Here is a 57,671-nt window from a genome sequence, read left to right as displayed (position 1 = left end):
CAAAGCGGTTAAATAGCTTTGCACTTTTTCAAAATATGTACGGGAATACTCATTTAAATAATCTAGAATAGATGGGGCTGACTTCATTAATTCATGATCCCGGTCTTTTTTACAATCAAGGATACGCATTGGGTTTTTTTCTAAGCGGCTTTGACAATCCTCACAAAACTCTCCAATCCGCGGTTGGAAATGTTGGATAAGCGCTTCTCTATGAGATACTCGACTCTCTTTATCGCCAAGGGAGTTGAGGACAAGTTCAATGTCCTTTAATCCTGCTGATTGATAAATGTCCATAACAAGCGCCATTACTTCCGCATCAATCGCCGGATCTTCACTGCCAATCGCTTCCACACCAAACTGAACAAACTGACGATATCGTCCTGACTGCGGACGCTCATAGCGAAACATTGGTCCGTTATAATATAATTTAACCGGTTGGTTCGGGTCACCGAACATTTTATTTTCCACAAACGAACGAACAACAGCGGCTGTTCCTTCCGGGCGAAGAGTCAAGCTGCGGTCGCCACGATCAGTAAATGTATACATTTCTTTTTGCACGATGTCTGTTGTATCACCGACACTTCGTTGAAACAATTCTGTGTGTTCAAAAATCGGCGTCCGAATTTCTTTATATTGATAATTACGGCAAATATCTGTAGCAATCTTCTCAAGCTGCTGCCATTTCTCTACCGTTCCTGGCAAAATGTCCTGTGTGCCGCGCGGAATATTTACACTCATTTCCTTTTCCTCCTTCAATCAATTTTCAGGTGTTTTTTTCCAAATAAAAAAACTCTTCATCCCTCCAAATAAGGGACGAGAGTTTCATTCCCGTGGTACCACCCTAGTTAAAGCGAACTTGTCGCTTTCACTTTTCCGATAACGCTTGGTCGCGTTTTCCCTTACTAAAAAACTTTTCTTTCAAGGAAAAACCTCCGGAGTGTTCCTTCATTATGGTGCTGGCGGGAACAGCTTACAGCCATGGCTATTCCTCTCTGGACGTGCGATCCGTAATTACTTTTCTCCCTCATTGGTTTGATCATTCAATTGTCAGTAACAGCCAAACAGGTACTAACGCGTATGATAAGGCCCGGGAGACTTCTCTAGACAGTCTCCAACCGTACTACACGTACACCTTCCGCTTTTCAATATCAATGTTCCTATTATAAAAAACTTTACTGAAGCATTCAAGTTTCTTTTTCACAACTTTCCGCATATAGAAAGCTTTTTGACTGTTTTATCCTGAAAAGACGGACCATTTTCTTAATTTTAGAAAAATCACGGAAAGAAACACCAAATCGTGAAAGAGATGCTAAAATAATACGTGAATTTATTTATCTTTTTTGAAGGCGGTGGATTATGGAAAGAAAGACAGTCAGTTTAATCATGGCATTTGTTTTACTATTGAGCCTTTTGCCTGCAGCCACTACTTTTGCAGAGGAGGCGCAACAGGTAGAAATTGCCGTGAACAAAGCAAATGTTCGCAGTGAGCCGAGTATGTCCGCCAGCCTGGTGGGACAAGCAGAGCGCGGCAAGAAGTACATAGTATTAAAGGAAAAATATGACTGGTATCAAATTCAGCTTGCAAACGGCACAAAAGGCTGGGTTGCTGGCTATATTGTTAAAGGGGCCAGCACTTCGGTCCAAGAAGACAAACAAGGGATTGTAAAAAGTACAACAGCTGAGAGATCGGCGACTGTTCTCGTTGATGATTTAAACGTACGCAACGAGCCTTCGCTATCAGCCGGTGTTCTTGGCAAGCTGCATATCGGCGAGCAAGTACCAGTTGAAAAAGTGACAAATGATTGGGTACATATCCATTACAAGGGACAAAGAGCTTGGGTAAGTCGACAATTTGTCCGCATCTCGAATAAAACGAAACAAACAGCGGACAACAGCGAGGCTCCAGCAGACGGTTTTGCCGTTATTTTATATAATGGGACCAACCTTCGTTCCGATGCCAGCACATCTGCTTCTGTCGTGGCAAGAGGATCACAAGGAGAACGCTATCCTATTCAATCCCGGGTTGGCGATTGGTATAAAATTAGTCTTTCCAGCGGCCAAAAAGCCTATGTGGCGAGCTGGGTGGTGTCAGTCAATGGAAAGGCTGCCGTGGACGAGCCTTCAACCGAGCCAGTTGCTGACCGCACACCTGGGTTAAGAGGGAAAACCATCATTCTCGATCCGGGCCATGGCGGTGTCGATGCCGGGACCACGGGTATGCACGGAACGTTTGAGAAATTCATTACCTTAAAAACAGCGGAACGCTTATACCATAAGCTGCGTCAGGCAGGGGCTAATGTTATTTTAACCCGATCGGATGATCAATACATCTCTCTTCCTTCCCGGGTGGCCACGGCCAGATATCATCGTGCTGATGCGTTCATCAGTCTTCACTATGATAGCACTCACCATAACGGAGCAAACGGCTTTACTACCTATTACTATCACAATGGGCATAAACAGCTTGCAAAAAAGGTAAACCGTAATTTAGAACAGTCTCTTCCTATGAAAAATCGTGGTGTCCGTCACGGTGACTATTACGTTTTACGTGAAAACAGCCAGCCTGCCATTTTACTGGAACTTGGCTATTTAAGCAATCCACGAGAGGCTTCGGCTGTTGTAACAAGCCCTTATCAAGAGTTAATTACCAATGGTGTATATAATGGGTTAAGCTCTTATTTTAATAACTAATATGAAAAACAGACGAATCCAAAATGGATTCGTCTGTTTTTTTATTAGCCCTGTTACGAAGGAGTATGGATTGACGCTCTGGTCGCTTTGTTTTTATGGACGCTATCGCTTGAAGCGCCTGCACCTCTTCATTTCGTAGGAAGACAACCGACCTTCATGTCTTCCTGCTAAGAGAAAAAGCGACTCTCTAAAGAGCCGCTTTAGTTGCTTTCTAATATAAATGTGACCGGTCCGTCATTAATAAGGGACACATCCATCATTGCACCAAATTTCCCCGTTTCAACATGGACACCTTTTTCTCTCAGCATTTCATTGAATCGGTCGTACAATTTCTCAGCTTGCTCTCCTTTAGCGGCGCTCATAAAGTTGGGACGGCGCCCTTTACGGCAATCGCCATACAAGGTGAATTGAGAAACAGATAAAATGGCACCACCTTCATCAAGCAGTGAACGATTCATCTTTCCTTCTTCATCCTCAAAAATTCTTAAGTGGACAATTTTTTCTGCCAAATAAGCCGCTTCTGCTTCCCCGTCTTCATGAGTCACACCAACAAGAAGCACGAGGCCGCTATCAATGCGGCCTACCACTTCTCCTTCTACAGTAACCGATGCTTCTTTACTTCTTTGCAAAACAACTTTCATTGTTAAAACACCCTTAATTTAAAATTCTGTGTACTGAATAAATATCTGGTATTTGCTTAATCCGTTCCACTACTTTATGCAGGTGACTAATGTTGCGAATATAAATGGCCATATCAATCTTTGCCACTTTATTGCGGTCCGATCTCCCCGAAACAGTGGAAATATTCGTTTTCGTTTCGCTGACCGCTTGCAGCACCTCATTCAATAATCCTTGACGATCATACCCTGAAATTTCAATCTCAACCGTGTACTCTTTTTGATCAGCCGCGCCGCCTTCCCATTCTACTTCGATCAGACGGTCTGTCGATTCTTCATCATTGACGTTCGGACAATCAGCTCGGTGCACAGAAACACCGCGTCCTTTCGTAATATAACCAACGATGTCATCTCCAGGAACAGGATTACAACAGCGAGACAAACGGATAAGAAGATTATCAATGCCTTTCACTGTCACTCCGGAATTTTTCTTTGGATGAGACGGGGAGGAAACAGGCTTTAAATCTTTTAACGTTTCTTCAACGATTGCCTCCTGGTCTCTCATTTTCCGCAATTTTTCGGTCAGGCGGTTAACCACTTGCAAAGCGGTGATCCCATTGTATCCAACAGCTGCATACATATCTTCTTCATTGGCAAAATTAAACTTCTCTGCCACACGCTTCACATTGTCAGGAGTGAGGACTTCCTTCACATCGAAATCCATGTTTTTAATTTCTTTCTCAACTTGTTCCCGACCTTTAATTACATTTTCTTCGCGGTTTTGCTTTTTGAAAAATTGTTTAATCTTATTTTTCGCCTGTGAGGTCTGAGCCATTTTCAACCAGTCTTTACTTGGGCCGTATGAATGCTTAGATGTTAAAATCTCGACGATATCTCCTGTTTGAAGCTTATAATCGAGAGTAACCATCTTTCCATTCACTTTTGCACCGATGGTTTTGTTGCCAATTTCGGAATGAATGCGATAAGCAAAATCAAGAGGGACCGAGCCCTTTGGAAGCTCAATGACATCTCCCTTTGGTGTGAAAATAAAGACCATATCGGAAAAGAAGTCAATCTTTAATGATTCCATGAATTCTTCTGCATCCGCAGAATCATTTTGATACTCCATAATTTCCCGGAACCAGGACATCTTTTTGTCGAATGAAGCTTTTTCATCAACCGTCTTGCCTTCTTTATATGCCCAATGAGCAGCTACCCCGTACTCAGCGATATGATGCATATCCTTCGTGCGGATCTGTACTTCAAGCGGGTCTCCTTTTGGGCCGATGACTGTCGTATGAAGAGACTGATACATATTCGTTTTCGGCATAGCAATATAATCTTTAAATCGACCCGGCATTGGCTTCCAGCAAGTATGAATAATTCCTAATACTGCATAGCAGTCTTTAATACTGTCAACAATAACCCGAACAGCTAGCAAATCATAAATTTCATTGAATTGCTTATGTTGAAGCACCATTTTACGATAAATGCTGTAAATATGCTTTGGCCGCCCAGATAGCTCGGCCTTAATCGAAATCTCGTCCAAACGCGTCTTTACATCATTAATCACTTCATCCAAGTATTGCTCACGTTCCGCCCGTTTACGCTTCATTAAATTAACAATTCGATAATATTGCTGCGGATTTAAATAACGTAAAGCAATATCTTCTAATTCCCATTTAATTTTTGATATTCCTAAACGGTGAGCCAGCGGTGCGAAGATTTCAAGTGTTTCATTGGCAATGCGCCGCTGTTTTTCATGAGGCAAGTGCTTTAGTGTCCGCATATTATGCAGACGGTCTGCCAGTTTAATTAAAATAACCCGGATATCCTGCGCCATTGCTACAAACATTTTCCGATGATTTTCCGCCTGCTGCTCTTCTTTAGATTTATATTTAATCTTTCCTAGCTTTGTTACCCCATCTACGAGCATGGCCACTTCTTTGCCGAAGGCTTCTTCCATGTCTGCCAACGTTATGTCTGTATCTTCAACGACATCATGCAAAAAACCGGCTGCTACAGTGGCCGGATCCATTTCTAAATCTGCCAGTATTCCTGCTACCTGAATCGGGTGGATGATGTAAGGCTCCCCTGATTTACGGTACTGGTCCTTATGCGCTTCCTTAGCGTATTGATAAGCTTTTTCTACGAGCTTGACATGTTCTGCGTTTAAATATTCACTCGCCTTCTCAATCACTTCATCGGCAGTCAATACCCGATCTTTTGCCATATGTTTACTCACCTTTGCCATCTATTAAATATTTTTGTTTCTGCTCTAAAAGATACTAATAGTTCTTATTATCGAAAAAAAGTAGGCAGATGTAAAGATATCTTGCTCATTTTCTAAAGAAAATGAAAAAGAATGTCGAAAATATTCACGTTATTTTCAGATTTTTTCTAAAACTGCCCTTCTTTAGCAAAGAAGGTATAAAAAAACAGGCACTGTCATCAGTGCCTGTTTTTCCTTTTATTCATAAGGAATCAATGTCAATACATCATATCCGTCCAATTTACTGCGTCCATTCAAGTAAGAAAGCTCCACTAAGAATGCAATACCTGCCACGATTCCACCCAGCTGTTCCACAAGCTTAATGGTAGCTTCAATTGTACCGCCTGTAGCAAGCAAGTCATCTGTAATTAATACACGCTGGCCCGGCTTCACCGCGTCTTTATGAATGGTCAAAACGTCATCCCCGTATTCCTTTCCATAGGTTACCTTCACTGTTTCACGCGGAAGTTTTCCTTCTTTGCGCACAGGAGCAAAACCGACACCCAGCGCATAAGCGACTGGACAGCCGACAATAAATCCACGGGCTTCAGGACCGACAATTAGATCAATCTCTCTCTCTTTAGCATATTCGACAATTTGATCTGTCGCATAGCGAAAAGCCTCTCCGTTGTCCATTAATGGCGTAATATCTTTAAACTTAATGCCCGGCTTTGGCCAATCCGGTACAATTTTAATATACGGCTTTAAATCCATGATTCAACTTCCTCCTCATTATCAACAGGGGCATTCACATGCTTATCCAGCCAGTCCTTTAATTCCTGGCATGAAGAATAGAGCAGCTGATTCTCCAGTTCAAATTGCATTTTCTTATTTTGATAGGTTCGAGATTCATTCAAATCTCGTTTAGGAGCCTGTTCATTCAAATGAATGACTCCTTCACTTATTGTAACAAAGTCAAGCTCAAAAAACACTTTTGACATAAAGTCAATCGTTTCCCGCGACCACCCGCGATGCTGGGCAAGCTGGTCTCCTTGTTTAGTTAAATCAAAGCTTTTTCTTTTTAATAAAAAAGCGTATAGCCATTTAAAATGTTCCCTCGTCGGCATCGTGCTGAAGAAGTGACTGTCCTTTTGATAGAAGTGAGCATAGATGCGTTCCGGGCAGCCTGTTTGCAGGAGTGCTTCCACTACTTCTCTCGTCGGGGGCAAGTCAACCAGCACAATGTTTTGCTTGTCAATGGACAATTGTAAAGCGGCTTCCTGCCCATTGACATATACAGTTTCTCCAGCAAATTTGCCTAAATTTAATTCGGCTGCTGTTTCCTCTTTAAATGTAACCAACAAGCGGTCATCCGGCACTTGGCTTATCCACCTTTCAAGCTGCCGATGACCTCTGACGTCAAATAATTGCCAATCGTCCACACGAAGATCTTTTAGAAACAATTGCGGCTTTCGAATATTATTCCACTCATTAACTGCTAATTCTCCAATAGCTGATACTTTTGAAAAAGGAGCAATATGATCAGCATATTGGCCCAGGCCAAAACCAATGCTATCCAGCGAACCGGCAGGGTCTTCAAGCTGAAGCTTCAAATGTGTCTTATCGGATCCAATCTTACGAATAGTGGAAAATTCCACTTTCTCGATCAGTACTTGTGGTTTGGGGTTGCCCATTCCATAAGGTGCCAACATATTCAATTCTTCAATTACAGACAAATTCACCTGTGCTAGCGGCACCACTGCATCAAGCTCCGTAACAGGAACCAGGTCTTCGGCAGATAGCTGCTCGCTAGCGAGTGAGCAAAGACGCTCTCTCAGCTCATCAACATCAGACAATTCCAGCGTCATGCCAGCTGCCATTGGGTGCCCACCAAAATGAGGAAGCAATTCCCGGCACTCGGACAAATTCTTGAAGAGATCAAAGCCTGGAATACTTCTTGCTGATCCCTTTGCCTTATTCGTTTCTGGATCAAAACTAAGCACAATAGCCGGCCGGTAGAATGTATCTACTAGTCTCGATGCCACAATGCCGATCACACCAGCATTCCAATTTTCTTTGCCTACAACAATAACAGGATATTTTTCTGGGGGATAGTGGGCCTGTACTGTCTCAATTGCTTCCTTTGCAATCTCTGAAACAATCGTTTGCCGTTCTTTGTTCATGGCGTCAATTTCCTGGGCAAGTTCACTCGCCTCTGCCCGATCTTTTGTGAGCAGTAAATCAACAGCCGGCGCTGCATCAGCGAGACGGCCGGCGGCATTGATGCGAGGAGCAATCATAAAGCCCACTGTTTCCTCATCTACCGCTTCTGGCTTTGTAGATGTTAGCTGTAAAAGCGCTTCAATTCCTGGACGCGAAGCCTGCTGAAGCTTTTTTATTCCCGCTTTGGCGATGGTTCGATTCTCTCCCTTTAAAGGCACAAGATCTGCAATTGTCCCAATAGCAGCCAGGTCCAATAGATGTTCCGGCACATGGCCATACAACGCATGGGCCACCTTAAAGGCTACTCCAACGCCTGCTAAATAAGGAAATGGATAGCTTCCTCCTGGCAGATTCGGATGAATAATAGCCAGCGCCTGCGGAAGCTCTGGTCCCGGCTCGTGGTGATCAGTAATAATTAAATCCATGCTAAGCTCAGCGGCTACAGCTGCTTCATTCACTGCAGCAATACCCGTATCTACAGTAATGATTAGCTGATACCCCTGTTCCTTTGCCAAACGAAAAGCTGACTCATTTGGCCCATATCCTTCGGTAAAGCGATTTGGAATATAGAAATCTACTTTTGCCCCCAAATCCGTTAAAGCCGTCATCATAACAGACGTGCTGCTTACTCCGTCTGCATCATAATCTCCAAATACTAAAATGGGCTCTTCATTTTCAATCGCCCGATAAATTCGCTCAATCGCTGTTCTCATTCCATCGAACAAAAATGGATCGTGAAATTCATGCCCTTTATCGTATAAAAAACTCCGCGCTGCATCTGTCTCAGTTATACCGCGATTGATCAACAAGGAGGCCAACAATGGGCTAATTCCCAATTGTTCCATCAGTTGATCCCTCACTTGTTCATCTGTCTTCTGAACAATCCAGCGGGTTTTTGATTTTAACATACCGTCACCCCTTAGCCCTACTATTATACAAGAGTAAAAATAGGGATTCAATGCAGGTGTTTATTTTCATAAAAAAAAGCGTTCTAGAGCAAATCTTCTAGAACACCTTGTATGGAGAGGATCCCTGCTTATTTTCCATCAGGAGCTATTCGTTTGATTGAATCAGCTTGGCTCTTTTCCCGTCTCTCCAGCTTTAAATCGTGAAGTTCCTGTTTTAGTTTTTCAATTTGATGAATAAGCACATCGTTTTGCCGCCTCAAGCCGATTGTACGAAACAGACTGAACGCTCCTGAAACTACTCCTCCCATTAATACCGAAACTATGATGACAAGGACAAGCGGCCATTCCGACTGTCCAAATACATAATTTACTTCCACCGGATTAACGTTAATGACAGCAAACACTGCAACAACCAAAGCAAAAAGAATCACGAGTAGCAAAGCCGATTGCATCTTCATCTTTATTCCTCCTTTTCAGCTAACTCTCTTCCTTGAAGCGCGATTGGTCGGGGTTTATATGAATGAAAGCGTCCTGAACGTCAGGAAGTGCCAGCAGCTTCTGCTTTACTTGCTTTCCGACACTATGCCCTTCTTCTACGGTCATTAAAGGATCCACGGATATTTTCAAATCTATAATTACATAATGGCCGTGTTCCCGTGCGTAAAGAGAATTAATCTTTCGCACATCAGGAACAGATAAGACGGCCTCTCTAAATGAGCCTGTATTCTCCTCATGAAGAACATGGTCCATTGTGTTGTGTATCGACTCGCTTCCGACCGTCCAAGCAATCTTCAACACAAGCACCGAAACAAGAAGCCCCGCAACTGGATCACCATAAACAAGCCATTCTATTCCGAGCTTCCCACCTAGCATCGCGGCCCCAATACCAATCAGTGCAGCTATAGAAGAGTACACATCCGAACGGTGTTCATATGCGTTCGCAATTAGCGCATTGCTCTTTAACCTTTTTCCCAACCGGTACTTGTATTGAAACATCGCCTCTTTCACAAGAATAGAAAAGAGAACAGCATAAATAGCAATGGCCTTGGGAGGCTCGATGTTGTGAAAAAATGCTTTAACTGACGAAATGCCAATCTCGATTCCGACAAGAACGAGCAGTACAGCAACAACAATAGCTGAAATAGACTCTGCTTTGCCATGCCCATAGGGATGATCTTCATCAGGTGGGCGTTTAGCCGCTCTTAAGCCAACCCATACAGCGAGTGAGCCAGCCACATCGGATGCTGAGTGTGCAGCATCTGCAATCAGCGCCCGGCTGTGGCCGATCACTCCGCATACTCCCTTAAGAACAGCCAAAAAAATATTCCCGACGATTCCAACCACTGCTGCAAATTCTGCTTTTTTAAATCTTTCCTCTTTCTCCATCTAACGGCCTCCTCCATTTCCTCTGCTATTATTATGAACAATCGGCAGAGGATTCATGAAAAGGGACATCCGTCCGATTGATTATCTTACAGAAAAAGCCCTCTGTCATTTACATAAGAGTAGATGACAGAGGGCTTTACACTTCAGGTTAACAGAATAGCGGTAAACGACACTCCCTCTTTCGGAGTCTGAACGGCAACTTCTCGCCGAGCGCTATCGCGCTGATTGAGCACCTTCCGCTTTTCTTTATACTTGTGGTTCGTCGCTCCATTGTTTTTTCTCTTTGTAAGTAATAATAGAGCCTTTTTTCTTGAGTTCCTTCTTCTTCCATATGAGCCACAGCTGGGCGGCGATAAAGAGGGACGAGTACACCCCTGAAATTAGACCAACGAGAAGCGCAATGGAAAAGTTACGGATTGATTCACTTCCAAATAGAAGCAAGGCAACGACAGCAATAACAACCGTCAGGACAGTATTGACTGAACGCGTAAACGTTTGGCGCAAGCTGACATTGACGATGTCTTCAAGCTCCTGCTCTGTTTTGATTTTGCGTCTCTTCGCCATATTCTCACGCATCCGGTCAAAGGTAACAATCGTGTCATTAATGGAATAACCGATGATCGTTAGAACCGCAGCGATAAAGGTAATATCTACTTCAAGGCGTATTAGACTGAAAACAGCTACGATGAAAAAGGCATCGTACAGCAAGGAAATAATCGCTCCGAGCGCCATGTAAATTTCAAAGCGGATCGTCACGTACAAAATAATCCCAACAGAAGCAATAACAAGAGCTTTGACCGCATTTTTCGCAAGCTCTTTTCCAATGATTGGCGAAACTGTACTGATATTTGGCTCACTGCCATACTTTTTAGCGAAGTGTGCTTTTACATCCGCTACTTTATCTTGAGAGAAAGACTCTTTAAAACGGGCAACCCCCACGTTTTTCTTTTCTCCCGAAAGAACGATATCGTCCGTAGAAAGACCAACTTCTTTTAATTCATTTTTCACCACTTCTTCAGTTAATGGCTTGTTTGACATAATTTCCATGCGCGTTCCGCTTGAAAAGTCAATTCCAAGGTTCAAACGGAAGAACGCCAGAACAATGATGCCTGCTACAAGAACGATTGCTGAAAAAGCGAAAAACTTATTATGATGCTTCACAAAATCAAGCTTGTCAAAGCGTGTCGGTAAATCGATCGTATCATAGTTCTCGCTAATGTCTTTAATATCTTTTTTCCTAACACCAAACCAGCCTGGTTTGTCCTTTAGCCAGTTGCTTTGAACAAACAAACTGAGCAGCAAGCGAGACCCCCAAATGGCCGTAATGAAACTCACGAGGATGCTGACAATAAGCGTCGTCGCAAACCCTTTAACCGAGCTTGTCCCGAAGTAAAATAGAACGGCCCCGGCCAAAATAGTCGTTAAGTTTGCATCAAGAATCGTTAGGAAGGAACTTTTATTCCCTTCTTTAAAAGCGGCCCTGATCGAGCGGCCTACTTTAATTTCTTCTCTGATCCGTTCATACGTAATGATGTTGGCATCAACCGCCATCCCAACACCGAGAATTAAAGCGGCAATACCTGGAAGCGTTAAGACAACATTCATCCAGTCAAAAACTAGTAAAATTAAATAGATATAGACTGAAAGAGTAACTGTCGCAATGAATCCCGGCAACCGGTAATAGAAAAGCATAAATAAATAGATAATAGAGATCCCGATAATCCCCGCGAGGATCATTTCATTCAGTGCTTTTTCCCCAAATTGCGCTCCAACGGAAGTGGAATACACTTCATCCAATTTTACTGGCAAGGCACCAGCTTTTAGTAAAGACGCCAGGTTCTGTGCTTCTTCAACTGTAAAATTCCCTTCAATTGTCACTTCATTCGTATCAAATACTTGACTGACATTCGGGGCAGACAAGAACTTAGGGTTTTTCTGCTGAACTTCTTTTCGGAAAGAGTCTTTTCCTTCTTCAAAGTCGAGCCAAATAACAAGCTGATTGTTTGGCGCCATCTTAAGAACGTGCTCTGTCACTTCTTTAAACTTCTTGCTGCTTTTCAATTTTAATGCAACGTTTGGCGCTCCTTGCTGTGTGAACGATTGCTTCGCTCCACCTTCTGCAAGGTCACTCCCGTCCATCATAAGCTTATCGTTGGCATCGCGGAAAGACAGATTTGCTTGCGTAGAAAGCATTTTCCGTGCTTCTGTTTGGTCTTCTACACCCGCGAGCTGAACACGGATACGATTGCCTTCTTCAATCTGAATAATCGGCTCACTTACGCCGAGAGCGTTCACCCGCTTATCCAGGGCATCGGCTGTATTTTTCACGACTTCTTGTGTAATCTTCTGGCCCGGTTTTGCTGGTTCAACCTCATACAGCACTTCAAACCCGCCTTGAAGGTCAAGCCCAAGTTTTATATTGTTGACAATGTCCTTTGTCGTGAGCCCGATTGCACTTGCAAGCAGCAGCACAATAAGAAAAAAGGCCACAATCCGGCTGCGTTTTACCATTGTACAATTTCCTCCTTAATTCAAATCATCTGCAACAAATGAATAAAATGATTTCCAATATGATGAAAAAAATTCTGGTAAAAGGATACCAGAATTCCTTAACAAAACTATTATGAAGTAGAAAATAACTGCTGTCAATTTTACTTAACTTTTTTCGTCCCAAGCAGTTCCCGCAGTTCTTCCCCGTTGACTTCCTCAAACCAATTCGTCGAGCGATAGGCTTCAATGGTCGCATAATTCATATAATCCCCCGGCATCATGGATAGGATATCAGCGACGAGTTCATATACGTGTACATCCTCTTCAGGCTTTCGCCATTTTTTCATCGTTAAATACTTCCACAAAGAAGGAATGTCAATGGTTCCGTAATTCAACAGCCGAAATTCCTCAACCTTGCTTTTTAACGCCGGCAATAAATATTGAAAATACTTGTCATATGGATGTATTTCCCCCATCCTTCTCCTCCCCTTTTGTTTAGAAGAATCAATGAACTTGTCATGCTTGCCCGACTAGATGGCATATATATCATTGTAAAGCAATTCATCTATTTTGAGAAGGCAGGGAGACAGATGTCAAAGTTTTTAAAGGGGACACTCGTTTTAATGGCAGCTATGTTCATTACAAAAATACTCGGCTTTGTCAATCGCATTGTAATCGCCCGTCTGATCGGCGAGGAAGGTGTCGGCTTATACATGATGGTATTCCCATCATTTATTCTTGTAGTCACACTCACACAGATGGGGCTCCCTGTAGCCATCTCCAGAAGTATTGCCGCCGCAGAAGCAAGGGGCGACATAGCAAAAATGAAAAGGATTTTAGCTGTATCGCTATCTATTACGCTGTCACTATCGTTACTTTTTACACCTGCACTTTTGCTGCTCGCTCCTTATTTGTCAGAAGTGTTATTTACCGATCCGCGCACCTACTATCCTTTAATCGCCATTACGCCAGCTATTCCGATTATTGCGGTTTCCTCCGTGCTACGTGGATATTTCCAAGGTAGACAAAATATGAAGCCGGCTGCCTATTCTCAAATATTGGAGCAGATTGTCCGAATTGGTCTGATTGCTTTATTTACAAAGGAAATGCTCCCTTATGGAATGGAATTCGCTGCTGCCGGAGCAATGGCTGCCGCTGCCTGTGGAGAACTTGTTTCATTGCTTTATTTATTACTAATGTTCCGATTTAATAAAAACTTTCTGCTTCGGCGTCGCTTCTTCCGGGCTATTCGCACTGGAAAAGAAACAGTAAAAGAACTATTCGAGGTCGCCATTCCTACAACTGGCAGCCGGATGATCGGTTCTCTCTCGTGGTTTTTTGAACCGATCGTCGTCACTCAAAGTTTAGCTATCGCTGGTGTAACAGCCATCGCGGCTACCAAACAATATGGCGTGTTAACCGGATATGCACTCCCGGTTATGTTCTTGCCATCATTCGTTACCCTAGCCTTGTCCACGTCTCTCGTTCCTGCTGTCAGCGAGGCGTACGCTAAGAAACAACATCAGCTGCTGGAGCACCGCGTCCAGGAAGCCTTGCGCTTTTGCCTTGTGACAGGCGGGCTGTCTGTGCTGCTTTTGTTCTTATATGCTGAACCGCTCATGCAATTTATGTATCATTCATCCAATGGTGCCCGCTTTATTGAGTTAATGGCTCCTTTTTTCTTATTTTATTATTATCAAGGCCCCCTCCAGGCTGTTTTGCAAGCGTTGAACTTGGCCAATGCAGCAATGATTAACAGCCTAATTGGCGCCGCTGTAAAGTTAGCTGTTATCTTTATTTTTGCTTCACAGCCGCAATTTGGCATCTATGGCGCTGCGCTTGGCATGGCTGCAAGCATTTTACTCGTTACTCTGCTGCATTTGGCGACTGTCTTTAAAAAAATTTCTCTTACCGTAAACATTCACCAGTACGTTAAATTTTCTCTCGTTCTGGCTGCTTCTTTCTTTATTAGCCGTTCCTTAAACGATCTATGGTTGGATACGCTTAGTTCTTTCACTTACCTAGCTGCCGGGGCAGCACTAACCATTCTTTGCTACTTTGTTTTTTCCGTTATGCTCGGTCTTGTGACTAAACAAGATTTATCGCGGCTTCCTTTTGTAAAAAAATAAATCGGCTTTTATACTCCCATCTTGTCAATATAAAACGTGCCATCATGGAAGCTACAAAACGAAATGCCTTTAATATCTTTGTAGCCTCTTTTCTTTAATTCACGCATGAGCCATTGCTCTGTTTTGCCAATCATTCGCAAATGTTCATGATGGACTTCGCCATCCAGCACAATCGGCAATGTGAATGAGCCCTCTTTTTTCTTATTCTCTTTCTTGAGAATTGACAGAGTGCCGGATGTTTCCAATATAGCGAATTCGATATCATCAATATGGCGAATATCTTTATCACGCAGTTGAAGAAGTAAATCATCATAATTATAGCGATGTCTTCTCATCGCCTTTTCATCAATCTTTCCGTGTTTAATAACAATCTCTGGTTTGCCGTCGATAAACTCTCTGAACTTTACATTTTTTAAAGAGATATACGCAAGGCTGATTTGAATAATAACGAGAAGAGCGATGGGCACAAGTGTGTGCATTAACGGATCATTCGGCTGCTCAATGGCAATGACAGCCATTTCACCAATCATAATGAATACAACGAGATCCAGGATACTCAGCTCACCAATCTCTCTTCGGCCCATCATCCGGAATACAAATAAAATAACAACATATAGAAATATGACTCGAAAAATGATTGTCCAGTAAACCATGGAACTCTCCTTTATATCTGTTAATGTTACCTCTTAGTGTGAGCCTAAGTGAAAAAAACATGAAATACAAACAATGGAAAGTAAGGAGGACTTTAACGTGAAGCCTTTCAGTTATGGAATTATGTATGGAACGATCGTAATTTTTGTATTTGCTGCGGTGTGTAGCCTTGTCTTTTCTCTTATTTTACGGTTCAGCTCGTTGAATGAATCATCCTTGCATCTCTCGATTACAATCACCTCATTTTTTGTGCTTTTTATCGGGGGATTTATTTCAGGAAAGCTCTCTGGCCAAAAGGGCTGGCTCTCAGGAGGAGCCGCTGGGCTCTTATACAGTTTAGTTATGATTCTTTACCAGTATTTAGGTCATGATTCCGTCTTCGGATGGGAGCAGCTCGTCTATCATCTCTGCTTTATCGTCACAGCAATGATGGGCGGTGTGCTCGGTGTGAATATGTCTTCAAAAAAATAAAAAAAGCAAATCAACCTATTTGGTTGATTTGCTTTTTTATTACATTATTGAGGTGTCACTGCTTTTTCGGACACTTCACGAATGGCAGAACGATCATATGTAAGACGGCTGCCATCCCCGCATTTAATCACGACTGTGCCTTCTTCAATTGCATCGATAAATCCATGCAAACCGCCGATAGTCACCACTCTGTCGCCTTTTTGCAAACTATTTTGCATTTCCGCTACTGATTTTTGACGCTTTTGTTGTGGACGGATAAGCAAAAAGTAAAATAAAACAAACATCAACACGAGCATAATAATTGACTGCATAATTTCACCCCTTTCTGAGAACGATGTTAGAAGTTTTTCGCATCCGGACGGTTAAAACCGTAGGTCTCGAAAAATTCTTCCCTAAAGTCTCCCAGACGGTCTTCTCTAATCGCTTCTCTTACTTGTTCCATTAATTTTATCAGAAAATATAAGTTATGGTAAGTTGTAAGCCTAATTCCAAATGTTTCATTCGCACGTATGAGGTGACGAATGTAAGCGCGCGAGTAATTTCGGCACGTGTAGCAGTCACAGTTTTCATCAAGCGGCCCAAAATCCCGGGCATATTTAGCATTTTTTACAACCAATCTTCCCTCACTCGTCATCAGTGTCCCATTTCTTGCAATTCGCGTTGGCAATACACAATCAAACATGTCTACGCCACGGATCGCCCCGTCAATTAAAGAATCAGGCGAACCAACCCCCATCAAGTAGCGCGGCTTTTGTGCCGGCAAAAGCGGAGTGGTGAATTCAAGCACGCGATTCATCACATCTTTCGGCTCTCCAACAGACAAGCCACCGATCGCATAACCTGGGAAGTCGAGAGAAACTAAGTCATTGGCACTTTGACGGCGGAGCTCTTCATATTCTCCTCCTTGGACGATGCCGAACAGCCCTTGATCTTCCGGACGAGAATGAGCATTCAAACACCTTTCTGCCCAGCGAGAGGTTCTTTCGACTGAGCGTTTCATGTAATCATACTCTGCAGGATAGGGCGGGCACTCATCAAACGCCATCATAATATCAGACCCAAGCGCATTTTGAATCTCCATTGCTTTTTCCGGAGATAAAAACAGCTTGTCCCCATTTAAATGATTACGAAAGTGAACCCCCTCTTCTTCAATTTTACGAAAATCACTTAAAGAAAATACTTGAAAACCGCCTGAATCTGTTAAAATCGACCGGTCCCAATTCATAAATTTATGAAGACCGCCTGCTTCTTTAACAATTTCATGACCAGGGCGCAGCCAAAGGTGGTATGTATTACTCAAAATAATGTTAGCGCCCATTTCTTTTAACTCTTCCGGAGACATCGTCTTAACAGTCGCCAATGTTCCTACCGGCATGAACACAGGCGTCTCAAAACTTCCATGCGGTGTGTGAACACGTCCCAGACGAGCTCCCGTTTGCTTACACGTTTTGATTAATTCATATTTAATTGCTGGCAAATCAATGCCACTCCCTTCTAAATAAAAGCGGAAGGCGCTCGCTCAGCGCGATAGCAGATTGGAGCTTTCGACGTGGAGTCGTTTCTTAGACTCCGACCGAGAGAGCGAAATCAGCGTACGCGCTAGCGCCTGCAGCTGGATAACACAATAAAAGCGGAAGGCGCTCGTCCAGCGGTGACAAGCACAACACGAACCGACTGAAAGGCTGCCCTTGAGCCTTCCAGACGGGTGGGCTTGTGACCTCGAGCCGCTAGCGCCTATAACTAGATAATCATACACTTGCTCGTCTCTGCTCGACAAACGTTCTCTCCAAAAAAGTCAGTCTTTACCTCTTAAAAAAGAGAAAAATCAAGGGGAAGACGCTACAGCGCCATAATCAGAGTACAAAAGTGTTATTCTTACTTAATTAGCATCGCATCGCCAAAGCTGAAGAAGCGATATTTCTCAGCTACTGCTTCCTTGTAAGCATTCATCACATGCTCTTTTCCGGCAAGGGCACTTACCAGCATGATTAATGTAGATTTGGGCAAGTGGAAGTTGGTGATCATGCCGTCAATTGCTTTAAAGTCAAAGCCAGGATAAATAAAAATGTCCGTCCAGCCGCTGGCTGCTTCGATACGTCCGTTATAATCCCGAGCTATTGTTTCCAATGTTCTTGTTGAAGTCGTGCCCACACTGATGATACGGCCTCCCTCTTCTTTCACTTTCTGAATAAGATGAGCCGTTCCTTCCGACAAATGGTAAAACTCAGCATGCATTTCATGTTCCTCGATCGCCTCCACAGACACCGGGCGGAAAGTACCGAGACCGACATGCAACGTTAAAAAAGCGGTATGTACGCCCATGGCTCGGATTTCTTCCAGCAGCTCTTCTGTAAAGTGAAGTCCGGCTGTCGGAGCAGCAGCTGATCCCCGTTCTTTCGCAAAGACCGTCTGGTAACGATCACGCTCCTCCAGCTGTTCTTTAATATAAGGCGGCAGCGGCATTTCTCCAAGCTCATCAAGCACTTCGTAAAAAATTCCTTCATAAGAAAAATCTAAAATTCGGCCACCATGCTCTTTTTCACCTGTACAAACAGCGGAAAGCCGGCCGTCTCCGAATATAATCTGACTGCCCTCTTTAATACGCTTCGCCGGTTTTACAAGTGTTTCCCAACGGTCGCCCTCCTCCTGTTTTAGCAGGAGCACTTCAATTTTCGCACCTGTATCTGTTTTTGTACCGTACAGCCGGGCTGGCATAACTTTTGTGTCGTTCAAGACAAGACAATCACCTGGTTGTAAAAAAGAGGTGATATTTTTGAATACTTCATGCTGAATAGCACCTGTTTCTTTATCAAGCACCATCAACCGGCTCTCCGCCCGCTCGGCAAGCGGCGTCTGTGCAATTAATTCTTCAGGCAGATTAAAGTCAAATTCCTCTACTTTCACTTTCTTCATCCCTATCTTTTTATTTCCATCTTCCGATCACATAAAAAATGAGTGACAGTACAATGCTGGCAATAATAGATGTCATAATCGGAAAATAAAATGTGGTATTTCCTTTTTTGAATAACAGGTCGCCAGGCAGACGCCCTATTTTAACAAACTGCATCACTAGCCCTAACACAAAGATCACTACACCGATTAACATCAGTGTCTTACCGATTCCGCTCATCTGTCGGAACCTCCATATGAAAATGCTGGTACACCAATTCACTGACGATCCGTCCTCTTGGTGTCCGCTGCAAAAAGCCAATTTGCAGCAAGTACGGCTCATACACATCTTCAATCGTGCCGGCTTCTTCACCAATGCTTGCAGCTATTGTTTCCACACCGACGGGACCGCCACGAAATCGCCCAATAATTGCTTTTAACAATTTGTGGTCAATGTGATCAAGTCCTCTACGGTCGACCTGCAGCAATTCAAGCGCCTCTTCTGCCAGCTCATAGGTAATTATGCCATTTCCACGCACCTGTGCATAGTCGCGCACCCTTTTTAAGAGCCGATTAGCAATCCGAGGTGTGCCCCTGGATCGGCGAGCAATCTCAGTGGCGCCGGCAGGATCAATCGCTGTTTGAAATATATCTGCTGTTCGCATAACCACTTCGCGGAGCTGCTCCTCATTATAATACTCAAGACGGCTTAACACACCGAAACGGTCTCGCAGTGGGGCAGAAAGAGAGCCTGCTCTTGTCGTTGCTCCAATCAAGGTAAATGGCGGCAAATCCAGGCGGACAGATCGGGCACTCGGCCCCTTGCCGATTACAATATCAAGGCAAAAATCCTCCATCGCTGGATACAGCACTTCCTCAATCGCACGCGGCAGCCGGTGAATTTCATCAATAAACAGCACATCACCCGGTTCGAGTGATGTTAGAACGGCAGCCAAATCACCTGGCCGCTCAATCGCCGGTCCTGCTGTCGTCCGCATCTGCACACCCATTTCATTAGCAATCACAGCGGCAAGCGTGGTTTTGCCAAGACCAGGTGGTCCATACAATAGTACATGATCGAGAGTTTCCTGTCGCTGACGGGCGGCTTCAATAAAAATTGCCAGATTATTTTTCACTTGCTCCTGGCCAATATATTGTTTTAATGTCTGAGGACGCAGTGATTGCTCCTCATATAACTCGTCCACTTCAGCCGTTCCGGAAACGATGCGTTCTTCCATCGCAAGATCACTCCCTCATTCAGTTATCCATTCAGCAGTAATTGCAAGCCTTTGCGGATATATTGGTCTGTCGTTAACTGCTCTGCTTTCAGCTTCACACTGACCTTCTTAATTTCCCGTGCAGAATAGCCAAGTGCCTCAAGCGCGAGCAATGCTTCTTCTAGTTCAGCGTAAACAGCCGCTTTTTGTTCCATGCCCTCCGGCTGAAATAAATTCGGAAAAAACTCCGGCACAACATCCGCTAATTTTCCTTTTAAATCTAAAATCATTTGCCGAGCAGTCTTCTTGCCAACACCGGGGAATTTCGTTAAAAACCTTTCATCTTCTTGTTCAATAGCCGACACTACTTGCTGAGGCTCTCCGCTCGCCAATACAGCTAACGCTCCTTTCGGCCCGATGCCCGACACCGAAATCAATTTCTCGAACAGCCTCTTTTCTTCTATAGAAACAAATCCATACAGCGCCAGCACATCTTCGCGTACATGCTGATGCACATACACAGTGACAGTCTGCTGTTCGTGTTTGGAAAAAGCAAATGGATTTGGCGTTAATATTTGAAAGCCAATGCCGCCATTTTCAATTACCACATATTCCGGACCTACGAACGCTACGCTGCCTTTAATATATTCATACAAGTTTATTCGCTCCCCTACACTGCACATTACTCCTCATTTTATCATAACATGATTCATTGTTGAAAAAAATAAAAAGAAACGTTTGTTCTTATAAAGAATCTCCTTTTTCGCTCGCCTCATTGTCGTTTTTCAAATATAACTTCTTTTGCGTTCATATCAACAAGCTGATACCCCTTATACTCTGACCAGAAATCTTCCATTGCCCAAATAACTTCCTGATGGACTGACTTCCTTAATTGACCGTCTCTTCCTACTTCCAGAAGTGTCACTTGAACACTGTGTGGCTTTTCTTGAACGGCTGCCAGACCTTCTCCTTCTTTCTCTCTCAGCGCATATACACCGCCTGACAGCACACAGAGCAGTAACATTACAAGCACAGGACCTTTCACTTGTCTCTCTCCTTTTTACCTTCATTTTCGCCAAAAAGAAAAGAGCACAAACAAAAAGACCGTCTTAATTGACGGTCTTACCTATCATAAGTCCAATGTTCAATTATGTTTAGTTAGGGGATACCATGCCGCCTGCTCCTGCAGAGCTGACATCATCATCTACCTCTTTATGCTCTACACGCTGGTAAGGGCTTTCCGGCTCAGTATTTTTGTTTTTATCAACAGAAATAACTTCAATGTTCTCTCTTCTCAGCGCACTCTTCAGTATTTCTGTGAAATCTTCTTTCATCTTGTCTTCATCATACCGAAGCTCTACATTTACTACTTTCATTTTGCTCTCCTCGCTTTCTTTCATATGTATTTGTTATTTTCCCTGCTCTTTCTGATTTAAACGCCGGATTGATGGATAAAAGCGGTGTTGCATTTTCTTAGAATCTCATGTATATTATATATATCAGCTGCGTTGTGCGTAACCTTAATAAAGTTTTAACCTTTAAGCTGAAATAGGGAGTTTTAAATTGAAGCCGGAATGTCATGCCTCATTGCTATGAGGACGACAGGAACGTTTCTGCAAACACCCACTTTATGGAGTGGTGGTTTTAAAACTTCATTAAACGTACGGCAACTGCGGCCTTTCCTTTACATAATTTAAGCCGGTTTCCTTTTTGGAAGCCGGCTTTTTTGTATATACAATCATACATATTCTTTTATTTTGTTTCCCTGTGCAGCGTATGTCTTTTCAGCCGTGGACAATACTTTTTCAGTTCCAATCGTTCCGAGTTTGTCCGTTTATTCTTTGTTGTCATGTAATTTCTGTCTCCTGTCTCCGTACATGCTAATGTAATAGTTACTCTCATTTTTCTCTCTCCTTCAATAGTGATTATACCGTTACAAACGGAGGCAGCGGATCTTTTAAAGAAGACCATTCTGCTTTTTGTTCGTTCTCGGTCAACAAACAGCAATCGAGCGCCTTTTCAATTTCTTCTTTATTCATTCCAATCCCAATAAATACAAGCTCATTTATCCGGTCTCCATGTTCATGATGCCATCTTTTCAGTAATTCAGGTTCCTCCTGTAGCATTTGCTTTTGCTCCTGCTCAGGATAAGCAGCAATCCATTGTCCGACTCCCTGAAAGATGATGGAAGGTCCGGCTTGTGATAGTATGCAGGCTGTATCATTGCGGGAAGCGAGCCAAATAAATCCCTTTGCTCTAACTACTTCTGCTGGCCAGTTTTCCAGCCAATCCTTTAAGCGCTTCGGATGAAATGGCAGCTGTCTGCGATAAACAAAAGAGGAAATCCCATATTCTTCTGTTTCCGGTGTATGTTCACTGTTCAACTCTTTAATCCACCCAGCACTGTGACTCACCTGTTCAAAATCGAATAAATTCGTATTGAGTACCTCATCTAGTGAAAGGCGGCCATGATCTGTTAAAACAATATAGGCCTCTGGATTCAACTTTTCCAAAACTGCCTTTAATTCCAGTGTTTCCTCTTTTCCTACGAGATCAATTTTATTAAGTACAATAACATTAGCAAACTCAATTTGGTCAATTAATAAATCAACCACTTCTCTTGTGTCTGTTTCATCTGCCGCTTCTTTTCGTTCAAGCAGGCTCTCACCGGAAGCAAAGTCATGCCAAAAACGACACGCGTCTACAACCGTTACCATCGTATCAAGCCGGCAAACAGCTGATAAATCAATTCCTACAGCTTCATCCATGTATGTAAATGTCTGAGCTACCGGCATAGGCTCGCTAATCCCCGTTGATTCAATCACGATATAATCGATATCGCCAATTGCTGCAAGCTTTTTCACTTCTTTAATTAAATCCTCCCGAAGTGTGCAACAAATACAGCCATTTTGCATTTCAACAAGCTTTTCCTCTGTCCGCGAAAACCCACCTTGTTTAATAAGTGAAGCATCGATGTTAATCTCGCTCATATCGTTTACGATAACTGCGACTTTCTTTCCTTCCCTATTTTTTAAAATATGATTGAGCAGTGTGGTTTTCCCTGCACCCAAGTATCCGCTTAATACTGTTACTGGAATTTTTATTTTCACTCTATTCTCTCCCTTCACCAAACCGTAATTATTACGATTTACAACTTTTATATTAAAACGTAATCATTCCTATTTGCAAGAGTTTTTTTAAAAAAATAAACTAAAAGGATAATTTTTCTTCAACGAATGACTGTACCATAGTTCCTAAAACCCACTGCCTAATTCCGGGAGAGAAAGGAATTAGGCAGTGGTCTTTTACTTAGTTTCTTGATTTGGACATCATCCTATTTTTCTGATCCTAAAGTTACTCTGTAAAAGCAGCCAATTTTGCGGAAATGGATATCCGAGGACCCAATAGCTAATGCCGCGAAGATTATAATCTTTTACAACATCAAACTTTGCCTGAGCACTGCGGGCGTCCTCAAACCATACTTCATGCGTGCGCCCCTGCTGATCTGTATAGCGGTAAAATGGCGACTGGGATGCGGAGTCATATTGAATAGGCGCTTCATATCTTACCGCCCGGCGAATGGCTTCTTGCATATCAAATGTTTGGGCTTCCTGCCCTTGCTGATGCGGCAGCAGCCAATCTCTTGCATATATTTGGAAGCCAAAGAAGATTTTATTTCTTGGGATGACAGAGACTGCATAGTCAAGCACTCTCCTAATTTGATTAAGCGGTGAAATAGCCTGTGGCGGTCCGAAACGATAGCCCCATTCATATGTCATTAAAATGACAAAATCAACGATTCGCCCATGAGCCTCGTAATCATGCGCCTCATATAACAACCCTTTCTGATTAGCACTTGTTTTAGGCGCTAAAGCTGTGGAGACAAAAAAACCTTCCGGATGCAGCCGGTCTACTGCCCGCTGTAAAAATTGATTATACCGTTCACGGTCGGCCGGAAATACATTTTCAAAATCAATATTTATTCCTTGGTAACCTTTTCTTTTCATGATTTGAATAACATTAGTTAAGAGTGTATCTTGCAGTTCCCTGCTTCTTAAAATGGTGCTTGCCAGCCTGGAGCCTGGATCGCTCGCAGTAAAGTTTGTAATAGCCATCATTGGCACTACCTGGGCAGCCTGGGCAGCCTGAATCGTTGCAGTATCATTGATCAATTCCAATCCGCCGTCTGCTCTCATAATATAAGCAAATGGAGAAACATAGGTTAAGTACTCACCCACCTCCCGGACTTGCCTGGCCCCCTCCTCTCCCTTTTCAATCGTATAGGCGTTCACATCAATCACGGGTCTTTCAAAGGGAATATATAAAACCATCCCTGGATAAATGGAAGCCGGGCGCCGAATGTTATTAATTCTCATTAATTCTTGCACATCTGCTCCATACCTCTGAGCAATTTGGGATAATGTTTCCCCTGCCTCTACTACGTGTCTTCTCGCTGGGATATATAACATCATTCCAGGATTAATGCGGTCCGGATCCCTTATTCGGTTAACCCGAATAATCTCTCTTACTGTTACCCCATATCGTTGGCCAATTTGCCGCAATGTTTCCCCCGCTTGCACTCTATGTCGCTGAGCCAAAAGAGGAATAACTAAAGCCTGGCCAATCAAAAGACGATCGCGATCAGGCAACTCATTGGCAGCTTCAATCTGTGCTACTTCTACTCCGTACCTGCGAGCCAGCTGAGCGAGCGTTTCTCCCTTTTGAATCACATGTATAATCATAGGTGTCTCCTCCAAATCATAGTCATATGACTATACATATGCAGGATGATGCTTTAGGAAAACCTTCTATTGCTAATATTTATTAAAATTACCCTTTTATGATATTCAGAATCACTCTGCCTAACCGTTGAAACGAAAGGGTTCTCAGAGAGAAAAGCAGCAGGCAAATGTTTGCAAAACCATTGAATAAAAGGCTTGCCCATTCATACTTAACGGAGACGCCACAACCGCCTCCCCAAAAATTAAATAAACAGGAGCCTAAGGCTCCTGTTTACCTGTATTTTTCTTTGCTAAAACGGACATTTTTTAAGTCAATTGGTCCGCCATCACGCAAGTCATTGTCCAGAACACGAATGTAATTAAAAGTACCGATATCACTAGATACGTTTACATCGGCTCCTTTGGCATCACGTGTCACTGTTTGCTTGACTGCCCTTTTTACTGCCTTTTCATCACTATTTTTAGAAATTTGCAGAGCCACCATTATTTCCTTATCGCCAATAAATGTTTGAGCAGCCAGGACACCTTCTACTCCTTCAGCTTTTCGAGTTAATTTTTCTGCCAGCTTTCCGTCGTAGTTGGTATAGTAAGAATTTTTCTTTTGGACATTTTGAATGCTTTGATGGCCGTGATAATTAGCATCACTGCTATAGGGCTGCTCGTTGTCACGTTCAAAGAAGCTGCGGTCCTCTTTAGCGAGTGGTTTCGATGGATTTTGCGGATGTCCGTTGTCATCTTCATTTTGTAGATAACGGGCTTTGTCTTTGCGTATAACTTTTTGTTCCTCCCCCACAGAATGGTCGTACCATTCTGTCATAGGACCGTCATGACGATCATTTTGGTCCCCATGCCCAGCATTCGAAAAATATCCTTGTGGTTCATAGCGATTATTTCCGTCGCCATAGCCGCTTTCACTTTCAATGCCGCATGCTGCAAGGCCAGCCGATAAAGACAATATAGCAAAAGCTTTTAGCGCTTTCTCCATGACCCCACCCCTGAACTTTTATTCGGGCAAATGATGCCCTTCTTAGTTTGCAGAAGCGGAACATTCTTATCCCTGTTGGTCTTCCCATACTTTCTTCCATCTTTTGAAAAATATCTTCCGCTGTGTAAATGGCTTGACCGTTAGCTCATAAGCATGCTTGTAAGCTGACTTTTTTTCCTTGAGAGGAGCCCGAGCAAACCGTCGACATTCACGAAAAACATCCGCTGGAAACAACGTATAAATAAACCAGTTCTTTTTATGCGTGTATGGAGTTATTACGCGATGCTCCATAACTTTCTCTAAGTTCCAATCGACAAGCGGAAGAACCCGGTTGGTCCATTGTACATAATCAAATAAAACGGGCGCTTGTGCAGCTAAGTCAAAATCAATTAAATAAAGCGTTCCATCAGCTGATCGAAAAAAGTTATGAGAAGCCACATCTCCATGAATCACTGCCAATTTGCCTTCATCCTTCGGCTGGTCGGATAAGTGATCTAAACACCACTTGCCTGCCTCCGCGTAATGCTCTAAAACGGAAGCAGGAAAATAACGTATCAATTCAGGCAACTCTCTTTGAAATGCAGTCAGCCTTTTACGCCAAACAGCAGCCTGATCAAAATGGGGAAAGCAAGCGGTAATTTTTTCAGGGAGTTTCTCGGTCTGCTGGTGAAAGACTGAAAGTAAAGCCAATGCCTCTTCTCTTTCTTCCTCTGTTTGAAAGTAAAAAGTTTTTTTTGCGGGCTCGATAAAGGGCATAACAGCAAAAATCTGCTTCTCAAATATGATAGGTGTGACAGAATGAAAAAGAATCACCTGCGTAAACCCTTGGTCAGATAAAAAATGACATAACTGAATTTGCTTCTCCAGTTGTGACAGGGAAGCATACTTTTTAACGAACCACTTGTTTCTATTTGTAATGACGAGCCATTTTCCTTTTTTTAATGAAAAAACTGTTTGTATCGTTTCCTCCAAACGAGCGGATAACAGAAAAAGGAGACGAGGTGTTAATCCGTCTCCCTGCTGAAATTTATTCTTCATTCTCTTCGTCTTCACGCTGACAGCCACAATCTGATTTCCCTGATAATGACTGTGGAGGATATTGATTAGGCATCATCATTCCCCCCGTTGGGTACATCATTGGCTGCGGAGAATACCCCGGCATATAAGGCGGCTGCATCATCGGAGGTGGGTAATAAGCAGGCGGCTGATAAGCTCCCATAACTTGCGGATAGCCTCCGTAATCCGGTGATTCCATCGCATATTCCATTGGCATAGGATAGCCTGGATAGCCTGCTCCCGGCATAGCATGCGTGCACGGTACACAGTAACTGTGCGATGGATGCGGCGGCATCTGATAAGGAGCAATGGTTGGATACATTGGTGGCGCGTAATTCATTGGCGCAACGACTCCTGCTTCTTGTGTGATTTGTACATGATCAGATGACGGATAATTCATCATTGGATAATGTGACGATATTTCTTCAGAGGATTCCATTATTTCTTCGCCCATCTCATATGAAGGCTGCATGAGAGGTGCTTGCTGCATCGGCATCTGCATCGGCATCTCCATTGGCATTGGCGTTGGCATGCACCATTGTGGATGCATGCCTGGATGCATACCATACCCTTGTACTTGTGGGGCCATTTGATGTTGATTCACATATGCGCTCATTGGATAATTACTTCCTCCTTGTAGTTGTGGTGCCATCTCTATCTCCGGCATAGGCGGCGGCATAATTGGAACACTTGTGCTTTCTACTAATTCTTCCTTTTTATCAAGTCCCGGAAATATATTGTCCGGCTTAACAGGTGGAGCAGGAGGTGGTGGCGGTTGAACCGTCTGCTGCATTTGTTCCATATTCATTTGGAACACTTGATTAATCTCCACCTCTGGTACAACTGGAGGAAGCGGTGGCATCATCGGTTGTTTCGGCTGTTCTTTCGGCTGTTCTTTCACCGGTGAAACTTGTGTTGGCTGCTCTTTAACAGACTTTGGTGGAGGAACGACCGGCGCCTCTTTGTTTGGCATTTGCATAGGAACAACCGGCGCTTCTTTTACTGGCATCTCTTTTTTCATGGTTCCTGCCGGTGTAGGGACTTTGATCTTCATACCTGGCATAATCAAGTCTGGATTGGACAACTGTGCGTTTAATTTTTTTAACTCATCAAAGTTCACTCCGTATTTTTTAGCGATCGTCCAGAGTGTATCTCCTTTCTGAACAATATGGATTCTCATTTTCTCCCTCCTTAGACATTCGTCGTAGTATATGTGAGCGATGCGGATTTGTGAACGAACCTACACCAAATTGTATGCGTCAAAAAAAGAAGTTATGAGAAAAGAATGAATATAAGAGAAATAGAAAGGACCATTGACTTAAAATATATATGGTTATGATTACCGAGTTATTCATTCTTAACTAGATGTTCTTTCTTCTGTTAGATACTCTGTTAAAATACTCCTTCAAAAAAAACACACCTGCTTAAAAACAGGTGTGGACTTACAACATTCTATCTATTTAGCATGCGATCCAACGCCAATACCGCTTCATGGGCAGTTTGCTCGTCTACTTTAATCACATTGCCTTCGTTTCCTTCAATGATGGTATCAAGCGACCATAGTAAATGAGGCAAGTCGATACGATTCATCGTGAGGCATGGACACATATTTGGATTTAACGAAATGATATGCTTATCGGAATGCTGCTGAATAAGGCGGTTCACAAGATTCATTTCTGTCCCGATAGCCCAGGCACTTCCTGGCTCGGCTTCTTCAATTTTTTCAATGATATACTTTGTTGAACCATTGTCATCAGATAGCCCTACCACTTCGTGTGTGCATTCCGGGTGAACGATAATTTTCATATCCGGGTAAGTACGGCGCACATACTCAATATTTTGGACAGTAAAGTTCTCGTGAACAGAGCAATGACCTTTCCATAGGATGACTTTCACTTTGCTCAAGTCTCCTTCATACTCTAATTCATTATTTATTGGATTCCATACGGCCATCTCACCAAGATCCACTCCCAAATCAAAGGCAGTGTTACGACCTAAATGCTGATCTGGCAAGAATAAAATTCTCTCTTTCTTTCCAAAGGCCCATTTGACCATCTCATGCGCATTAGATGAAGTAACTGTAGCCCCGCCATTACGGCCAACAAAAGCTTTAATGGCTGCAGTTGAGTTCACATACGTAAGCGGCAGCATCGTATCGCCGAATAGACCTTGAAGTTCTTTCCAAGCCGTTTCTGTTTGATAAATATCCGCCATGTCCGCCATTGAACAGCCGGCACGCATATCAGGGAGAATGACCGTTTGCTCTGCTGTTGTCAAAATATCCGCTGTTTCCGCCATAAAATGAACACCACAAAATACGATATTCTTAGCCTTTTTGTTTCGGGCGGAGATTTGCGCTAGCTGCAAGGAATCACCAACAGCGTCAGCAAATTGGATCACTTCGTCTCGTTGATAATGATGGCCTGGAATAAAAAGTGAATCACCAAGCTGTCGTTTAATCGCTCTTACTTTTTCCTCCATTTCTTTTGTCTCCAGTTTCCGGTACTTTTCCGGCAGAGCAAAAGATGGCTGCTTAAGCATTTCCATGATAGACATGATGAACTACCTCCTTAACAGAATTGGTGATTACCTTTGCACTAATATCTAAAACGCGGATTGAATGAGTTAGTGCACCAAGAGAAATCCATTCAATGCCACTTTCTGCAAACGGCTGAATTCCGTCGAGTGCAATGCCTCCTGAAGCTTCGGTGGCGATGCCAGCCGGGACAAGCGGCAGCCATTCCCGAATCTCTTCTGGTGTCCGATTATCAAACATAATAATATCCGCGCCCGCTTCCACAGCTTCAATCAGCTGCTGCTTCGTCTCTATTTCAACTTCCACTTTTACTGTATGACCAACGGCAGCCCTCGCTTTTTCTACTGCCTGTTTAATTCCCCCTGCAAAAGCAATATGATTATCCTTTAACATCACTGCATCATAAAGGCCGCGACGATGGTTGTAACCGCCACCTACCTTCACTGCATATTTTTCAAGCATCCGCAATCCCGGTGTTGTTTTACGAGTATCACAAATTTTTGCACGAGTACCTGCCGTTTGCTCTACGGCTTTTGCCGTTGCCGTGGCAATTCCGGACATCCGCTGAATTAAATTGAGAATGACACGTTCTCCTTTCAAAAGCCCTTGCATCGTGCCTGACACTTCCGCAATCACCATACCGGGTGTAACCACATCTCCATCGTTCACAGCTATATCCACACTAGCAGATGGATCAATAAGGGCAAAGCCGCGCTGTAAAATCAGCTCTCCGCAGAAGATTCCGTTTTCTTTTGCTAGTAAAGTAAAAGATCCCTTTTCCTTTTGTGAAAAAAGCGCTTCGCCGCTTAAGTCGCCGTCACCGATATCCTCAATAAAAAATTGTTTAAGCATGGATTCTAATTGAATTTCGTTCATGCTGCCCACCTCTTATTTGTATTTGATTCTTTGTTTGCACAATTTGTTTTCCTTGCCAGCCCGCTTCCTCTGTTGCAATATCCGTACGGATGTGCGCTCCTCGACTCTCCCGCCGGAGGAAAGCAGCACGGCTGATTAAATAGCTGTTGATATGCATATAAACTTGTTCGATGTTGTCCCTATCCAGCTCGTCTAAGCCATTTTCTATCCATTGTTGAATGCCTTGGCCTTTTAAATAGTTTATGTGGCTCTCTAAACTCTCTGGTGCTCGGATAATACCTGCTGCTCTCATTGTGCGCACCTGTAATTCTTTCTTTGAAAGCCCGATGACTGATTCATTTTTTAACTGTTTTCCGTAATGAAAAATATTTGCCCGCTGATGATCTACCGGCAGATGGCCGTTAATAAATTCTGCCAATCTTTTTCCATATACAATCCCTTCCAACAAAGAATTGCTCGCCAGCCGATTGGCACCATGGACACCGCTATGAGCCACTTCCCCAACGGCATAAAGCCCCGGCACTGTTGTGCATCCGTTTGAATCGACTGAAACGCCGCCCATTAAGAAGTGGCTTCCCGGTGCAACTGGAAGAAGTTTTTCCCTGATTGGCACACCATTTCTCTCACATATCGCCGTAATTGTTGGAAAGTGCTTCTCAAATTGTTGAATTCCGCTAATATCTAAAAAAATATCTTTTCCCTTTGCCCGTGCCTTATAGATCTCATAAGCTGTAATATGACGCGGAGCCAGATCTTTTAACGGGTGGACTCCTTCCATGAGAAGCAAACCATCTTCATCAATAAGCGTAGCCCCCGCCCCTCTAACCGCTTCAGAAATCAGCCCTCTCACAGCTCCATTCTTGAAAAGCAAAGTAGGATGGAACTGAACAAACTCCATATCGATAACTTCAGCACCGGCACGAAAAGCAATGGCAATGCCATCTCCTGTCATGGTCGGCTGATTAGAGGTAGCAGGATAAACGGCACCAACCCCTCCTGTTGCCAAAACAACATGCGGTGACCAATAACGGCTTCTTTCTCCGTCTTTGTTTTTTGTTTTTATGCCGATACACCTAGAACGGTCTTCCGACATTAAGCACTCATAAGCCATTTCTCCCTCGATCATTTCCACATTTGCAGGCAAAGTTGCCAACAAGTATTCTACCGTATGCCGGCCTGTCGCATCCCCACCAGAGTGAACAATTCTTTTCGCACTATGTGCTCCTTCAAGACCAAGCGAGGGCTGTCCATTCTCGTCTCTATCGATACCTAGTCCACCTTCGATTAATTCTCTTACTGCAGTCGCTCCCTCACTAGCTAACCGTTTCACTTCTTCCGTAAAATGATGATATCTTCCGGCCTTTAACGTATCTTCTATATGTGAATGGATACTGTCATTTTTGTCAATTACTGCTGCAATGCCCCCTTGAGCAATGTAAGAGTTGCTTTGTCTGATCTTTGTTTTTGTGAGAATAATCACATGACTGGTTGAATGTAAATGATGAGCCAGCTGCAGAGCAGCTAGTCCGCTGCCAACAATAATGACATCCGCTTGTTTATCCATTATTTTCTCCTCCTGATTTAACAGGTGTCTTGACACATATATTTACACAAATTTAAACTAATGACAAGGCTTTTTTTAAATCCTTTTATAAAGGAGGAACATTCATTGATTTATTTTGATTACGCAGCCACTACGCCTATGAGTGAACAAGCGCTTAGCGTTTATATAAAGGCTAGCCAGGAATTCTTCGGCAACAGTTCAAGCCTTCATGATGAAGGCAGCCAGGCACGTTTTCTGCTTGAACAATGCAGGGAAACTTTGGCTAGGCTGATCGGTGGAAAAAAGGAAGGGATTTACTTTACTTCCGGAGGAACGGAAAGCAACTTGTTATCCATCATTTCGCTTGCACGGGCAGCAAGAAAAAGGGGAAACCATGTGATTGCATCAATGGCGGAGCATTCATCTGTCCACTCTGCATTGGCCTTTTTAGAAAAAGAAGGTTTTCATATTACAAAGCTGCCCCTCAGCTCCCAAGGAGTGATAGAACCTGAAGAACTGGCAGCCGCTATTCGTCCAGATACCATTCTCGTATCTTTACAATATGCTAATCAGGAGATTGGAACGATTAATCCTGTAGATAAAATTGGAAGGCTGCTAAAAGAGAAGGGTATTTTATTTCATTCAGATTGCGTCCAAGCATTTGGTAAGCTAGATCTTCGTCCATTGCTTCCATGGATAGACAGCCTGTCCGTCTCTTCTCATAAAATATTCGGTCCAAAAGGGATAGGAGCAGTCTACATCTGTCCTTCCCTCCACTGGTCTCCTCTTTTTCCCGGCCTCACTCATGAAAATGGGTTTCGGGGAGGAACTGTTAATGTTCCAGCAGTTGCAGCTTTCACAGCTGCTGCCGAGGAAGTCTGTCGGACATCCAGCTTGCAAAAAGACCGGGAACTTCGTCGTCTGTTAAAAGAAAAGCTGACTTCCTCTTCTTTCCGCTGGATTGAAGCGGACGAAACAAGACAGCTCCCTTCGATTATTGGCATGACAATTCAAGGAATGGAAGGACAGCTCGTCTTGCTAAAGCTAAATGAACAAGGCTGTGCTATTTCAACAGGCAGCGCTTGTGATACCCGTTCCGAAAATGGAACAAAGGCTATCCTTGCTATGGGGTATTCCATAGAAAAAGCACGGCAGTTCTTCCGCATTTCATTGAGCAGCCGAACAACTATACAAGAAATAGAGAGGCTGGGAAATCTTTTACTGGGAATAACCGCATCAGTTCCCCGTTAGAACTGCTTAACACCTTATGATAGAATAGAGGCAGTGGATATTGAACATGGAGGGATTAACATGACTCCCGGGAAGAAGATTTTAGGAGAAGAAAGACGCAAGCTTATAGTGGAATGGCTGCGAATGAGCAAGGAACCATTAACAGGCGGGGAACTGGCGAATCGTTCCAATGTTAGCCGCCAAGTGATCGTAAATGATATTACATTATTAAAAGCGAGAAATGAACCCATTATCGCTACGAGTCAAGGCTATTGTTATTTTGCCCCGGCAGCCCCAGAGCAATGGTTTGAACGTTCCATTGCCTGCAGCCACAAACCTCAAGACGCAAAAGAAGAATTAAATCTTCTGGTTGATCTTGGCTTGCTCGTAAAAGACGTGAAAATTGAGCACCCAGTGTACGGAGACTTAACAGCTTCTATTATGGTCTCCAATCGAAGGGAAGTAACTCAATTTATCCAGCGTGTAAACGAGACCAATGCTTCATATTTATCACAGTTAACAGATGGCGTTCATCTTCACACCATTGCCGCAAGAGAAGAAAGAATCCTAGATGAAGCGGAAGCCGTCTTAAAACAGGCAGGTTTCTTGCTTGCCGAATAATAAAAAGAGCTGTCCTGTTTATTAGGACAGCTCTTTTTATTTCCTTTGCTCTCTATACTTAATGGTTGATTTTGGTGACAGGCGGGCGCTCCTCACGGCTGGTCCATAAGCCTCCTCGTTATGTACATTCCTACCAAGGTCAGCTTTTCCTGATGGAGTCGCCGCCTTCTGCTACAACCCACTCTAAAAACTACATGCTTCTTTAACAGAGCAATTTATTTCGGTTCACTTACTCATATTGAATAGCGTACGCCTGATAGCTTCCAAGCACATGCACATTGCAGCCGAGCGCTTCCATCTCAGCAAATGCTCCCGGCAAGAGCACCTTATCCATTCGCTGTTCAATATCAAGAATAAAGAAATAATGCCCAAGGCCCGTTTTTAACGGACGGGATTCAATTTTACTTAAATTGATATTCCGCCAGGAAAATGCAGACAGCACTTGATGCAATGCACCCGGCCGATCAGAAGGCAGTGTGATCACGACGGTCGTTTTATCACGAGGCCGAATAAGCGGAAGCGAGATGTCCTGTTCCTGTTTGGCAAGCACAAGAAAACGAGTATGGTTAAAATCATAATCGTGGATATTTACTCTGGCAATAGCCAAATCATACTCTTGGGCGGATAATTCATTGGCAATCGCCGCCAGCCGCTGTTCAGGATGCTCTTTTATATACTTTGCGGCGGCGGCTGTCGACGCCACCTGCTCGTGGGGAATATCCGGAAAATAACTATGTAAAAATTTGTGACATTGAGCAATAGCATGGGGATGAGAAAGGACTTTTTCTGTCTTTTGCCACTCATAGGCATATTCTTTATGTACGAGCAAATGCTGCTGAATTGGTTCCGTCACTTCTGCTACAATTTTTAAATCTGCCTCATGAAACAAATAATCAATTGTTAAATTTACTGTGCCTTCAAGCGTATTTTCAATTGGTACAACGGCAAAGTCCATATCTCCATTAATAACAGCATCCATACAAGCTGGAATCGTTGAATAAGGAACATGTTCCTCCGCCGGAAACGCATGGCGTACCGCTAAATTAGTGAAAGTAGCGGCGGGGCCTAAAAAAGCGATTTTTCGCAATGAGATCTACTCCTTACTAGAAAATTGGGACTATTTAGAATGAAAGAAGCCGGCTCTTATCCCCCTGAACCGAGAACTTCTACAGTATCGATGAACTCTAGCTTTTCCAGCTCTGCCAGCATATCATCCAGATCAATTGTCATATTACTTACATTTAACGAAAGAGTAACATTCGCTCTTCCTTGAAGAGGGATCGTCTGATGAATCGTTAAAATATTGCATTCATATTTAGCGACGAGCCCCAGCAATTCGGACAGCGTACCAGCTCGGTCTTCAAGATGGAAGAACAGAGTAATGATCCGTTCGGTGACAACCTTGTGAAAAGGAAAGACAGTATCACGATATTTGTAAAAAGCACTGCGGCTCAAATCAACCTTTTTTACTGCCTCCCAGATAGATTCCACCCGGTGTCGGTCAATCAGCTCTTTTGCCTCAAGCGTTTTTTTCATTGCTTCCGGCAACACATCTTCACGTACGAGATAAAATTTCCGTTCAAAATCCTTCTTAGCCACGACTCTCCCTCACTTAAAAGCGGAAGGCGCTTGATCTGCGCGCTAGGGGGTTGGAGGGAAGGCATCGGGAGTCGTTCTTTGACTCCCCAAGACTTTCCGAAACCACCGTACGCGCTAGCACCTGCAGCTAGATAAACTTAAAAGCGGAAGCGCCTCGTCAGCTGCGACAAGCATAAAGCAAATGGACGAAATGGCGCTTTTCTGCCATGCAGTCCATTTGTCTTATGACCTCGAGCAGCTAGGCGCTGCAGCTGGACAACTTAAAAGCGGAAGCGCCTCGTCAGCTGCGACAAGCATAAAGCGAATGGACGAAATGGCGCTTTTCTGCCATGCAGTCCATTTGTCTTATGACCTCGAGCAGCTAGGCGCTGCAGCTGGACAAAATTAAGACGGTTAAAACCCGTCCAATGCAAGACGGACGCCTCTGTGACCACTTGTGTCCCCTGGGCGTGACAGCTTACTCTGACTGAAACTATTAGCCGTTTTCCTTTTCCAATTACTCCACAAATTCAAATTCGTAATCAAGCAGACGAACGATATCGCCATCTTCTGCTCCCCGTTCGCGCAGTGCATCATCTACACCCATGGAACGGAGCTGGCGAGCAAAGCGACGAACAGAGTCTTCCCGAGAGAAATCTGTCATTTTAAACAGCTTTTCTACCTTCGCTCCACTTACTACGAACACTCCCGCTGAATCTCTTGTAATTAAGAATTCCGCCGGCTGATCTTCATGTTTGTACATCACACGATGGATGCCTTTTTCCTCCTCAAAATCGGCAAGAGGGAATTCTGGAGTTTTATCTACCATATCTGCTACAGCGAACAACAACTCTTTTAGTCCTTCACGGGTCACAGCGGAAATTGGGAAAACCGGCACTTCTTCACCTATCTTTTCTTTAAATGCTGCAAGGTTTTCCTCTGAGTCAGGCATATCCATCTTATTGGCCACAACAATTTGCGGACGCTCAGTCAGCCTTAAATTATATTCCTTCAATTCATTATTGATCGTTACATAGTCTTCGTACGGATCTCGCCCTTCCATGCCAGACATATCAATAACATGTACGATAACACGTGTCCGTTCAATATGGCGTAAAAATTGGTGGCCTAGCCCTACTCCCTCATGTGCACCTTCAATCAGTCCCGGAAGGTCTGCCATAACAAAACTGCGGCCATCTTCTGTTTCCACTACACCAAGATTTGGCACAATCGTTGTAAAGTGGTATTCAGCAATTTTAGGGCGGGCAGCAGAAACAACAGAAAGCAGGGTGGATTTTCCGACGCTTGGAAAACCGACAAGACCTACATCTGCCAATAGTTTTAACTCCATTACAATATAGCGTTCTTGACCCGGTTCTCCATTCTCGGACAATTCAGGAGCAGGGTTAGCTGGTGTAGCAAAGCGAGTGTTACCACGTCCGCCCCGTCCGCCTCTTGCAATAACGGCCCGCTGGCCGTGCTCGGTCAAATCAGCGATTACTTCTTTCGTGTCATCATCCATAACAACAGTGCCAGGAGGAACTTTTACAACCATATCGGTTGCATTTTTTCCATGCTGACTTTTGCTCATTCCATGCTCGCCACGCTGAGCTTTAAAATGACGCTGATAGCGGAAGTCCATAAGTGTTCTTAACCCTTCATCCACTTCGAAAACTACATCCGCGCCGTTGCCGCCATCGCCGCCAGCCGGTCCACCTTTTGGCACGTACTTTTCACGACGGAAAGCAACCATGCCATTCCCGCCGTCACCGCCTTTTACGTATACTTTTACCTGATCTACAAACATAAAATCCTCCTATTAATGAAGCTATGCATTTTGTGAAGCGTTCTATATGATTGCTTCAAAGAGCATTTCCTCTTCCGAGTGCACATGAATTTCATACCGTTTCACATGAGGCATGCTTAATATTTCTGCTAATTCGCTAGTTAACGCTTCTTCATTGGTTATTATCCCACTGAACTCAAAAAAGAAACGAATTCCTTCCTCTGCCTTTCCAATGGAGAGATACAAATGATTATCGGCATACGTTTCAATATAATTTTCAACCAACTGAAAAAGCGAAGATGTCCAGCATGCCAGACGGTGATCAGTTGCCCTCGTTGTTATATCCGTATCCAGCACTTCATATTCTAACTGAAAGGAGTGCGCTTCCCAATTAAATGTGATTAGTGTTTTTGCGAGCTCTGGCAAAGATAAATTGCATACATGAGCCTCCTGCTTTGCTTGCATAACCGCTCGTTCAATCACCCGCTCCGCTTCCTCTATTTTCCCAAGCGCAATATACCCTTTAATAAGCTGAATGTGATTCATCCAGTCATGTCGGGCGTGCTGAAGTGCTCGAATGATCGTCCAATTATTACTTTTCCTATCCACTGCACAGGTACCCCCCTTGTGCCAAACATAATGGAAGAAAAAGAAGGAGCTTCTGCCTTCTCATTCACCTGCGTTATTGGTAAATATACGTCCATAATCTTCCTGCCTGTTGTGGCTTTCCAATTAGTATAACAGAAATCGAGTGAATAGAGATAGCAAACACTTAAAAGCCTCTTCAAAATAACCATAAAGAAAGCTCTAACCGGTTGGTTAGAGCTTTCCACTTCCATTTTATCCAGCTTTTATTATTGAGCTGCAGGGTATACGCTCACTTTTTTCTTGTCACGGCCATAACGTTCAAAACGAACAACGCCGTCAACTTTTGCGAATAGAGTGTCGTCTCCACCACGGCCAACGTTTTCACCAGGGTAAATTTTTGTTCCACGTTGACGGTAAAGAATAGATCCGCCAGTTACGAACTGACCATCTGCACGCTTTGCGCCAAGACGCTTCGCTTCAGAGTCACGTCCGTTCTTTGTAGAACCAACCCCTTTTTTCGATGCGAAAAATTGAAGGTCTAATCTTAACATGAGTCTCACCTCCTGTTAGTGAAAAGTAATCTTTATATATTTGCTATACTCACGTTCAATCGTCTGTAAGGAAACAACCATTCCTTCAAGCAGCAACTGGACTTTTTCAGCCTCGTCCATCGGAAGATCCTCCGGAACAAGACAGCGAAGAAATCCGCCTTCTTTCCCTTGCTCGATCCCAAGCTTAGCATCAGTCAATGAAAGAATAGCATTAAGCACTCCGAAAGAGACAGCCGTCGCTCCTGCACATACGAGATCTTTTCCATGTTCAGCAAATTCTGCATGCCCCTCCATTGTGAAGGAAGTAATTCTTCCGGAAGGCTGCCTTATTACGTCTACCCGAATCATTGGATCATCGCCTTACGCGTTGATTTTTTCGATAACAACTTTAGTGTATGGCTGACGGTGGCCTTGTTTTCTGCGGTAGTTTTTCTTTGCTTTGAATTTGAAAACAGTAATTTTCTTTTGACGGCCTTGTTTTTCAACTTTAGCTGTAACAGTAGCACCATCAACAGTTGGGCTGCCTACTTTTACATTTTCACCGCCGACGAATAATACTTGATCAAACGTTACAGAATCACCTTCTGCAGCATCTAATTTTTCAATGTAGATAGCTTGACCTTCTTCTACTTTTACTTGTTTACCGCCAGTTTCGATAATTGCGTACATTCCCTGCACCTCCTTAATTACTCAGACTCGCCATTCGCAGGTGGTTTGCTAACAGCATACACTTATGACCTGGTATGAGCGGTTGTAGCACGGGTGCTACAAACAATAACATTAGAATCTTATCACTTTTGCTTTTTTATGTCAACTGCTTTTTATCAACATTCCCTTCGTTGATAGCTCCTTAACGCTGCCCGTTCTTATCATTTTTCCTATCGGCACTTGTCCATCGATCACGTTGTAAATAATCTTTTTATGAAGCATTTCCTGCAGCTTTTCATGGTACTTATACCTTTCACCAACAAAGGCCTCCATAACATCCGGCGTTACCTCTACAAGCACTGCCTCCTCCACATTTTTTATTAATTCAAACAAGTCTCTTTCAAGCGCAAAAGCGGCTGTTTCGGCACTGATGACCCGTCCGGTCCCCCGGCATGCTCGGCAAGGTACCGTTACTGTTTCTATGAGAGACGGCTTTGTTTTTTTACGGGTGATTTGCATGAGACCGAGAGAGGTAAACCCGCGGATGGATATTTGTTTTGAATCCTTCTTTGCCTCCCGCATAAATTCACTCTCAATCTCCCTGCGATCTGCTTCATTTTCCATGTCTATAAAATCAATGAGAATAATGCCACTAATGTCGCGTAAGCGCAGCTGACGGGCACTCTCTGTTGCCGCTTCCTTATTGGTTAAAAAAACCGTCTGCCGCTGACTACTTTTCCCAGTGAATTTCCCCGTATTCACGTCGATTACTGTCATAGCTTCTGTCCGATCAATAACGATAAATCCACCGCTCGGCAGCCAGATAATACGCTTTAATGAAAATTCGGCTGCATCCGGCAATCTGAATGCCGAAAATATATCCTGATCGGCTGAATGGAGAACAGTTGTCCAGCTTCCCCTTTCGAAGCGAAAATCTTCTTTAATATCCGACAAAAAAGCTACCTCATCGCAAATCAACTCTCCTTGCCCTAATTGGCTCATTCGCGCAAATAGCTCTTCTTTTAACTGCTGCTTTTCCATTAACAAAGCCGGCGCCTTGCTTTTCTCTGCTTTTTTAACGATCTGCTCATGCTGAAGGCGAAGATGCTTCCATTCGGCAAGCAGTGCTTCTTTCGAAGAATGGAAGGCAGCTGTCCGGAGAATCAGCCCCTCCCTTTCCTCCTTATACTCTTCTACCCACTTTATCCATTCACGGCGTTTCTTTTCATTATCCAGCTTTTTTGATAAAGCAATGTAATGTCCTGCCGGCAGATAAACAAGCAGCTCCCCCGGCCATTCAATAATGGCTGTTAATCGCGGCGCTTTCGCCTCTGATCCGTCTTTAATCACTTGAACGATGACCTTCTGGCCCTGGTGAACAAGTTCATCAATCGATTTATTTTGATGATTGGGAAAGTCATTGCGATGCAAATAAGCATTCTGTTCTAGCCCAATATTCACAAAACAAGCATTCATTCCTTTTTCTACCTTAGAAACAATTCCATAATAAATAAAGCCGACACGGGAAAGGTGTGACGGCTGAAAAACGTGAAACTGATCGGCTACTCCTTCTCTGACAACCGCCAATCTTTTTTCCCTGCCTTTTGCGCTGACAATCAACGTATTCATATCAGACCCGCTTTCCTCTTTTTGTTTCACTTTACTGCTGCAAGACACTTCCGTCAATCGACAGGCAATAAATCCTTCAGAAGGGAGTCTGTTTTCTTTTCTGAGAAATACGCATACAGTAATTCATTCTCGTCTAGCCGGCCTCGTTTTTCTCCTCCTTCTGTCACATAAATAATATGTTTGGCATTGCGTTGAAATCGTTCAAGCACATTCATGATTGGTTCTCCCGCTGGGACAGTGAGCGGCTTTAAGAAGGCGGCTGATCCTTTATTCCCGTAATGACGTTCGAGGAGAAAACGCATGAAAGCATAGCGTTTTTCCTTCCAGGCCCGCCACAGTGTCCATGCTAAATAAAAAAATAATGTCCATGCCTGCAAATGGAAAGGAAAAAAAAGAAAGGCGGTCATTTGCAGGCAGAATAGCAAGCATGCAGAGCATATAATAACAAGGCGAAAAGCAGACAAAAACGGCCTAGCCGCAGAAAAACTGAGCATTAGCAGCTTACCGCCGTCAAGTGGATAAACAGGCAGCAAATTAAACAGCAAAATAGCCAAGTTAATTTGCCAGAAAGCCTCATATATACTGGCAGGCAGAACCCCGCCTTCGTGTGCCAGCCAAGCTATTCCAAACAACCAAAGATGTTGGAGTGGCCCCGCCAGCACGACGAGCAATTCTTCCTTCAAGGGCCGATTTCCGTGCTCGTCCACCTCTGCTACCCCTCCAAATGGAAGAAGCACCACTTTTCTAATGCGCCATCCTAGTAGATGGGCAGCTAAAATATGGCCTAATTCGTGAATAACAATGACCGTAAACGCTAGTAGCAAGTGCAAAAAAGTCCCTGTTAAAATACAAACACCGGTGACTCCCCATAAAAGTGGATGGACATGAACATGTTTCATCCATTTACTCAAACGGAACCACCTCGTTTGGATCGATAAATACGTTATCACGCTTGATAGCTAAATAGAATTGCCCGCCATTTGCATTTTCTCCTGCTTCTGCTTTTGCAAGCGTACTTCCTGTTTTCACTCGTTCATAAGGCTGTACAGATATATTTGATAGATGACCATACCACGATTCACTATTATCAGCGTGTTGCAAAACTACTGTTTTTCCTAGCCCCTCCTTTTCACCAGTGAAAATAATCGTCCCCTCTTTAATAGCCTTTACCTCTTCAGCTGGTCCGGTCTCAACGAGAATCCCCTGACCGTTCGTTTGAAAGTCTTCCAAGATACGTCCTGACGCTGGCAAGGCGATTTCTGGAGAGGCATCGGGACTTTGTTTTTTATCCGTCCAGCCATCAGCCGTAAAAGGGAGCGGTTTTCCGAGCGTGTTTTCATACCAAGCAGCCGCTTTTGAAAAAGGAAATTCTTTTTCCATCGTCTTTTCCATCCATTCCCTTCCTTCTATAAAAACAGGAGAGGGGTGTTGAAACAAAATGGCAGTAGCTAACACTAATGCAGCCGCTGCTAGCCACTTAAATAAAAAACGATTCCAGCTAAACAATGGATGCAGTTGTTCTTTTTCTTCCGGCAGCGGAAACAGCTCCTTTTCTTCTTTCACGTATCCTTCCTCCTTTTCTACACAGGTTTGTACACTATATGAGTGACAGGCCTGATTAAGAAGAAAGAATTCACCTAATAAAAAAAGCCGTCTGCAGCTTCGCAGCTTGCAGACAGCCTCTTTCAACTAATGGAGCTATTTCGAACGAACGCCGAAAAACTTCTTTAAACGAGTAAAAAACCCTTCCTTTATGTCATCCAGCTGCTGAAGCGGGACAGATTCTCCAAGGATTCTTCTGGCAATGTTGCGGTAGGCGATAGATGCCCGATTGTTTGGATTGTGAGCAACCGGCTCGCCATTGTGTGAGGATTTAATAACCTCATCATCATCCACCACAATACCAAGCAGCTCAATCGACAAGTGTGCAGCTACTTCATCCACATCCAGCATATCCCCCTGCTGCATCATATGGTTACGTATCCGGTTAATAATCAGCTTGGGAGGTTCCATTCCTTCTTCTTTTTCTAACAATCCAATGACCCTATCGGCATCACGGACGGCAGATTTTTCAGGAGTGGTGACGACAATCGCCTTATTAGCTCCGGCCACAGCGTTTTTGTAGCCCTGCTCAATTCCAGCTGGGCAATCTATTAAAATATAATCAAATTCCTGCTTCAATTCTTCCATTAGTTTTTTCAGTTGTTCAGGCTGGACCGCCGACTTATCTGTTGTCTGGGCCGCCGGCAGCAGATAAAGCAAATCATTGAAACGCTTATCTTTTACAAGCGCCTGATGAGTCTTACAACGCCCTTCTACCACGTCTACCAAATCATAAATAATCCGGTTCTCAAGCCCCATCACGACATCTAAGTTTCTAAGCCCGATATCTGTATCAACTAAACAAACCTTTTTCTCTTGCAGTGCAAGTGCGGTGCCTAAATTGGCCGTAGTCGTTGTTTTGCCGACCCCGCCTTTTCCAGATGTAATAACTATAGCCTCACCCACTGTGCTTTCCCCCTTTAAACGTAGAAATTCCCGGTCTCAGATGCTTGAGCACCTGCAAGCGGTCAACCACAATCTGGTTAGAATCATCTATGTAAGCGCACTCCGTCTCATAGCCTTCCTCTTCCTCATAACGGTCAGGTGCGCGATTAAAATAACGGCTGATTCTAAGTTGAGACGGCATCATCCGGCTGGCAGCGATCACAGCCATTTCGTCTCCATAACAGCCGGCATGGGCCATTCCTTTTAAAGCGCCCATGATGAAAATATTTCTTCCGGCTCTTACTGTTCCACCAGGATTGACATCGCCGATCAGCAATAAATCACCGGGAACCTCAAGTACCTGCCCAGAGCGGATTCTTCCTGTATAGGAAACAATCTCGCTTTCCTCCTTCCAGCGAATAGCCTCTTCCATTGTCATCACATTAGATTTAACCGATTCAACAGCAAGATGCTCGCGCTGGTTAATTAAATTTTTTATTTCTTCTATTTCTTTATCTAATAAATAGCGGTTTCCCGCCTGAACAGTGACTGTAAGGAGAGAACCGTGCTCTTGGCCACTAACGGCATCCATTTTATCTTTTAGTTCCTGCAGCAATTCATCGTATGCACATTTGTCATTCAAATGCAGCGTGAGCCCATCTTTTGTCCCTTTAATGACAACGTTCTGTTTTGTTTTCATAGCACGAAATTCACCTCTGTTGTCCAATTAATTCGACAAGCCTTCTCCTGATTCCTCTTTTTCCATTCCTATGAAGCTAGTCATTGTAAATGCGCTGAAGCTTCTCAAAAGCATTTTTTAGCGGAAATGCTAGAAGAATATAAAAGATAAGATTTAAAAGTAAAGTTGGTCCCAAGCGAATCGACATAAATTGTGTTAAGTCTATATCAGTCCGCTTAATCAGCACATTTAGCTGGAATAAAATCAATTCCAACAAAAAGGCCCCAAACAAAACAATAAAACCAAGAATAAATAAATTGTTTTGCAGAACTTTTACAAGCTTCGATACAATATACACAACAAGAGGCAGGAAGAACATATAAGCCCCTAGTATCCCCGTGTAGAAAATATCAAAGAGAAAACCAAAGAGAAAACCATATTTAATTGCTGTATTACGGTCAAAGAAAACGGCCATCAGCAGCAAACCGATGACAAAAAAGCGTGGGGTGATTACATATTTGCCATCAAACGCCGTTTCCGGGAATACAGTAAGAAACAAGCTGTCACTATAAAAGAGGACAATCATTAGGAGAGGAAGATAAAGCCGTTTCACAAGTTCCCCTCCTCAACAAGAACCTGTTTGCGCTCTTCCTTTTCTGGAAGAACTGTTGTCATGCTGCGTTTTGTAACCATCACATGCTCAAGATCATTGAAAGAAGCCGCTGGTTTGATAAGGGCTGTTTGTGTCAAGCCGAACTCATCAGGGACCATTTCTTCGATCTTCCCAATAATTAAGCCTTCCGGAAAAACACCGCCTTTACCAGAAGTCATAACGAGCATTCCTTTTTTCACTTTAGAATCATAGGGAACTTTCGTCATAAGCAATGCTTTCTTCTCTTTATCATAGCCTTCAATTACTCCAAAAACATCGTTCTTTCCTTGAATGACGGCTGATACACGATTTCTTGAATCGTGGGCGCTCAACAACTGAACAGTCGATGTGAATTTTGATGTACTCTGCACTTTACCGATCAAACCTTGAGCAGTAATGACAGCCATATTAGGCTCGACGCCGGTCGCTTCTCCCTGATCAATGGTGATAACGTCATACCAACGGTCCGGATTGCGGGCAATCACGGTCGCCTGTACTGGCTCGTAATCTGCTAAACTCTTCTTTTTATCAAGCACTTTTCGAAGTTCCTGATTGTCCTTTTGAAGACGGGCAACATCACTTTCGAGCTGGGCAGTCTTATCAATTCTTGCTCGTAGCTCTTTGTTCTCCTCGTATGTATTCCGCAAGTCTTTAATTTCATCAAAAAAACCTGCGAAGCTGTTGGCAGGTTTAGACACCGCTGCTTGTCCCAAACCGACAATGTCTTTGACGAATTGCTCCGGCCAGGATAAATTCTCCCTATCGCGAAGAGAAAAACCAATTAAAGCGACAAGAACAATAATGCTTCCAAGTAAAATGATCAGACGCTTATTTGTAAAAAATTGTGGCATATACTCCACCTCTGTTTGTTTGCATTAAGTTAGAATCCGGCAGCTGTCAGCTGCTGCCGGATAAATGAAAAGAGAAAACGCCCGTCCAGTCCTAACAAGCGCAGGAGAAGACTGTATCTCATAGCTGTATTTAGGCTGGAAAGGCCAAGCCAGTTGTTCTAGAAATAGCAACTGCATGAAAAATATAAAAGGCGCTTGTTCAGAGAGAACAATATCCTCCCACTCTTCTTCAGCCATGATGCTGTTAGATCATGTTTGTTTTTATTTATTTTTATTTTTGAACAAATCAATATGATCGAGTGCCATTCCCGTCCCGATTGCTACACAATCAAGCGGATTTTCTGCAATAATCACTGGCATATTCGTTTCTTTGCTAATTACTTTATCCAGATTACGAAGCAATGCACCGCCGCCTGTAAGGACAATTCCCCGATCCATAATGTCTGCTGCTAGCTCCGGTGGCGTTTGCTCTAATGTACTTTTTACCGTATCTACAATAGCAGTTACTGTGTCTTTTAGGGCATCAGCAATTTCCTCGCCAGTAATTTCAATTGTTTTTGGCAATCCTGTTAACAGGTCGCGGCCACGAATTTCCATGCTTGGCAATTGCTCGAAATCGCCGGCCGAGCCAATTTCCATTTTAATTGTCTCAGACGTTCTGTCACCAATCAATAGGTTATACTGTTTGCGAATATATGCGACGATCGCATCGTCCATTTCATCTCCTGCTGTACGAAGAGATTGGCTTGTCACAATGCCGCCAAGTGAGATAATAGCTACTTCTGTTGTTCCGCCGCCAATATCAACGACCATGCTGCCTGTCGGTTCCCAAACAGGAAGGTTAGCACCAATAGCAGCCGCGAACGGTTCTTCAATAGTATAAGCGTCGCGGGCACCCGCTTGGCGAGTAGCATCGATAACAGCCCGTTCTTCAACGGCTGTAATGCCGGATGGTACACAAACCATTACATATGGCTTACTGGAAAGCAAACCTTTTCCATTTTTTGTTGCTTGTTTTAAATAATATTTAATCATTGTGGCTGTTGTTTCATAATCAGCAATTACCCCATCTTTCATAGGGCGCGTAGCTATTACATTCCCCGGTGTACGGCCAATCATTTTTTTAGCATCGTTTCCAACGGCCACAATTTGTTTCGTATCCGTCTGTAATGCCACAACCGATGGCTCACGTACAACGACACCCTTTCCTTTAGCATAAACGAGCGTATTAGCCGTTCCTAAGTCTATTCCAAGATCTCGGCTTCCAATTCCAAACATACAAGTATCTCCCTTTCTCGGTCCATTACTTTTATCATGATTGATTTGACATTATTCTTTTATTTTTCGACAAAAACAACTAGGAAAAATCATAACTTATATTATAACCGAAGGAAAAAAAAAATCCTAGCGTTATAAATAGCCTTTTTCTTTTAAACTGACGAATTTCTTCTCTCCGATAATTAAATGATCAAGCAGTTCAATGCCAAGGATTTTGCCGCATTCAGCTAATCTCTTAGTCACATCAATATCTTCCCTGCTTGGCTGGGGATCACCGGATGGATGATTGTGAATACAGATAATAGAAGCAGCAGATCGGCGAAAAGCCTCTTTGAACACTTCACGAGGGTGAACAATAGAAGCATTTAAACTACCAATAAATAAAGTCTGCTTGTGGAGAACTTGATTTTTAGTGTTCAAATACAAGCAAACAAAATGTTCCTGGGTAAGAAATCTCATTTCTTCCATGACATAATCGGCCCCATCTTCCGGTGAGCGAATGACATAACGCTCCTCAAATCTCAGCTGACTGACACGCCTTCCAAGCTCAAGCGCAGATATAATTTGTATAGCTTTTGCTTCACCAATACCTTTAATGGAGGTCATTTCTTCGAGAGAGGCTTCTTTTAACAAGCGGAGGCCTTCAAACGTTTGCAAAAGACGGTTAGCCAGTTGCAGAACGGATTCATCTTTTGTTCCAGTCCGTAAAATAATAGCGAGGAGTTCATGGGTGGACAGGCTGGCTGCACCGTAGGCAACCAGCCGTTCCCGTGGACGCTCTTCTGCCGGAACGTCGCGGATCATAAATGTTTCTTTCGACATACTTTTCTCCTTTCGACCTTTCAGGAAGGAAAGAAGAAAGCGGCACCTTGCCAGCCGAGTCGTCTTAGATGCCTATATAGGGAAGAAATCGGCAGGCCGACAACAGAGAAATAGTCACCATCAATTTTTTTCACCAGAATGGCACCTGCTCCTTGAATACCATATGCACCGGCTTTATCGAATGGTTCATCTGTCTCTAAATAGCCGTTGATCTCTTCTTCTGTAAGCTCCCAAAAAGTGACTTTTGTTTTTTCATAAAATAGGTATTCATCTGCTCCATGCCTTACAGCCACTCCTGTACATACAGCATGCGTACGGCCAGAAAGACGCTGAAGCATATCTCTTGCTTCCTTTCGATTCTGCGGCTTGCCTAAAATTTCCCCATCGAGGGTAACAACTGTATCCGCTCCGATAATAAAACTATCTTCATGATTTGCTGCGACTGCAGCGGCTTTGATGGAAGCTAAATGCATAACGGCTTCTTCCGGAGTCATTCCAGAGGGGATCGTTTCATCAGCATGGCTTACTTTCACAGTAAACGACAAGCCGATTTGTTCGAGGAGTTCTTTCCGTCTTGGGGAGCCCGAAGCTAAAATTAACTGCGTCAAATCGATTCACCTATCTTTCAAAAATAAGGGAGATACATCGTTATCATATCAAAAGTGCCAAAACACTACAAACTTTTAAAGCAGGCTTAACGAGCAAATATTTATCAACAGGTTCTACGTATAATCTCTTAGTTTCACCAAAAATAAAAGGATGCCTTAGCATCCTTCAAGCAAATATGACTGGGCGAGTTGCCAAAAGTGAAGAATTGGCTAGAATGCTTAAGCACCCCTATTGACTATAAACAGCTAAAAAAGCCAGAAGCTTCTCCTGCGCAGCTTTGGCAGCTTGCGGCTGATTGCTTTTGGCTTCAGTTAACGCTCCTGTCAGCAACTTTTTCAATTCGGCGGATGTTTCATCGCTCGGCTCTACTTTCACAGCGTCTAATTTACTTTCCGCCTCCTTAAGTTTATTCTTATCCGCTTCCAGTCCGGCAGCTTTTTTGCCACTCTCTTCCGCAATACTTGAAAATAAGGCAGCCATTTCTCCAGATGATTCTTCAAGCTTTTTAGAAGGCGAAATCGCCAATTGCTTTGTATAAGTGTCCGCTCCGGCTGTGCCATATATACCTTCAATCAACTTTGCTGTTTCGATCGTGGAGGAAGCAGCAAGTAAGATAAGATATTGGCCGTTTTGCAATACTGCTTCAGCAGGCAGGCCTAAGTCACTCATTTTTTGTTTCATAGAATTAGCTCCATCTTCCGTCGAAAAAACCCCTCCTTGAACAACAGCGGTCTCTATTGAAAAGAGCGAGTTCTTCTCACTTTTTGCGGATGGGGCAGCTTTCGGCGTAGTTACTTCTCTTTCCTTCACAGGTTTTTCTTCTTTTAAAATAGCTTGCGGTCGTCCCTCTTCCTTTTGAGTGACAACTTTCACTAATGCGTAGCCAAGCAATACACCAACAATGACAGCACTCATTACAATAATAAAGAGCTTGCCAGTTGCCCGTTTAGCTGTAGTTTTTTGCATCGTTGCATATTGTTCGATTACATCGGCTTTCTGCTCTCCTTCTTCAGGAAACAACCATTGGAACTCCTCTTCTTCTTTTTTTGGCTCAATGGCAGCCGCACTCTCTTTTTTTCCATTTTTCCACTCTGGCCCAATAAACTCTTTTTTTTGTTTACTGCCGATTGTTAAGAATATTCCTTCTGGTTTTTTTGGCTTATCCTTGTCCATCATTTGCGACCATCCTTCCGCCTACTTTGAAGTTGCCTTCATGCTAACACAGCAAATAAAAAAAAGAACAAGACTTTTGTCGTCCTGTCCTGGAAAAATTTCGGCAATCTTTTTATCCTCTATAATTAATAAGCTGAAGGTACCAGTGAATGAGTATTTCGCCATAAAATAGTTCAGCGAGCGTGGCGAGCGCAATAAATGGTGCAAAGGGCATTGGCTTGCCTTTTTTTATAATGTGAAACATCATAAGCACTACACCACAGACAGCCCCTAATGCACATGAAAGAAAGAAAATAACTAGCACTTTCTTCAAGCCGCTCAATAAGCCAATGACACCAAACAATTTAATATCTCCTCCCCCCATGCCGCCTTTTGATACAAGAGAAACCAGCAAAGGTATGAAAAAGCCTACCGCACCGCCCACAAACATGTCCCACCAAGGCTCAAGCGGATGAAAGGTCCTTCCTATCAAAAAGAGAAATAAAAAAATGAACAGTACTTTGTCGGGGATAACCATGTAAGTAAGGTCTGAAACAATAATAATAAGAAGAAGAGACATAAGTATTAAAGCAATGAAAAAGTCTGCCGTCAGTCCAAACGACATATACGCGCACCAAAACAAGAGGGCTGTAACGAATTCTATCAGAGGATAGAGAGGAGATATTCTTATCCTGCATACGCGGCACCTTCCTCTTTGCCATACATAAGAGAACACCGGTATAAGCTCCGCAAAATGCAGCTTATGATTGCATCTAGGGCAAGCACTGTGCGGCCAGAAAAGCGATTGGCCTTTCGGTACACGCAAGCCAACGACGTTAAAAAATGAACCAAATACAAAACCATACATTAAAACAAACAATTCTATCATTCTGTCTTGGCAGCTACTTCCACTGCTTGGGACCCATATCTTTTTCTCATTTGAGGCATGACTGTTCCTCCTATTTTAATTTTATGGATAACCAACCACAAGTTTTTCAACTCCTTTTTTACATGTTCAACCTTTAACTAAAAGGTTTTCTTACTTGCTCAAAAGCAGTGACTACCAGTCCAGCAGACTGCTTGCTCGCTGCTTCATTCTTGGAATGCAGAGTGTGAAAAGATCGTTTAAAGATAGGCTTGAAGGGGATCAGTGAAAATAAATCGGTGGGGAGATGGAGCTTGGAGGAGAAGATCTTTATATTCTTGTCTATATTCTATTATACTGATATGCCTTCTACTTTTACAGAATATTTTGATAAAAGGAAGGAGTTCACTTAAAAAGTTGCCGTGCAGAAAACTTGTCACTGTTGTTCGTAAACTAAAATAAAAAGTTTTTACATAGAAAAAGGCAACCCCCGTTTTAAACAAAAGAAGTTGCCGATCTCTATTATTTTTCTTTTATAAATTTCTTTACACTTGAAATGAAATAAAGAGAGCCTGTTACAATCAGTACTTCATTTTCTTTTGCTGTTGTCTGAAACTCCTCAATAAACCGTTGCCAATCCTCTATCCACATTTGATTTTCTAAAAAAGCTTGAAACTCTTTTTTGCCAGCCGCCCGCGGAAAGTCAAAACTTGTGAAGGCCATTCGATGAGCTGCCTGCTTTAAAATAGCTATCATTTCATCTAATTTTTTATCCCTCATGCCGGCAAATAAGGCAGTGATTCTCTTGTCAGGAAAACGCTCAGCAAGCGATGCAACAAGCGCCTTCATTCCTTCCGGGTTATGAGCGCCATCTAACAGAACGACGGGCTGCTCCATGGCATACTCCATTCTCCCTGGCCAGCTCACTGATTGTAGACCAGCACGAATATGTTCTTCTTCCACTAGAAACGCGTAAAAAGTACGTAAATATAAAATAGCCATCACGGCTGTTGCCGCGTTTTCTGTTTGATGAAGGCCATTTAAACCTGTTGGCAAGTCTCTCATATTGGCAAAAACAGATTCAAAATGGAACATTTCTCCTTGAGGCAATGACCTTTGCCAGTCTGCCTTGAATTGCTCTCCCAGCTGATAAACAGCAGACTTCACTTCTTTGGCACGCTGTTGAATAATTTCACGAGCCGCCTCCTGTTTCACACCGCTAACAACTGGTGCCCCATTTTTTATAATTCCAGCTTTCTCGAAAGCAATCGCTTCAAGTGTATCTCCTAAAAACTGCATATGGTCCATGCCAATTGTGGTAATCACAGACAACAATGGCTGAATCACATTTGTTGAATCTAATCGGCCGCCAAGCCCCACTTCAAACAAAACGATATCAACAGGGCGAATCCAGGCAAAATAATAAAGAGCCATCGCCGTAATCACTTCGAATTCACTCGGACTGCCCAATTCTGTTTTTTCCAATTCCTCTGCCAACGGCTTGATCACAGCAGTTAATTTCATAATTTCCTCGTCACTGATTGCCTCACCGTTCACGCTAATCCGCTCATTGAACTGTTCTATATATGGCGAGGTGAATGTTCCTACTTCATATCCCGCTTCCTGCAGCATAGAACGCATCATAGCAACAGTCGATCCTTTGCCATTCGTCCCCCCAATATGGACGGCACGCAGATGATGCTCCGGGTGATTCATTCTCTCCATAAGCCACTCCATTCGCTTCAAGCCGGGCTTAATGCCAAGCTGAAGCCGGCTATGAATCCAATCGATCGCTTCTTCATATGTATTCATCTTCTCTCTCTCCCTTCGATTCTGTTTTTAACATATTGGCCAAATTTTATGGTTTACTGACTTGGTTAATAAATTTGCTTGCTGAGCTCTGTGAAAAAGACGAATCTGCCCCCGGCAGATTCGTCTCATTCCCCTACTTACCCTTGCATTTCCTTCATGCGCGCTTCAACAGCGGCACGTTTTTCTAGATAGTCTTTTTCCTTGGCGCGCTCTTCATCAACAACTTTTTGTGGAGCTTTGCTGACGAAGCGCTCATTGCCAAGTTTCTTTTGAACACGTTCAACTTCACTGTTCCATTTATCCCATTCTTTTTGCAAGCGGGCAATTTCCTCTTCGATATTAATTAACCCTTCAAGCGGCAAGATTAGTTCGGCACCTGTGACAACAGCCGTCATCGCTTTGTCAGGGGCTGCAGCAGTCGTTGATAATACAAGTTCCTCCGGATTACAGAAACGCTCGATGTAAGCACGGTTGCTTTCTAATGTGTTCAATACAGTGTCATCTTTCGCTTTGATGATTAACTTAATCTTCTTGCTAAGCGGTGTATTCACTTCCGCGCGGATATTACGTACGGAACGGATAATATCTACAAGCAGCTTCATTTCCTCTGCTGCTTGTTGGTCAGATAGCTCTTCATTCACTTCTGGCCATTTAGCTGTGACGATCGTTTCCCCCTCATGCGGTAGATTCTGCCATATTTCCTCGGTAATAAACGGCATGAATGGGTGTAATAAACGCATCGTGTTATCTAACACATAAGCAAGGATAGAACGGGTCGTTTTCTTGGCTGCTTCATCTTCACCGTAAAGCGGCAGCTTCGCCATTTCAATATACCAATCACAGAAATCATCCCAAATGAAGTTGTAGAGCACGCGGCCGACTTCACCAAACTCGTATCGGTCAGCAAGTTTGGTGACGTTTGCGATCGTATCATTCAAACGCGTTAAAATCCACTTATCAGCAACTGATTTTTCACCACTTAAGTCGATTTCCTCATATTTCAAGCCATCCATGTTCATTAGGGCAAAACGGGAAGCATTCCAAATTTTATTGGCGAAGTTCCAAATAGATTCTACTTTTTCTACAGAGAAACGCAAATCCTGTCCTGGAGAGCTGCCAGTTGATAAGAAGTAGCGCAGAGAGTCAGCCCCATACTGATCAATCACTTCCATCGGATCCACGCCATTACCTAACGATTTACTCATTTTCCGCCCTTCTGAATCACGGACAAGCCCATGAATCAATACATCATTAAACGGACGTTCACCGGTAAACTCAAGCCCTTGGAAGATCATCCGAGAGACCCAGAAGAAAATAATATCGTAACCGGTAACAAGTGCAGCTGTTGGATAGTAGCGTTTAAAGTCTGACGCCTCTTTATCCGGCCAGCCCATCGTAGAAAACGGCCATAATGCCGAGCTAAACCATGTGTCGAGTACATCTTTGTCCTGTTCCCAGTTCTCCGCATCTGCTGGAGCTTCCTGGCCAACGTATACTTCGCCTGTTTCTTTATGGTACCAGGCTGGAATACGATGTCCCCACCAAAGCTGACGGGAAATACACCAGTCACGGATATTTTCCATCCAGTGAAGATATGTTTTCTCAAAACGGTCCGGCACGAAATGTACTTTGTCTTCTTTTGACTGCAATTCGATTGCTTTATCAGCAAGCGGCTGCATCTTTACGAACCATTGAGTCGATAAGTATGGTTCTACAACCGCACCGCTGCGCTCTGAGTGACCGACAGAATGCATATGGTCTTCAATCTTGAAGAGGACGCCTTCCTCCTGTAAGTCTTTCACGATCTGTTTGCGGCAGTCAAAGCGGTCCATGCCGTTGTATTTGCCCGCACGCTCATTCATCGTACCATCCTCATTCATCACGAGAATGCGCTCTAAATCGTGGCGATTGCCAATTTCAAAGTCATTTGGATCGTGAGCCGGTGTAATCTTCACCGCTCCAGAACCGAATTCCATGTCAACGTAGTCATCACCGACGATTGGAATTTCTCGGCCAACGATTGGCAGAACAACCTTTTTACCAATGAGGTGTTTATAACGCTCATCTTCTGGATGAACCGCTACAGCTGTATCACCAAGCATCGTTTCCGGGCGAGTTGTCGCAATTTCAATATGGCCGCTTCCATCTGCAAGCGGGTATTTCATGTGATAAAATGCCCCCTGGACATCTTTGTAAATAACTTCAATGTCCGATAAAGCTGTTTTTGTTGCTGGATCCCAGTTGATAATATATTCACCGCGATAAATTAAACCTTTTTCATATAACGAAACGAATACTTCACGGACTGCTTTTGATAAACCTTCATCCAATGTAAAGCGCTCACGGCTATAATCCAGACCAAGGCCAAGCTTTGCCCATTGCTGGCGGATAAAATTTGCATACTCTTCTTTCCACTTCCATGCTTCTTCTAAAAACTTTTCACGGCCAAGATCATAGCGTGTTTTTCCCTCTTCACGAAGCTTTTGCTCCACTTTCGCCTGTGTGGCAATCCCAGCATGGTCCATCCCTGGAAGCCAAAGCACATCGTAGCCCTGCATCCGCTTCATGCGTGTTAAGATATCTTGCAGTGTCGTATCCCATGCATGGCCGAGGTGCAATTTCCCTGTCACATTCGGCGGCGGGATTACGATGGTATAAGGGGATTTGGTTTGATCGTCTTTCGCTTCAAAATACTGCCCTTTTACCCACCAGTCATACCGTCCCTGTTCAATTGCTTTTGGATCATATTTTGTTGGCATGGACAATTCATTGTTTTCCATCAAGATTTCCTCCTCATTACACAATAAATGTACAAACATTCTGGTCAGTTATCCGCCATATGTGATTGCCTGTTTTTAAACAACAAAAAAACTCCTATCGTCAAAAGGACGAAGGAGTTGTTCGCGGTACCACCTTTTTTCACAGACAGCTGCCTACTGGCAGACCTATCTGGCTCTCAATCCATTAACGGCTGGCAACCGGCTTCCACTACTAAACGGTTCACAGAAGCAGCTCACGGGGGACATTCCAAAGGGTTCTTGCGGAAAACTTTTCAGCCATGAGTTTTCCTCTCTGCAAGCAAGCGCTATCTTTGTACTCTTCCCGGTCTTCGCTTTTCATTATCATTCATATATTATCTGAAAACAGGCAGGGGCGTCAATCTTTCCTCTATTATTTTTTTAGAAAGCCTTTTGATTGCAAGAATTCAAGCATATATGCCCGCCGTGGCTCGGATAAAAAAGCTGCCATGCCGCTCGTCCAGCCTGCATCTTTCTTATTTGTTGTACGGCTTGCATAATATTTATGCATTTGCTCGTCATACTCAGGAAGTAGGCGACTATACTTTTCCTCATCATATACATCTTCATGCAAAATTGCCTTCATTGGCAAGCGTGGCTTTACTTCGTTTGATTCTGCTGGCACACCTACCGTCAATCCAAATAATGGAATCACATAGTCAGGCAATTGAAGCAAGTCGCTGATTGCCTGCGGATTATTACGAACCCCGCCAATATAACAGATGCCATATCCTTTGGATTCGGCGGCTATTACAAAATTTTGGGCAAGTAGAGCCGTATCGATAACAGCTACAAGCAGATTTTCTGCCGTGCTACCTTCGAATTTTTTCCCATGAAGGGTAACGGCTTTTTCCAGACGTTTTAAATCCGCACAGAAAACAAGCGGCAAGGCCGCAGATTCAAATTGCTGTTTATTTTTAGACAGCTCTCCAAGCTTCAGGCGCTTCTCCTCATTCTTCACGCGCACAACGGAATAAGCCTGCACAAAATGAGAGCTTGCGGCATGTTGGGCAACTTCCAACAACTCGTGAAATACTTCATCTGAAATGGGTTCGTCTGTGTATTTTCGAACAGATGCATGAGACTTCAATAAATCTATCATCTTATCCTTCCTTCCTTGTTTGCTTCGTCATATAAAAAGCGTATGTATAGACCTGTTCTTCTTTTAACGTAAATCACCTTTTAAACGCTGTCAACGTTCCTGCTCTCCTCCTCTAAAATCACCTCTCTTTGTTTCCATACATATAGTAAAAGAAGAACCTTTCATAGCACGCTACTCGTGCTTATGAATTCACAGGCAGGTGTAATAATTGAGAAGAAGATACAATCCTTACTCGTTACCTCCATGGCTTCGAACAGTCCGAGCGGTCTGCTGCCAGCTAGCCGTTCCATTTTGCATATTTCAGGGGATTCGAACGATCTTTTTTCCAACGACATTTGATGTGATACTGCTATCTATCCTCGTGTTACTTGCTGTAGCTCTTTACCTTGAATGGATTTAAAAAGACGTCTTGTATGAGCAGACGTCTTTTTAAATATGTATAGATTTAAGGAGTTCTATTCTTTCTTTAGCTATTCAGCCAACTAAAAAATAATATGAATTTTCTCTTTACAAACCAATCTTTCAGGAGTATATTAGCTAAATAAATTTTATATGTAAACTCAATTATACCTTATATCGCTTAATCCCTAAGGAGTGGGGGACCCATTTTTGTGCATCGTCACTTGGGGTGAATCCTTCATTAAGAAGGTAGGGCTACTCTCATGGCCCGAACCCGACAGCTAACCTCATAAGCGTTTGGAGAGGAGGTTTGCTTTGTGTTGTCTTAAAAGAGCACTAAGTAACACCTTAGTGTTCTTTTTTGTGTTTTCTTTAGAATTAAAAGCGCTCTGTGAGCTTTTACTAGGATTGGTAACGATCAAAGGGGGAATTATAATTTTATCAACTTTTTACAGAAGAGCTTTCTTACAGTAAAAATAAACGTATGCTTTCTCACTATATGATTGATTTACTTTTCTGGAGGTCATCATGACACGTTATTCACTAATGAAAAAAGCCTTAATTGGCAAGCCGCTTAAAACGAGTGCACTAGGAGAACAGAGAATCAGTAAGTTAAAGGCGCTGGCTATTTTATCCTCAGACGCCCTTTCGTCTGTAGCTTATGGACCTGAACAAATTTTAATTGTGCTGTCTACAATCGGTCTAGTTGCTTTTTGGTATTCTGTTCCTATTGGCATTGGAGTACTGGTTCTCTTAACGGCCTTAATTCTTTCGTATCGCCAAATTATTTATGCCTATCCGCACGGTGGTGGGGCCTACATTGTCTCGAGAAACAACTTGGGAGAAAATGCCGGACTCATTGCAGGAGGCTCCCTATTAGTAGATTATATTTTAACCGTAGCGGTGAGTGTATCAGCCGGAACCGACGCTCTCACCTCTGCTTTTCCGCAATTGCACGAACATAATGTATCTATTGCTGCTTTACTAGTTGTATTAATTACGATTTTGAATTTACGAGGGGTAACAGAATCTGCTTCTGTTCTTGCTTATCCAGTATATTTATTTGTAGCCGCCTTACTTCTTCTTTCAGCCGTAGGTTTATGGAAAATTGCAACCGGACAAATACCGAGTGATCTGCACTCTCCGATCGGAACAGCCGTTCCTGGCATCAGTCTGTTTTTATTGCTCAGAGCTTTCTCATCCGGCTGTTCAGCTCTTACTGGAGTAGAGGCTGTTTCTAATGCGGTTCCTAACTTTAAGGAACCCGCTGCTAAAAATGCAGCAAACACCTTAATAATGATGGGGATTATCTTGGCGATTCTTTTTTCTGGCATTATGTTTTTAGCTTATTGGCTAGGAATCACTCCTAAAGCAGAAGAAACAGTGGTATCACAAATTTCGTCTGAAGTATTCGGTAGAAATTTCATTTATTACTTTGTTCAAGGAACTACAGCTCTTATTTTAGTTCTTGCGGCTAATACTGGTTTTTCTGCTTTTCCATTGCTAGCCGTTAACTTAGCAACGGACAAGTATATTCCACGGATGTTTCTCATGCGTGGAGACCGGCTTGGTTACTCAAATGGAATCGTCACGCTCGGCATCATGTCTATTCTACTTATCGTGGCTTTTAGGGGGGAAACTGAACAGCTTATTCCATTGTATGCCGTTGGTGTATTTATTCCCTTCACCCTTTCCCAATCAGGCATGATTGTAAAGTGGGTAAAAGAGAAGCCTGTTGGCTGGACGTATAAATTAACAGTTAATTTAATCGGCGCGCTCATTAGCTTAACTGTTGTGGTGATTTTCTTTACCACTAAGTTTTCTCAAGTGTGGCCTGTGCTAGTTTTCTTACCGATTATTATCTTTATGTTTCATCGAATTAAAAGTCATTATATGGCAACAGGTGAACAAC

The 57,671-nt window shown here is 43.3% G+C and carries 56 protein-coding genes, 1 other RNA gene, 2 pseudogenes, 1 riboswitch and 3 other annotated features (2 of these 63 running past the window's edge); of the genes and pseudogenes, 9 read left to right on the top strand and 50 right to left on the bottom strand.

Features of this window, described 5'->3' with window-relative positions; translation table 11 throughout:
• Positions 1–738 carry the 5' portion of a histidine--tRNA ligase gene (hisS, locus tag MKZ02_RS09105; RefSeq protein WP_120033308.1) on the bottom strand. It extends 540 nt beyond the left edge of the window, so 738 of the gene's 1,278 nt are visible here — the first part of the coding sequence; its start codon is at positions 736–738; its stop codon lies off the left edge, out of view.
• A gap of 68 nt (positions 739–806) precedes the next feature.
• Positions 807–1,037, bottom strand: a binding site (T-box leader).
• Between the two features lie 319 nt (positions 1,038–1,356).
• Between hisS and MKZ02_RS09100 the strand changes: the two genes are divergently transcribed.
• Complete coding sequence (locus MKZ02_RS09100) at positions 1,357–2,691, top strand: N-acetylmuramoyl-L-alanine amidase (RefSeq protein ID WP_340853172.1); 1,335 nt, start codon at positions 1,357–1,359, stop codon at positions 2,689–2,691.
• Between the two features lie 200 nt (positions 2,692–2,891).
• Here the strand turns inward: MKZ02_RS09100 and dtd are convergent, their stop codons facing one another.
• From dtd to MKZ02_RS09060, 8 genes are all read right to left on the bottom strand, one after another.
• Positions 2,892–3,332 (bottom strand): D-aminoacyl-tRNA deacylase, encoded by a 441-nt coding sequence (gene dtd, locus MKZ02_RS09095; RefSeq protein WP_120033314.1) that lies wholly within the window; start codon positions 3,330–3,332, stop codon positions 2,892–2,894.
• Between the two features lie 13 nt (positions 3,333–3,345).
• Positions 3,346–5,541, bottom strand: a complete 2,196-nt coding sequence (locus MKZ02_RS09090) for a RelA/SpoT family protein (protein WP_120033317.1) — start codon at positions 5,539–5,541, stop codon at positions 3,346–3,348.
• A 237-nt stretch (positions 5,542–5,778) separates the two neighbouring features.
• Positions 5,779–6,294, bottom strand: a complete 516-nt coding sequence (locus tag MKZ02_RS09085) for an adenine phosphoribosyltransferase (RefSeq protein WP_120033320.1) — start codon at positions 6,292–6,294, stop codon at positions 5,779–5,781.
• Positions 6,285–8,651, bottom strand: a complete 2,367-nt coding sequence (recJ, locus tag MKZ02_RS09080; RefSeq protein WP_340853166.1) for a single-stranded-DNA-specific exonuclease RecJ — start codon at positions 8,649–8,651, stop codon at positions 6,285–6,287. Before recJ ends, MKZ02_RS09085 begins: the two co-directional genes overlap by 10 nt.
• A gap of 128 nt (positions 8,652–8,779) precedes the next feature.
• Entirely contained in the window at positions 8,780–9,109 is a 330-nt protein-coding gene (locus MKZ02_RS09075) for a LapA family protein (RefSeq protein WP_120033327.1), read from the bottom strand.
• A gap of 19 nt (positions 9,110–9,128) precedes the next feature.
• Positions 9,129–10,037, bottom strand: a complete 909-nt coding sequence (locus tag MKZ02_RS09070) for a cation diffusion facilitator family transporter (protein ID WP_120033330.1) — start codon at positions 10,035–10,037, stop codon at positions 9,129–9,131.
• A 246-nt stretch (positions 10,038–10,283) separates the two neighbouring features.
• Complete coding sequence (gene secDF, locus MKZ02_RS09065; RefSeq protein ID WP_340853164.1) at positions 10,284–12,548, bottom strand: protein translocase subunit SecDF; 2,265 nt, start codon at positions 12,546–12,548, stop codon at positions 10,284–10,286.
• Between the two features lie 140 nt (positions 12,549–12,688).
• Positions 12,689–13,003, bottom strand: a complete 315-nt coding sequence (locus MKZ02_RS09060) for a post-transcriptional regulator (RefSeq protein ID WP_340853163.1) — start codon at positions 13,001–13,003, stop codon at positions 12,689–12,691.
• Between the two features lie 114 nt (positions 13,004–13,117).
• On the opposite strand from MKZ02_RS09060, the gene spoVB reads away from it, so the two are divergent.
• Entirely contained in the window at positions 13,118–14,656 is a 1,539-nt protein-coding gene (spoVB, locus tag MKZ02_RS09055; protein ID WP_340853161.1) for a stage V sporulation protein B, read from the top strand.
• Between the two features lie 8 nt (positions 14,657–14,664).
• On the opposite strand, the gene MKZ02_RS09050 is transcribed toward spoVB, so the two are convergent.
• Positions 14,665–15,309 (bottom strand): DUF421 domain-containing protein, encoded by a 645-nt coding sequence (locus tag MKZ02_RS09050; RefSeq protein ID WP_120033340.1) that lies wholly within the window; start codon positions 15,307–15,309, stop codon positions 14,665–14,667.
• A gap of 97 nt (positions 15,310–15,406) precedes the next feature.
• Between MKZ02_RS09050 and MKZ02_RS09045 the strand changes: the two genes are divergently transcribed.
• Complete coding sequence (locus tag MKZ02_RS09045) at positions 15,407–15,778, top strand: TIGR04086 family membrane protein (protein WP_340853157.1); 372 nt, start codon at positions 15,407–15,409, stop codon at positions 15,776–15,778.
• Between the two features lie 44 nt (positions 15,779–15,822).
• On the opposite strand, the gene yajC is transcribed toward MKZ02_RS09045, so the two are convergent.
• The 8 genes from yajC to MKZ02_RS09005 all read right to left on the bottom strand — a co-directional run bounded on the left by yajC (position 15,823) and on the right by MKZ02_RS09005 (position 21,260).
• Entirely contained in the window at positions 15,823–16,089 is a 267-nt protein-coding gene (gene yajC, locus MKZ02_RS09040; protein WP_120033344.1) for a preprotein translocase subunit YajC, read from the bottom strand.
• 26 nt (positions 16,090–16,115) lie between these two features.
• Positions 16,116–17,255, bottom strand: coding sequence for a tRNA guanosine(34) transglycosylase Tgt (gene tgt, locus MKZ02_RS09035; protein ID WP_120033349.1), 1,140 nt, complete (start codon positions 17,253–17,255; stop codon positions 16,116–16,118).
• A gap of 398 nt (positions 17,256–17,653) precedes the next feature.
• A complete protein-coding gene (gene queA / locus MKZ02_RS09030; RefSeq protein ID WP_120033352.1) occupies positions 17,654–18,682 on the bottom strand; it encodes a tRNA preQ1(34) S-adenosylmethionine ribosyltransferase-isomerase QueA in 1,029 nt (342 codons plus the stop codon).
• A gap of 19 nt (positions 18,683–18,701) precedes the next feature.
• Positions 18,702–18,908 (bottom strand): DUF2905 domain-containing protein, encoded by a 207-nt coding sequence (locus MKZ02_RS09025; protein WP_120033355.1) that lies wholly within the window; start codon positions 18,906–18,908, stop codon positions 18,702–18,704.
• Positions 18,892–19,905 carry a Holliday junction branch migration DNA helicase RuvB gene (ruvB, locus tag MKZ02_RS09020; RefSeq protein WP_120033358.1) on the bottom strand — a complete coding sequence of 338 codons (1,014 nt, stop codon included), beginning with the start codon at positions 19,903–19,905 and terminating at the stop codon, positions 18,892–18,894. Before ruvB ends, MKZ02_RS09025 begins: the two co-directional genes overlap by 17 nt.
• A 23-nt stretch (positions 19,906–19,928) precedes the next feature.
• On the bottom strand, positions 19,929–20,540 hold the full coding sequence (gene ruvA / locus MKZ02_RS09015; protein ID WP_120033361.1) for a Holliday junction branch migration protein RuvA: 612 nt from the start codon (positions 20,538–20,540) through the stop codon (positions 19,929–19,931).
• A gap of 116 nt (positions 20,541–20,656) precedes the next feature.
• Positions 20,657–20,929: a BofC N-terminal domain-containing protein gene (locus MKZ02_RS09010; protein ID WP_340853151.1), complete on the bottom strand. Its 273-nt coding sequence runs from the start codon at positions 20,927–20,929 to the stop codon at positions 20,657–20,659.
• Positions 20,930–21,038: 109 nt separating this feature from the next.
• Positions 21,039–21,260, bottom strand: coding sequence for a hypothetical protein (locus tag MKZ02_RS09005; RefSeq protein ID WP_120033368.1), 222 nt, complete (start codon positions 21,258–21,260; stop codon positions 21,039–21,041).
• Between the two features lie 121 nt (positions 21,261–21,381).
• On the opposite strand from MKZ02_RS09005, the gene ssrS reads away from it, so the two are divergent.
• A non-coding RNA gene (gene ssrS / locus MKZ02_RS09000) (6S RNA) lies at positions 21,382–21,567 on the top strand.
• Between the two features lie 69 nt (positions 21,568–21,636).
• On the opposite strand, the gene rpmG is transcribed toward ssrS, so the two are convergent.
• The 9 genes and pseudogenes from rpmG to nadB all read right to left on the bottom strand — a co-directional run bounded on the left by rpmG (position 21,637) and on the right by nadB (position 31,643).
• Positions 21,637–21,786: a 50S ribosomal protein L33 gene (gene rpmG, locus MKZ02_RS08995; protein WP_340853150.1), complete on the bottom strand. Its 150-nt coding sequence runs from the start codon at positions 21,784–21,786 to the stop codon at positions 21,637–21,639.
• A gap of 23 nt (positions 21,787–21,809) precedes the next feature.
• The gene (locus tag MKZ02_RS08990) at positions 21,810–22,988 is read right to left on the bottom strand and encodes a GTP-binding protein (RefSeq protein WP_340856366.1); all 1,179 of its coding nucleotides are present in this window, start codon (positions 22,986–22,988) and stop codon (positions 21,810–21,812) included.
• 225 nt (positions 22,989–23,213) lie between these two features.
• On the bottom strand, positions 23,214–24,626 hold the full coding sequence (locus MKZ02_RS08985) for a LysM peptidoglycan-binding domain-containing protein (protein ID WP_340853149.1): 1,413 nt from the start codon (positions 24,624–24,626) through the stop codon (positions 23,214–23,216).
• A 271-nt stretch (positions 24,627–24,897) separates the two neighbouring features.
• A complete protein-coding gene (locus MKZ02_RS08980) occupies positions 24,898–25,611 on the bottom strand; it encodes a YhcN/YlaJ family sporulation lipoprotein (protein ID WP_120033377.1) in 714 nt (237 codons plus the stop codon).
• A 66-nt stretch (positions 25,612–25,677) separates the two neighbouring features.
• Positions 25,678–26,649 (bottom strand): aminoglycoside phosphotransferase family protein, encoded by a 972-nt coding sequence (locus MKZ02_RS08975; RefSeq protein WP_340853144.1) that lies wholly within the window; start codon positions 26,647–26,649, stop codon positions 25,678–25,680.
• A gap of 1,050 nt (positions 26,650–27,699) precedes the next feature.
• Positions 27,700–27,847: pseudogene (safA, locus tag MKZ02_RS23980) on the bottom strand (SafA/ExsA family spore coat assembly protein); the annotation flags it as partial.
• 272 nt (positions 27,848–28,119) lie between these two features.
• The gene (gene nadA / locus MKZ02_RS08965) at positions 28,120–29,223 is read right to left on the bottom strand and encodes a quinolinate synthase NadA (protein ID WP_340853141.1); all 1,104 of its coding nucleotides are present in this window, start codon (positions 29,221–29,223) and stop codon (positions 28,120–28,122) included.
• A complete protein-coding gene (gene nadC / locus MKZ02_RS08960) occupies positions 29,201–30,079 on the bottom strand; it encodes a carboxylating nicotinate-nucleotide diphosphorylase (RefSeq protein WP_340853139.1) in 879 nt (292 codons plus the stop codon). Before nadC ends, nadA begins: the two co-directional genes overlap by 23 nt.
• A complete protein-coding gene (gene nadB / locus MKZ02_RS08955) occupies positions 30,048–31,643 on the bottom strand; it encodes an L-aspartate oxidase (protein ID WP_340853137.1) in 1,596 nt (531 codons plus the stop codon). The genes nadC and nadB overlap by 32 nt, the downstream gene beginning before the upstream one ends.
• Before the next feature lie 105 nt (positions 31,644–31,748).
• Here nadB and MKZ02_RS08950 point away from each other — a divergent pair, with 105 nt between their 5' ends.
• Both MKZ02_RS08950 and MKZ02_RS08945 read left to right on the top strand, forming a co-directional pair.
• A complete protein-coding gene (locus tag MKZ02_RS08950) occupies positions 31,749–32,873 on the top strand; it encodes an IscS subfamily cysteine desulfurase (RefSeq protein WP_340853136.1) in 1,125 nt (374 codons plus the stop codon).
• Between the two features lie 60 nt (positions 32,874–32,933).
• Complete coding sequence (locus MKZ02_RS08945) at positions 32,934–33,473, top strand: transcription repressor NadR (RefSeq protein ID WP_120033400.1); 540 nt, start codon at positions 32,934–32,936, stop codon at positions 33,471–33,473.
• 229 nt (positions 33,474–33,702) lie between these two features.
• On the opposite strand, the gene pheA is transcribed toward MKZ02_RS08945, so the two are convergent.
• Entirely contained in the window at positions 33,703–34,560 is an 858-nt protein-coding gene (pheA, locus tag MKZ02_RS08940) for a prephenate dehydratase (protein WP_340853132.1), read from the bottom strand.
• A gap of 56 nt (positions 34,561–34,616) precedes the next feature.
• Positions 34,617–35,072 (bottom strand): ACT domain-containing protein, encoded by a 456-nt coding sequence (locus tag MKZ02_RS08935; RefSeq protein ID WP_120033407.1) that lies wholly within the window; start codon positions 35,070–35,072, stop codon positions 34,617–34,619.
• A 181-nt stretch (positions 35,073–35,253) separates the two neighbouring features.
• Here MKZ02_RS08935 and MKZ02_RS08930 point away from each other — a divergent pair, with 181 nt between their 5' ends.
• Positions 35,254–35,460 (top strand): hypothetical protein, encoded by a 207-nt coding sequence (locus MKZ02_RS08930; protein WP_340853129.1) that lies wholly within the window; start codon positions 35,254–35,256, stop codon positions 35,458–35,460.
• Positions 35,461–35,568: 108 nt separating this feature from the next.
• On the opposite strand, the gene obgE is transcribed toward MKZ02_RS08930, so the two are convergent.
• The 21 genes and pseudogenes from obgE to nfsA all read right to left on the bottom strand — a co-directional run bounded on the left by obgE (position 35,569) and on the right by nfsA (position 55,360).
• Entirely contained in the window at positions 35,569–36,858 is a 1,290-nt protein-coding gene (obgE, locus tag MKZ02_RS08925; RefSeq protein WP_340853128.1) for a GTPase ObgE, read from the bottom strand.
• A gap of 42 nt (positions 36,859–36,900) precedes the next feature.
• Entirely contained in the window at positions 36,901–37,446 is a 546-nt protein-coding gene (locus tag MKZ02_RS08920; protein WP_340853127.1) for a Spo0B C-terminal domain-containing protein, read from the bottom strand.
• A gap of 245 nt (positions 37,447–37,691) precedes the next feature.
• Positions 37,692–37,976 (bottom strand): 50S ribosomal protein L27, encoded by a 285-nt coding sequence (gene rpmA / locus MKZ02_RS08915; protein ID WP_049663432.1) that lies wholly within the window; start codon positions 37,974–37,976, stop codon positions 37,692–37,694.
• 15 nt (positions 37,977–37,991) lie between these two features.
• A complete protein-coding gene (locus MKZ02_RS08910; RefSeq protein ID WP_340853122.1) occupies positions 37,992–38,324 on the bottom strand; it encodes a ribosomal-processing cysteine protease Prp in 333 nt (110 codons plus the stop codon).
• A 12-nt stretch (positions 38,325–38,336) separates the two neighbouring features.
• Positions 38,337–38,645, bottom strand: a complete 309-nt coding sequence (gene rplU, locus MKZ02_RS08905) for a 50S ribosomal protein L21 (RefSeq protein ID WP_120033422.1) — start codon at positions 38,643–38,645, stop codon at positions 38,337–38,339.
• Positions 38,646–38,658: 13 nt separating this feature from the next.
• Positions 38,659–38,739, bottom strand: a sequence feature (ribosomal protein L21 leader region).
• A gap of 47 nt (positions 38,740–38,786) precedes the next feature.
• The gene (locus tag MKZ02_RS08900; protein ID WP_340853120.1) at positions 38,787–40,253 is read right to left on the bottom strand and encodes an Rne/Rng family ribonuclease; all 1,467 of its coding nucleotides are present in this window, start codon (positions 40,251–40,253) and stop codon (positions 38,787–38,789) included.
• Between the two features lie 53 nt (positions 40,254–40,306).
• Positions 40,307–41,164 (bottom strand): M50 family metallopeptidase, encoded by an 858-nt coding sequence (locus MKZ02_RS08895; protein WP_340853118.1) that lies wholly within the window; start codon positions 41,162–41,164, stop codon positions 40,307–40,309.
• The gene (locus MKZ02_RS08890; RefSeq protein ID WP_340853116.1) at positions 41,157–41,816 is read right to left on the bottom strand and encodes a M23 family metallopeptidase; all 660 of its coding nucleotides are present in this window, start codon (positions 41,814–41,816) and stop codon (positions 41,157–41,159) included. Before MKZ02_RS08890 ends, MKZ02_RS08895 begins: the two co-directional genes overlap by 8 nt.
• Positions 41,817–41,951: 135 nt before the next feature.
• Complete coding sequence (gene minD, locus MKZ02_RS08885; protein WP_120033432.1) at positions 41,952–42,761, bottom strand: septum site-determining protein MinD; 810 nt, start codon at positions 42,759–42,761, stop codon at positions 41,952–41,954.
• The gene (gene minC, locus MKZ02_RS08880) at positions 42,754–43,440 is read right to left on the bottom strand and encodes a septum site-determining protein MinC (protein ID WP_120033435.1); all 687 of its coding nucleotides are present in this window, start codon (positions 43,438–43,440) and stop codon (positions 42,754–42,756) included. The genes minD and minC overlap by 8 nt, the downstream gene beginning before the upstream one ends.
• 76 nt (positions 43,441–43,516) lie before the next feature.
• Positions 43,517–44,032 carry a rod shape-determining protein MreD gene (gene mreD, locus MKZ02_RS08875; protein WP_340853114.1) on the bottom strand — a complete coding sequence of 172 codons (516 nt, stop codon included), beginning with the start codon at positions 44,030–44,032 and terminating at the stop codon, positions 43,517–43,519.
• Positions 44,029–44,922 (bottom strand): rod shape-determining protein MreC, encoded by an 894-nt coding sequence (gene mreC, locus MKZ02_RS08870; RefSeq protein ID WP_340853112.1) that lies wholly within the window; start codon positions 44,920–44,922, stop codon positions 44,029–44,031. Before mreC ends, mreD begins: the two co-directional genes overlap by 4 nt.
• 261 nt (positions 44,923–45,183) lie before the next feature.
• Positions 45,184–46,200 (bottom strand): rod shape-determining protein, encoded by a 1,017-nt coding sequence (locus tag MKZ02_RS08865; protein ID WP_120033448.1) that lies wholly within the window; start codon positions 46,198–46,200, stop codon positions 45,184–45,186.
• Between the two features lie 132 nt (positions 46,201–46,332).
• On the bottom strand, positions 46,333–47,022 hold the full coding sequence (radC, locus tag MKZ02_RS08860; protein WP_340853109.1) for a RadC family protein: 690 nt from the start codon (positions 47,020–47,022) through the stop codon (positions 46,333–46,335).
• 20 nt (positions 47,023–47,042) lie between these two features.
• On the bottom strand, positions 47,043–47,630 hold the full coding sequence (locus MKZ02_RS08855; RefSeq protein ID WP_120033454.1) for a Maf family protein: 588 nt from the start codon (positions 47,628–47,630) through the stop codon (positions 47,043–47,045).
• Positions 47,631–47,859: 229 nt separating this feature from the next.
• The gene (locus tag MKZ02_RS08850; RefSeq protein WP_340853108.1) at positions 47,860–48,807 is read right to left on the bottom strand and encodes a hypothetical protein; all 948 of its coding nucleotides are present in this window, start codon (positions 48,805–48,807) and stop codon (positions 47,860–47,862) included.
• A 109-nt stretch (positions 48,808–48,916) separates the two neighbouring features.
• Complete coding sequence (locus MKZ02_RS08845) at positions 48,917–49,408, bottom strand: prepilin peptidase (protein WP_340856364.1); 492 nt, start codon at positions 49,406–49,408, stop codon at positions 48,917–48,919.
• Positions 49,409–49,411: 3 nt separating this feature from the next.
• Positions 49,412–49,651: pseudogene (locus MKZ02_RS08840) on the bottom strand (prepilin peptidase); the annotation flags it as partial.
• A gap of 519 nt (positions 49,652–50,170) precedes the next feature.
• Positions 50,171–51,460: a bifunctional folylpolyglutamate synthase/dihydrofolate synthase gene (locus MKZ02_RS08835; protein WP_340853107.1), complete on the bottom strand. Its 1,290-nt coding sequence runs from the start codon at positions 51,458–51,460 to the stop codon at positions 50,171–50,173.
• Positions 51,461–51,597: 137 nt separating this feature from the next.
• Positions 51,598–54,240, bottom strand: coding sequence for a valine--tRNA ligase (locus tag MKZ02_RS08830; RefSeq protein ID WP_340853106.1), 2,643 nt, complete (start codon positions 54,238–54,240; stop codon positions 51,598–51,600).
• Positions 54,241–54,341: 101 nt separating this feature from the next.
• Positions 54,342–54,579, bottom strand: a binding site (T-box leader).
• Positions 54,580–54,631: 52 nt separating this feature from the next.
• Positions 54,632–55,360 (bottom strand): oxygen-insensitive NADPH nitroreductase, encoded by a 729-nt coding sequence (gene nfsA / locus MKZ02_RS08825; protein WP_340853104.1) that lies wholly within the window; start codon positions 55,358–55,360, stop codon positions 54,632–54,634.
• Between the two features lie 208 nt (positions 55,361–55,568).
• Between nfsA and MKZ02_RS08820 the strand changes: the two genes are divergently transcribed.
• Together MKZ02_RS08820 and MKZ02_RS08815 are read left to right on the top strand one after the other, a co-directional pair.
• Positions 55,569–55,760, top strand: a complete 192-nt coding sequence (locus tag MKZ02_RS08820) for a hypothetical protein (RefSeq protein WP_065409421.1) — start codon at positions 55,569–55,571, stop codon at positions 55,758–55,760.
• 167 nt (positions 55,761–55,927) lie between these two features.
• A riboswitch (cyclic di-AMP (ydaO/yuaA leader) is annotated at positions 55,928–56,069 on the top strand.
• A gap of 218 nt (positions 56,070–56,287) precedes the next feature.
• On the top strand, positions 56,288–57,671 hold the 5' portion of the coding sequence (locus MKZ02_RS08815) for an APC family permease (protein WP_340853100.1). Its footprint extends 446 nt past the window's final position; 1,384 of the gene's 1,830 nt are visible here — the first part of the coding sequence; its start codon is at positions 56,288–56,290; its stop codon lies beyond the right edge, outside the window.

Source organism: Pseudobacillus sp. FSL P4-0506 (assembly GCF_038003025.1).
In the GTDB taxonomy this organism is placed as follows: domain Bacteria; phylum Bacillota; class Bacilli; order Bacillales; family Domibacillaceae; genus Pseudobacillus.
This window is presented reverse-complemented; position numbering and strand designations above follow the sequence as displayed.

Coding starts and splice junctions, on each gene's coding strand:
- MKZ02_RS08930 (WP_340853129.1), top strand. CDS start 35,254: ATGGACGAAATGGCGCTTTTCTGCCATGCAGTCCATTTGTCTTATGAC.
- MKZ02_RS08975 (WP_340853144.1), bottom strand. CDS start 26,649: ATGAAGAATAAATTTCAGCAGGGAGACGGATTAACACCTCGTCTCCTT.
- obgE (WP_340853128.1), bottom strand. CDS start 36,858: ATGTTTGTAGATCAGGTAAAAGTATACGTAAAAGGCGGTGACGGCGGG.
- MKZ02_RS08985 (WP_340853149.1), bottom strand. CDS start 24,626: ATGATTATACATGTGATTCAAAAGGGAGAAACGCTCGCTCAGCTGGCT.
- MKZ02_RS08910 (WP_340853122.1), bottom strand. CDS start 38,324: ATGATTCGGGTAGACGTAATAAGGCAGCCTTCCGGAAGAATTACTTCC.
- nfsA (WP_340853104.1), bottom strand. CDS start 55,360: ATGATAGATTTATTGAAGTCTCATGCATCTGTTCGAAAATACACAGAC.
- MKZ02_RS08865 (WP_120033448.1), bottom strand. CDS start 46,200: ATGTTTGGAATTGGAAGCCGAGATCTTGGAATAGACTTAGGAACGGCT.
- nadB (WP_340853137.1), bottom strand. CDS start 31,643: ATGGATAAACAAGCGGATGTCATTATTGTTGGCAGCGGACTAGCTGCT.
- MKZ02_RS09100 (WP_340853172.1), top strand. CDS start 1,357: ATGGAAAGAAAGACAGTCAGTTTAATCATGGCATTTGTTTTACTATTG.
- MKZ02_RS09070 (WP_120033330.1), bottom strand. CDS start 10,037: ATGGAGAAAGAGGAAAGATTTAAAAAAGCAGAATTTGCAGCAGTGGTT.
- ruvB (WP_120033358.1), bottom strand. CDS start 19,905: ATGGAAGAACGCATCGTTTCCGGAACGGCTGAAGTGGACGAGTTATAT.
- yajC (WP_120033344.1), bottom strand. CDS start 16,089: ATGCAGTCAATTATTATGCTCGTGTTGATGTTTGTTTTATTTTACTTT.
- MKZ02_RS08900 (WP_340853120.1), bottom strand. CDS start 40,253: ATGAATACGTTGATTGTCAGCGCAAAAGGCAGGGAAAAAAGATTGGCG.
- nadC (WP_340853139.1), bottom strand. CDS start 30,079: ATGAACGAAATTCAATTAGAATCCATGCTTAAACAATTTTTTATTGAG.
- rplU (WP_120033422.1), bottom strand. CDS start 38,645: ATGTACGCAATTATCGAAACTGGCGGTAAACAAGTAAAAGTAGAAGAA.
- MKZ02_RS08845 (WP_340856364.1), bottom strand. CDS start 49,408: ATGTCGTTTGGACTGACGGCAGACTTTTTCATTGCTTTAATACTTATG.
- nadA (WP_340853141.1), bottom strand. CDS start 29,223: ATGTCTATCATGGAAATGCTTAAGCAGCCATCTTTTGCTCTGCCGGAA.
- MKZ02_RS09085 (WP_120033320.1), bottom strand. CDS start 6,294: ATGGATTTAAAGCCGTATATTAAAATTGTACCGGATTGGCCAAAGCCG.
- dtd (WP_120033314.1), bottom strand. CDS start 3,332: ATGAAAGTTGTTTTGCAAAGAAGTAAAGAAGCATCGGTTACTGTAGAA.
- rpmG (WP_340853150.1), bottom strand. CDS start 21,786: ATGAGAGTAACTATTACATTAGCATGTACGGAGACAGGAGACAGAAAT.
- MKZ02_RS09060 (WP_340853163.1), bottom strand. CDS start 13,003: ATGGGGGAAATACATCCATATGACAAGTATTTTCAATATTTATTGCCG.
- MKZ02_RS09025 (WP_120033355.1), bottom strand. CDS start 18,908: ATGAGCGGAATCGGTAAGACACTGATGTTAATCGGTGTAGTGATCTTT.
- MKZ02_RS09075 (WP_120033327.1), bottom strand. CDS start 9,109: ATGAAGATGCAATCGGCTTTGCTACTCGTGATTCTTTTTGCTTTGGTT.
- MKZ02_RS08945 (WP_120033400.1), top strand. CDS start 32,934: ATGACTCCCGGGAAGAAGATTTTAGGAGAAGAAAGACGCAAGCTTATA.
- rpmA (WP_049663432.1), bottom strand. CDS start 37,976: ATGTTAAGATTAGACCTTCAATTTTTCGCATCGAAAAAAGGGGTTGGT.
- MKZ02_RS09005 (WP_120033368.1), bottom strand. CDS start 21,260: ATGAAAGTAGTAAATGTAGAGCTTCGGTATGATGAAGACAAGATGAAA.
- MKZ02_RS09090 (WP_120033317.1), bottom strand. CDS start 5,541: ATGGCAAAAGATCGGGTATTGACTGCCGATGAAGTGATTGAGAAGGCG.
- recJ (WP_340853166.1), bottom strand. CDS start 8,651: ATGTTAAAATCAAAAACCCGCTGGATTGTTCAGAAGACAGATGAACAA.
- mreC (WP_340853112.1), bottom strand. CDS start 44,922: ATGCCACAATTTTTTACAAATAAGCGTCTGATCATTTTACTTGGAAGC.
- radC (WP_340853109.1), bottom strand. CDS start 47,022: ATGTCGAAAGAAACATTTATGATCCGCGACGTTCCGGCAGAAGAGCGT.
- secDF (WP_340853164.1), bottom strand. CDS start 12,548: ATGGTAAAACGCAGCCGGATTGTGGCCTTTTTTCTTATTGTGCTGCTG.
- MKZ02_RS08835 (WP_340853107.1), bottom strand. CDS start 51,460: ATGAATACATATGAAGAAGCGATCGATTGGATTCATAGCCGGCTTCAG.
- spoVB (WP_340853161.1), top strand. CDS start 13,118: ATGTCAAAGTTTTTAAAGGGGACACTCGTTTTAATGGCAGCTATGTTC.
- MKZ02_RS09050 (WP_120033340.1), bottom strand. CDS start 15,309: ATGGTTTACTGGACAATCATTTTTCGAGTCATATTTCTATATGTTGTT.
- MKZ02_RS08830 (WP_340853106.1), bottom strand. CDS start 54,240: ATGGAAAACAATGAATTGTCCATGCCAACAAAATATGATCCAAAAGCA.
- MKZ02_RS08980 (WP_120033377.1), bottom strand. CDS start 25,611: ATGGAGAAAGCGCTAAAAGCTTTTGCTATATTGTCTTTATCGGCTGGC.
- minC (WP_120033435.1), bottom strand. CDS start 43,440: ATGAAAACAAAACAGAACGTTGTCATTAAAGGGACAAAAGATGGGCTC.
- MKZ02_RS08850 (WP_340853108.1), bottom strand. CDS start 48,807: ATGATGGACAAGGATAAGCCAAAAAAACCAGAAGGAATATTCTTAACA.